Here is a 56,219-nt window from a genome sequence, read left to right as displayed (position 1 = left end):
GCCTGGACTGCGCAGACCGGCGGCTGAGCCGTCTAACGATCATAACGAAGAGCAGCCCTAAAGGGGGGAAGCCCACGTGAAGAACCTAGCAACCATCGATCTCGTCATCCTGGCGATATACGCCGTGGCCATCTTCGGCCTGGCGCAGTGGGTTTCCCGCGACAAGGGCGGGCACAAGAAGAACTCGACCGACTACTTCCTCGCGTCGAAGGCTCTGCCCTGGTGGGCGATCGGCGCCTCGCTGATCGCCGCCAACATCTCGGCCGAACAGATCATCGGCATGAGCGGCTCGGGCTACGCCATCGGCCTGGCCATCGCCTCCTACGAGTGGATGGCGGCCCTGACCCTGCTGATCGTCGGCAAGTTCTTCCTGCCGATCTTCCTGAAGAACGGCATCGTGACGATGCCGCAGTTCCTGGAGCAGCGGTACGGCCCCAGCGTGCGGACCCTGATGGCGCTGTTCTGGCTGGGCCTCTACGTCTTCGTGAACCTGACCTCGATCCTGTGGCTGGGCTCCATCGCCGTGCACACCGTCACGGGCATGGACCAGATGTGGGCCCTGGTCGCCATCGGCGTCTTCGCCCTGGCCTACCAGCTGTGGGGCGGCCTCAAGGCCGTGGCCCTGACCGACATCGTCCAGGTGGCCCTGCTGGTGCTTGGTGGCCTGATCATCGTCTTCCTGTCGCTCAGCAAGATCGGCGGCGACGGCGGCGTGGTCGCGGGCTTCACCCACCTGACCAGCCAGTTCCCCGAACACTTCGACATGATCCTCGACAAGGCCAGCCCGCACTACAAGGAGCTGCCGGGCCTGTCCGTGCTGTTCGGCGGCCTGTGGGTGATGAACGTCAGCTACTGGGGCTTCAACCAGTACATCATCCAGCGCGCCCTCGGCGCCAAGGACCTGCCGGAAGCCCAGAAGGGCATCGCCTTCGCGGCCTATCTGAAGCTGCTGATGCCGGTCATCGTGGTCATCCCGGGCCTCGCCGCCCTGGTGCTGGCTCCCGGCCTGGCCAAGCCCGACCAGGCCTATCCGGAGATGATGAAGCTGCTTCCGCCCGGCCTGCTGGGCCTGGTGTTCGCCGCCCTGGTGGCCGCGATCGTCGCGTCGCTGGCGGCCAAGATCAACTCGATCGCCACCATCTTCACCCTCGACCTCTACGCCAAGACCCGCAAGGACTCGAGCGAGCGCCACCTGGTGCTGGTCGGCCGCATCACCGCCGTCGTGGCCGTGATCATCGGCATCCTGTCGGCCAAGCCCCTGCTGGGCGGCGCCGACCAGGTCTTCCAGCGCATCCAGGAGTACACCGGCTTCTTCACCCCGGGCATCGTGGTGATCTTCATGCTGGGCCTGTTCTGGAAGCGCGCCACCACCGCCAGCGCCCTGGTGGCCACGGCCGGCTCGGTGATCCTGTCGCTGGCCCTGAAGTTCGGCCTGCCCGACATGCCGTTCATGAACCGCGTCGGCCTGGTCTTCGTGCTGGCCCTGATCGCGGCCGTCGTCGTCTCGCTGGTCGCCCCGCAGAAGAAGGAGGTGAACGTCGTCAGCCTGGAGGGCGTCACCTACAAGACCACGAAGGGCTTCAACATCGCCGGCGTGGGCGTGATCCTGATCCTCATCGCCCTGTACGCCACGTGGTGGTGATCTCCAGCCAGACGCCGGCCGCGATCATCGCGGCCGGCGACGTGCTCGGCGAGGGGCCGGTGTGGGACATCCACGCCGGCCGCCTGCTGTGGACCGACATCCAGAGCCGCCGCCTGCGCGCCTTCGACCCCGCCAGCGGCGCGGTCGAAACCTTCGCCGCCCCCGAGCGCATCGGCTCGATCGCCCTGCTTCCGAATGACGCCGGCCGCGTCGTCGCCGCCTTCGAGACGGGCCTTGGCCTGTTCGACCTGGCCTCGGGCCAGGTCGAGTGGCTGCATCGCGTCGAGGCGCAGGCCAACGGCCGCCGCTTCAACGACGGCCGCGTCGATCGCTCGGGCCGCTTCTGGGCCGGGACCATGGTCGAGGACGAGGCCATCCGGCACCTCGCGCAGGCCAGCGTCTGGCGTCTGGACCACGCCGGCGACTTCACCGCCCACTTCGGCGGCGTGCAGATCGCCAACGGCCTGGCCTTCAGCCCCGACGGCAAGACCGCCTATTTTTCCGACAGCCCGCTGCAGACCATCTTCGCCTTCGACCTCGACGAGGACGGGACGTTGAGCAACCGCCGGGTCTTCGCCGAGGTGACCGAGGGCTATCCCGACGGGGCCACGGTCGACTCCGAAGGCTGCCTGTGGAGCGCCCGCTGGGCCGCCGGAACCGTTGTGCGCCATGCGCCCGACGGCCGCGTGCTGGAGACCCTGCACGTCCCCGCCAGCCAGCCCACCTGCGTGGCGTTCGGGGGAGACGACCTGCGCACGCTGTATGTCACTTCGGCCCGCGACGAGCTCTCGGAAGACGAATTGGTCAGACAACCGCGCGCGGGCGATGTATTCGCTTATGACGTGACCGTTCCGGGTCTGCCCGAACCACGTTACACAGGGGCGATTCGTTTCGCGTCCGACGTATAGAAAAGAAGACTTTGGCGATGCGCACCCAGCCTGGACTGAGCCTCACCTACGGCCTCGTGGAATCTCTTGGTCAGGCCATCGTCACGGGCGAATACGCCGAGATCGGCTTTCCGACCGAAGGCGAACTGTCCAAGAAGTTCGGGGCCAGCCGCACGGTGACGCGCGAGGCGGTGAAGATGCTCACCGCCAAGGGCCTGCTCAGCGCCCGCCCCCGCCACGGCACGGTGGTCGAGCCGGAAGCCAACTGGAACCTGCTCGATCCCGACGTGCTGCGCTGGCTGCTGGAGCGCAAGTTCAGCCTGCGCCTGCTGTCGGACTTCACCGAGATGCGCCTGGGGATCGAGCCGGTGGCCGCGGCCCTGGCCGCCCGCAACGCCGACGAGGCCGGCCTGGAGGCCATCCGCAAGGGCCTGGCCCGGATGAAGGCCGCCGCCGAGGGCGAGGACGATCCGCTGACCGCCGACATCGCCTTCCACATCGCCATCCTCAGCGCGACCAAGAACCCGTTCTACAGCGAGCTGCACGAGCTGGTGAACACGGCGCTGCGGATCTCGATCCGCTTCACCAACCGCATCAAGGGCCGCACGGCCTCGATCCCCTCGCACGAGGATGTGGCCAACGCCATCATCGCCCGCGACGCCGTGGCCGCCCAGACCGCCATGCAGGCGATCATCGTCGACGTGCTGGAGCTGATCCGCGCGGCCTCGGCGACCGAGGCGCAGGGCGCGCGCAAGGAAGCCTGACCCCCTCCGCCTGCCCGCTGGACGCGCCTTACCCCGATTTAATTCGGCGAACCCGGTTTCTCGTCTAGAAGACCCAGCTGGGACTTCGGCGAAAAAGGGGCAGGTCGTGGGTTACGGGTTCAAGGGGTCTTTCGGGCGCACGACGGCGCTGGCCCTGGTTCTGACGGTTTCCGCCGTCGGCCTTTCCGCCTGCGGCAAGGAAAAGAAGGCCGAGGCCAAGGGCAAGAAGCCCGTCGCCGCCCAGACGGTCAGCGTCGCGCCGGTCGCCGTGCTGCCCCTGCCCCGCGTGGTCAACGCCTCCGGCACCATCTCGGCCTGGGAAGAGGTGCCGGTCGGCGCCGAGACCGGCGGCCTGACCGCCGTCGCCGTCAACGCCGAGGAAGGCCAGTTCGTCCGCCAGGGCCAGGTGCTGGTCGCCCTCAACGACACCCTGCTGCGCGCCCAGCTGCGCCAGCAGGAAGCCGCCGTCGCCAGCGCCCGCGCCACCCTGGCCGAGGCCGAAGCCTCTCTGCGCCGCTCGCGCGAGCTGCAGGCCAAGGGCTTCCTGTCGGCCTCCTCGCTCGACACCGCCACGGCCAAGCAGGCCACCGCCGCCGCCCAACTGGCCTCGGCCCAGGCCGCCCAGGGCGAAACCACCGCTCGCCTGGCCCAGGCCTCGATCCGCGCCCCGGTCTCGGGCCTGATCGTCCGCCGCAGCGTCACCAAGGGCCAGATCGTCAGCGCCGGCAGCGAGCTCTTCCGCATCGTCCGCGACGGCCGCCTGGAGCTGGACGCCGAGATCCCCGAGACCGACCTCGGCGTGGTCAAGGCCGGCATGCCCGCCCGCATCGCTTCCGAGCAGGTCGGCCAGGCCGAAGGCCGCGTGCGCCTCGTCACCTCCGAGGTCGACACCCAGACCCGCCTGGGCGTGGCCCGCATCGCCCTGTCGTCGATGGGCGCCTTCCGCCCGGGGATGTTCGCCCGCGCCCAGATCCAGGCCGGCGACCAGGCCTCGCCCGTCGTGCCCAGCGCCTCGATCCTCTATCGCCAGAACCAGGCGGGAGTGTTTCTGATCGACGCCCAGCACAAGGCCCAGTTCCGCAAGGTCGCCGTCCTCGCCCGCACGGGCGAGGTCACCGCCGTCGACGGCGTGCAGGCCGGCGAGCGCGTGATCGTGCAGGGCGCCGGCTTCCTGGGCGACGGCGACGCGGTGCGGGTGTCGGGCGTGCTGCCCGCGCCCACCCTTTCCGCCGCCAAACGCTAGGGCCGGCCGATGAACGCCAATAACATCTCGCGCTGGGCGATCAAGAATCCGATCCCCGTCCTGATGCTTTTCGTGATGCTGACGATCACCGGGATCTCCGGCTTCGCCAGCATGCGGATCAACAACAACCCGGACGTCGACCTGCCGCTGGTGGTGATCTCGGCCTCGCGACCGGGCGCCGCCCCCAGCGAGCTGGAGACCCAGGTCACCCGCCTGATCGAGGACTCGGTCGCGGGCCTGGGCCAGGTGCGCCACATCACCTCGACCGTGGGCGACGGCTACTCGTCGACCATGATCGAGTTCGAGCTGGGGGTCGACCACGAGCGCGTCACCAACGACGTGCGCAACGCCATGTCCAACCTGCAGTCCGCCCTGCCGCAGGACATGCAGATCCCCAACGTCACCCGCATCGACATCTCCGGCGACCCGCTGATCACCTATGTGGTCAAGGGCCCGAACATGACGCCCGAGCAGCGCAGCTGGTTCGTCGACAACGACGTCGCCCGCACCCTGCTGGCCATCAAGGGCATCGGCGAGGTCAATCGTCTCGGGGGCGTCAGCCGCGAGATCCAGGTCGCCCTGGATCCCGACCGCCTGTCCGCGCGCGGCGTCACCGCCGCCGCCGTCAGCCAGGCCCTGGCCAGCACCAACGCCGACCTGCCCGGCGGCCGGGTGACCGTCTCGGGCTCCGAGCGCGCCATCCGCACCCTGGGCGCGGCCGGCTCGGTGGACCAGCTTCGCGAGACCCGCATCCCGCTGTCCTCGGGCGGCACCGTGCGCCTGGGCGACCTCGGCGAGGTCACCGATCGCTGGGCCGAGCCGCGCAACCGCGCCCGCGCCGACAACCAGGAAGTCGTGACCTTCAACATGGTCCGCTCGCGCGGCGCCAGCGAGGTCAAGGTCGCCGAGAAGGTCCGCAAGGCCATCGAGAAGCTCGACAAGGAGCATCCCGAACTGACGATCACCGAGCTGACCTCGAACGTGAAGTACATCGAGGAAAGCTACTGGGCGTCGATGGAGGCCCTGGTCCTCGGCGCCGTCCTGGCGGTCATCGTCGTGTTCATCTTCCTGCGCGACTGGCGCGCCACCTTCCTGGCGGCCGTGGCCATTCCGCTGTCGCTGCTGCCGACCTTCGCGATCATGGCTCCGCTGGGCCAGTCGCTGAACGGCGTCACCCTGCTGGCCCTGTCGCTGACCGTGGGCATCCTGGTCGACGACGCCATCGTCGAGATCGAGAACATCGTCCGCCACATGCGGGGCGGCAAGTCGCCCTACAACGCGGCGATGGAGGCCGCCGACGAGATCGGCCTGGCCGTGGTGGCCACCACCTTCACCATCGTGGCGGTGTTCGCCCCGACCGGCTTCATGCCCGGGATCATCGGCCAGTTCTTCAAGGCCTTCGCCCTGGCCGCCTGCGTCTCGGTGCTGTTCTCGCTGCTGGTCGCCCGCATGCTGACGCCGCTGATGGGCGCCTACATGCTCAAGCCGCACCACAAGCCCGACACCGACCCGTTCTGGATGCCGGGCTATCTGCGCGCCCTCAACTGGTCGCTGCGGAACAAGTGGAAGGTGCTGATCATCGGCTTCGTCAGTTTCGTCGCGTCGCTGGCCCTGATCCCGCTGCTGCCCTTCGAGTTCCAGCCGGCGGCCGACCGCGGCCGCGCGCCGTTCTCGATCGAGCTGCCGCCCGGCTCCACCCTCGACGAGACCGACGCCATCGCCCAGCGCGTCTCCCGCGAGCTGAAGGCCCGTCCGGAAGTGAAGAGCGTCTACGCCTCGGTCGGCAACGACGGGGTCAACAAGGCGCGCGTCACCGCCGACCTCGTGCCCAAGGGCGAGCGGATGAACCAGCAGCTGTTCACGCGCCAGATGGTCGACCAGTTCAAGGCGATCCCCGGCGCCCGCATCGGCGCGGGCAGCAACAGCGGCGGCGGCCCCGGCGACGGCGGCAGCTACACCCTGCGGCTGGTCGGCGACGACGGCCCCGAACTGGAGGCCGCCGCGCGCAAGGTCGAGGCCGAGATGCGCTCGGTCCCGGGCCTGGCCAACGTGGTCAACACCGCCTCGATCGCCCGTCCGGAGATCATCGTCACCCCGCGTCCCGACCAGGCCGCCCGCATGGGCGTCTCGGCCGGCGCGATCTCGCAGGCCGTGCGGGTGGCGACCATCGGCGACGTCGACCAGTCGCTGCCCAAGTACAATCTGGGCGACCGCCAGGTGCCGATCCGCCTGCGCCTGACGCAGAACGCGCTCGAGGACCTGTCGGTGCTGGAGACCCTGAAGGTGCCCTCGTCCAGCGGGGCCTCGGTGCCGCTGAACGCGGTGGCCGACATCCGCTTCGGCGCGGGTCCCTCGCAGATCAACCGCCAGGACCGCTCGCGCGTGGCCGAGATCACCGCCGAACTCGACGGCATCGTGGTCGGCGACGCCTCCAAACGGGTGCACGCCCTGCCCTCGGTCAAGTCGTTGCCCAACGGCGTCAAGGAAGTGGCCGCCGGCGACGCCGAGTTCATCGCCGAGATGATCTCCGGCTTCGTCATGGCCCTCGTGACCGGCCTGCTGCTGATGTACGTCGTGCTGGTGCTGCTGTTCCGCAGCTTCGCCCACCCGGTGACCATCATGGCCGCCCTGCCGCTGGCCATCGGCGGCGCCTTCGCCCTGCTCAAGCTGGTCAACAGCAGCTTCTCGATGTCGAGCCTGATCGGCATCCTGATGCTGATGGGCATCGCCGCCAAGAACTCGATCCTGCTGGTCGAGTACGCGATCATGGCGATGAAGGACGGCAAGATGACCCGCCGCGAGGCCTTGATCGACGCGGCCCACAAGCGGGCCCGACCGATCCTGATGACCACCGTGGCCATGGGCGCGGGCATGGTGCCGGTGGCCATCGGCTTCGGCGCCGACGTCGAGTTCCGGGCCCCGATGGCGATCACCGTCATCGGCGGCCTGATCACCTCGACCTTCCTGTCGCTGCTCTACATCCCGGTGGTGTTCGTGTTCATGGACCAGGTGAAGAACTGGTCGAACAAGCTGATGGGGCGGTTCTTCCATCACTCGCACCACGCGCCGGCGCCGACCGGCGAGGCGGCCCCCGCCGGTCACGGTCCGCAAGGACCGCTGGTCGACTAAGCCGGTCAAAGACGATCGAAGGGGCGGACTTCCGGGTCCGCCCCTTTTTCGTGCCCGCGATCCTAGGCCAGACGCCGCAGGGCCGAGGCCAGCACGGTCCGCTTGCCCGGCGCGCCCAGCGACAGCCGCGCGCCGTCCATGGCGGTTCCTGGGGCGGCGATCCCGGGCGCGGCGAACAGGGCGGCGGGCGCCAGCGACAGTCCCTCGGGCGGTCGCGCCTCCACCCGGTCCAGCCAGACGTGCAGGCAGCCGGCCGGGCCGATCGCGCGCGGCAGGATCTCGGCGGCCAGGGCGCGCCGGGCCAGCGCCTCGATCCGCACCCCGGCCAGGATCGCCTGCGCCGTCCCCTCGCGGATCCAGGCCGTGGCCACGGCCGCCATCAGCGGCGCGGGCATCTGGCACAGGGCGTGGCCGGCGGCGGCCAGGCGCTCGGCGGCCTCTGCATGGGGCGCGGCGACATAGGCGATGCGCAGGCCCGGAGTCAGGGCCTTGGCCAGGGTCGCCACATGCCACGTCCGTTCGGGCGCCAGGCGGGCCAGGGCCGCCGGCGCCGGATCGGGCAGCCGGCCATAGGCGTCGTCCTCGACGATGCGGACGCCGGCGCGGGCGCAGACCTCGACGATCGCCGCCCGCCGCGCGGGGCTCATGGTCGCCGTGGTCGGGTTCTGCCAGGTCGGGGTGACGACCACGAGCCGCGCGCCGCTCGTGGCCAGGCGCTCGGCCAGGGCCTCGGGGATGAGCCCCTCCCCGTCCATCGGACAGGCGACGGCGCGCACGCCGCGCGCGGCCAGGGCCGCAAGCAGGCCGGGATAGGTCAGGGCCTCGACCACCACGGCGTCGCCCGGCGCGGTCTCCACCGCCAGGATCGCGGAAAGGGCCGCCTGGGCGCCGGCGCAGACCACGACCCGCTCGGGATCCACCGCGCCCAGTCCCGGCGCCAGCCAGGCCGCGCCCGCCGCCCGCTGCGCCAGCGAGCCGGGGCCGGCGTGATAGGCCATCAAGGTCGCAGGATCGGTGCGGGCCAGCACCGCCGCCGTCGTCTCGCGCAGCAGCGCGGCCAACGACAGGCCCTCCGGCTGCGGCGGCAGGTTCATCGACAGATCGACGCGCCCGGCCTCCTCTTCGCCCACCCGCCGACGCACGAAGGTGCCGCGCCCAGCCGTTCCCTCCACCAGCCCCTGCTCGCGGGCCAGGGCGTAGGCGCGGGTGACGGTGGTGAAGTCGACGCCCAGCAGGCCCGCCACCGTCCGCTGCGGCGGCAACTGCTCGCCGGCCGACAGCTCGCCGTCGGCGATGGCGCCGCGCAGGGCCTCGAACAGCCGGCGGTAGATCGGCCCCTCGCCCGCGGCCACGCGCCGCAGCCAGGCCGCCCCCGCCGGAAGATCCCTTGCGTCGCCCATCATTGATCCATACATTTATCACACAATGTATGGATCAATTTTCGGATTGTAGGTAGGGGTCATGACGCCCGCTGACGAGTTTTTCGATCCGCCCCCGCCGGTGATCAGCGGCCTGCGCCAGCGCTGCCCGCGCTGCGGCGAGGGCAAGCTGTTCAAAGGCTTTCTGGCCCTGGCCCCGTCGTGCGACCGCTGCGGCCTGGACTACGGCTTCGCCGAGCCGGCCGACGGCCCGGCCTTCTTCGTGATGAGCGGCGTCGGCATCCTGGTCACCTTCGTCTTCGCCTGGGTCGAGGTCGCCTACCACCCGCCGGTCTGGGTGCACTTCGTCACCACCTTCCCGGCCCTGATCATCGGCTGCCTGGCCACCCTGCGGCCGGTGAAGGCCTGGCTGGTGGCCGCCCAGTTCGTCAACAAGGCCGAGGAAGGCAAGTTCGAGAGCCTGGGCCGTCACGACCACGATCCCAGAAGACTCTGAAGCAGGCTCTGAACGAAGCCGGCCACGGCGGCGTTTGGTTGGAAAGCGCCTGGAGCCCGCCGTGGACAAGTTCTTCGCCAAGTTCGCCAACGCCACCGCCCAGGTGACCGGCCGCCCCGTCACCTTCCTGGCCTGCCTGGGCCTGGTGATCCTGTGGGCGGTCTCCGGGCCGGTGTTCAAGTTCTCCGAGACCTGGCAGCTGGTGATCAACACCGGCACCACGATCATCACCTTCCTGATGGTGTTCCTGATCCAGAACACCCAGAACCGCGACAGCGAAGCCGTCCAAGCCAAGCTCGACGAACTGATCCTGACTTCCACCGCCGACAACGACTTCGTCGGCATCGAGAAGCTGTCGGAGAAGGAACTCGACGCCTACCACGCCCAGTGCAAGGCGGCCGCCGAGCGGGCCCACGACCGGCTGGAGAAGGTCACGGCGTTGCGCGAGAAGAAGGGCAAGACGACGCCGGCGAAGGCTTCGCGCGCCAAGTCCGCCGCGCCCCGCAAGCGGGCGACCGCGAAGGGATAGAATTTCGTCCACTCTTCCATAGGGAGAGGGAGGGGCCCGCCGCGAAGCGGTGGGAGGGTGAGGGGTTTCACCGCTTGCCGGCAAATCCACGCCTCACCGAAGCCGTACCTTGTCCGGAGAGAATGTAACCTCTCACCCTCCCACGCCTTCGGCGCGGGCCCCTCCCTCTCTCAAAGAGAGAGGGGTTAAAGCGTCGCCCCCTACTTCTTCTCCAGCAGCAGCGTCCCCTGCTTCTTCACCTGCCCCGTGATCTTGCCGGCGATCATGCCCAGGAACCCCGGCAGCACGACCTCGACCAGCACCACATTGGCCGCGACGTTGAGCTTGCCGGTGATGGTCTGGCCCATGATCACGGCCGAGAAGTCCATCACGTCGTCGCGCCAGGCCTTGGTGACGTTGGCCAGGCCGCCGGGGATCTGGGCGCCCAGTTGCTCGAAGCCGCTCTCGATCCGCCGCTTGGCCTCGGCCACGCCGAGTTCGTGGGGGATGTTGATGGTGACCGGCTTCGACATGGGAACTCCAGAAGGACGTATTTCGCCCCAGACATAGGGACGACATGGTGTTTCGCCTATACGTCCAGTTCTGACGCATCCAAGGCGCAGGTTCGGCAGCGTCCACGGAGGAAGCCATGACCGACATCGCCATGACCCAGTACTTTGACGCCCCCGTCCGCACCGCCCGCCGCGTGCGCGCCGGCCGCCCGGGACGTCCGACCGGGGTCTGGGGGTCGATCTCCTACGCCGGCGTGCTGCTGGTCTGGGCCGGCCTGTTCGTGATCCGCCCGCGCCTGGCCCTGCAGGTGATGGCCCAGCGCCGCGCCGACTCGCCGATCCCGCGCTTCGACAAGCGCTGATCCCCCTCGCAAAAGCGCTCGAACGGCGCCAAGCCAGGGACATGAGCCGTCTCGTCGCCGTCCGCCCCGTCAGCCACCCGCTCGCCGCCCCGTTCCGCATCTCGCGCGGGGTCAAGACCGCCGCCGAGGTCGTGGTGGTCGAGATCGCCGAGGCCGGCCACATCGGCCGTGGCGAGAGCGTGCCCTACGCTCGCTACGGCGAGACGGTCGCGGGCGTCGAGGCGCAGCTGGCCCCCGCCGCCCGCCTGATCGCCATGGGCGCGGACCTTTCTGAGGCTCTCGCCCTGCTGCCGGCCGGCGCCGCCCGCAACGCCCTCGACTGCGCCATCTGGGACCTGCGGGCCAAGACCACCGGCGTCTCAGTCGCCGCGAGCACCAGCCTCGCCGTCCCGCCGTCGCTGGTCACCGCCGTCACCGTCAGCCTCGATACGCCGGACGCCATGGCCGCCGCCGCCCGCAAGGTCGCCGACGCGCCGCTGATCAAGATCAAGCTATCGGCCGAAGACCCAGCCGCCCGCCTGGCCGCGGTGGCCCAGGCCGCCCCCGACGCCGCCCTGATCGTCGACCCCAACGAGGGCTGGACCTTCGAGATCCTGCGCGGGCTGGAAGACCAGCTGTCGCGCCTCAACATCGCCCTGGTCGAACAACCCCTGCCGGCCGGCGAGGACGCCGCGTTGGAAGGCTACGCCCCGCCCTTCCCGATCTGCGCCGACGAGTCGGTGCACACCGCCGCCGACCTGCCGGCCCTGCGCGCGCGCTACCAGGCCGTGAACCTCAAGCTCGACAAGTCCGGCGGCCTGACCGAGGCGCTTTCGATGCTGCGCGCGGCCAAGGACCTCGGCTTCACCCTGATGACCGGCTGCATGGTCGCCTCGTCCCTGGCCATCGCCCCGGCCCTGCACCTGGCCGCCGACTGCGCCTTCGCCGACCTCGACGGGCCGTGGTGGCTGAAGGAAGACCACCCGGGCGGCCTGCGCGTCGAGGCCGGGAGGATCGTGCCGCCGGCCGCGGGGTTCTGGGGGGATGCGATCGACGCCGAGGGGCTTTGGCTCTGAGGGCTTGACCCGCCTCGCATAACGCCGTGCTCTCTGCGGCATGACCGACGCCCTCGCCGACGCGCCGCCTCCGCCCTCGCCCCCTGGCCGCAGGAACCCGCTGCAGGTCTGGTTCGGGATCTCGCTGTGGAAGCGGATCCTGGCCGCCCTCGTGGTCGGGGCCGTGGTCGGCTATTTCTGGGGCGAAGGCGCCACCAGCCTCAAATGGATGGGCGAGATCTTCGTGCGGCTGATCCGCATGATGGTGGCCCCGCTGGTGTTCGTGATCATCGCCTCGGGCGTGGCCCAGCTGGGCGACGCCAAGCGGCTGGGCGGCATCGGCGTCAAGACCATCGCCATGTACGTGCTGACCACCCTGATCGCGGTGACCATCGGCCTGATCATCGCCAGCCTGCTGGGACCCGGCGTCGGCGCCGACCTGCACAACGCCGCCCCCCAGGCGGTGGCCACGCCCAAGTCGCCTGCCGAGCTGTTCATCGGCATCGTGCCGCTCAATCCGATCAAGGCGCTGGCCGAGGGCGAGACCCTGGCGATCATCTTCTTCGCCGTGCTGGTCGGGGCCGGAGTGATCGTGGCCGGGGAGGACGGCGCACCAGTCGCCAAGCTGCTGGCCAGCGCCAGCGAGGTGATGCTGCGCATCGTCGGCTTCGTGATGGAGGCCGCGCCCTTCGGGGTCTTCGCCCTGATCGCCGTGGTCATGGGCACCAACGGGCCCGAGACCTTCCTGCACGTGGCCAAGCTGGGGGTCTGCGTGATCATCGGCGCGGCCATCCAGACCTTCGTCACCCACGCCGCCGTGGTGCGGCTGGGGGCCTGGCTGCCGCTCGTGCCGTTCTATCGCGGCTGCATGGACGCCATCCTGGTCGGCTTCTCCACCTCGTCCAGCTCGGCCACCCTGCCGGTGGCGATCCGGGTGGCGGAAGACAATCTGGGCATCAAGCCGTCGATCTCGTCGACCGTCCTGCCGCTGGGCGCGACCATCGGCATGGACGGCACGGCGATGTACGTGGCCATGCTGACCCTGTTCGCCGCCCAGGCCTTCGGCGTGCCCCTGACGCTTGCCGACTACGCCCTGGTGGCGGTGACCACCACCATTGTCGCCATGGGCGTGGCCCCGGTGCCGTCGGGATCGCTGTTCGTGCTGGCCGCGGTCTTGGCCACGATCGGCATAGGCCCCACCCAGACGGCGATCATCGTCGGCTTCATCCTGCCCTTCGACCGCATCCTCGACATGATCCGCACCGTGCCCAACGTCACCTGCGACCTGTCGATCGCCACGGCCGTGGCGCGGTGGGAGAAGGAGATCGATGTGGAGGAGTATCTGTCGAAGAAGGACGTATGATCAAACCCTCTCCCTGCAGGGAGAGGTGTCGCCGAAGGCGAAGGAGAGGGAAGCGGCTGCGAAATCGGCCGTCGGCAGCGGCGGCTGAAAACGTCCCCCCTCCGGCCCTCCGGGCCACCTCCCCCAGAGGGGGAGGATCTGCTTGTGCGACCTCAGATGCTCCCCCTCTGGGGGAGCTGTCGCGAAGCGACTGAGGGGGCCGGCCGTCAGGCCGGGCGCCCGATCCGCTTGATTTCCCAGTCCAGCTGGACGCCGGTCTTGGCCAGCACGTCGGCGCGGACGGTGTCGCCCAGGCCTTCGAGGTCGGCCGCCGTCGCCTCTCCGGTGTTGATCAGGAAGTTGCTGTGCAGGGGGCTGAACATCGCCCCGCCAAACAGCTTGCCGCGCCAGCCGGCCTCGTCGACCAGCTTCCACGATGAGTGGCCCGGCGGGTTCTTGAAGGTCGAGCCGCCGGTCTTTTCGCGGATCGGCTGGGTGGTCTCGCGACGGCTGGTGATCTCGGCCATGCGAGCCTTGATCGCGGCCGGTTCGTCAACAGCGCCCTCGAACACGGCGTCGAGCACGATCACCGCCTCGCCGTCCTGCAGGGCGCTGTGGCGGTAGGTGTAGTGCAGGTCCTCGACCGCCAGCTCGCTCACCTGGCCGGCGCGGTCCATGACGCGGACCGACTTGACCACGTTGACCGTCTCGGAGCCGTAGCAGCCGGCGTTCATGATCACCGCGCCGCCGATCGTGCCGGGGATGCCGGCGTAGAACTCCAGCCCGGCGATGCCGGCTTCCGCCGCCTTGCGGGCCAGGATGGCGTCGGGAACAGCACTGCCGGCCTTGATGCGGTTGTCGCCCAGGGCCTCGACGCCGTTGAAGCCCTTGCCCAGGCGGATGATCACGCCCTCGACGCCGCCGTCGCGGACCAGCAGGTTGGAGCCGACGCCGATGGCCATCACCGGCACGGCCGGATCCAGGGCCTTCAGGAAGTCGGCTAGGTCCTGCTCGTCGGCCGGCAGGAACACCACGTCGGCCGGCCCGCCGACGCGGAACCAGGTGAACGGGGCCAGGGCCTCGTCGATCAGCAGCTTGCCGCGAACGGCGGGGAGATTGGTCTTCCAGGTCATCGGCAATTTACTTCGCCAGCGCTTCCAGCTGGCCCGGCAGGGCGTAGGCCCAGGACGTGATGTCCCCGGCCCCCAGCAGCACGACGAGGTCGCCGCTGGTCGCCTCGGCCGCGATCAGGGCCGGCAGGGCCGCCGGGCTTTCCAGCGGCAGGGCGCGGCGGTGGCCGAACTTCTTGAGGCCTTCGACCAGGTGGTCGCGGTCGACGCCCTCGATCGGCTGCTCGCCGGCCGTGTAGACGTCGGCGACGACCACGGTGTCAGCGTCATTGAAGCAGCTGCTGAACTCGGTCATCAGGTCGCGCAGGCGGGTGTAGCGGTGCGGCTGGACCACGGCGATCACCTTGCCCTGGCTGACCGCCCGGGCGGCTTTCAGCACGGCGGCGATCTCGACCGGGTGGTGGCCGTAGTCGTCGACCACGCGGATCCCGTTGGCCACACCCGTCGTCGTGAACCGGCGCTTGACCCCGCCGAACCCAGCCAGGCCGGCGCGGATGCTGTCGGCGTCGACGCCCAGTTCGCGGGCCACGGCCACGGCGGCGGTGGCGTTAAGCACGTTGTGGTGCCCGGCCATCGGCATCTTCAGGCCCTCATAGCGGACCTGATCGCCCTCCAGCGGCGAAATGACGATGTCGAAGCTGGCGCCTTCGGGACCCATCTCGACGTTGGAGACACGGACTTCGGCCTGCGGGTTGGTCCCGTAGGTGACCAGGCGGCGGTTCTCGATCCGCGAGGTCAGGGCCTGCACTTCCGGATGGTCGGTGCAGACGGCGGCGAAACCGTAGAACGGGATGTTCTCGATGAAGTCCTGGAAGCCGCGCTTGACCGCGTCGAAGTCGCCCCAGTGGTCCAGGTGCTCGGCGTCGATGTTGGTGACGATGGCCACCGTCGACTTCAGCTTCAGGAACGAGCCGTCGCTCTCGTCGGCCTCGACGACGATCCAGTCGCCCTCGCCGACCTTGGCGTTGGTGCCGTAGGCGTTGATGATGCCGCCGTTGACGACCGTCGGGTCCAGGCCGCCGGCGTCGAGCAGGGCCGCCACCATCGAGGTGGTCGTGGTCTTGCCATGGGTGCCGCCCACGGCGACCGAGAACTGGAGCCGCATCAGCTCGGCCAGCATCTCGGCGCGGCGGACCAGCGGCAGGCGCTTGTCGCGGCCGGCGACCATTTCCGGGTTATCGGCCTTCACCGCCGTCGAATAGACGATGGCCGAGGCGCCTTCGACATTGGCCGCGTCATGGCCGACGAAGATGCGCGCGCCGAGCTTCTCGAGCCGCTCGGTGTTGGCGCTGGCTTTCGCATCGCTGCCCTGCACGGTGTAGCCGATGCGGATCATGATTTCGGCGATGCCGGACATGCCGATGCCGCCGATGCCGATGAAGTGCACGGGGCCGAGTTCGAAGGGGACGGGTCGTCGACGCTGGATCATCGGGTCGGATTAGACGATTTGACGCCCGCCGTGAACGGGGTCGATGACGCAAACCCGTCACGGCCCCTCGCGAAGCGGATCAAATGTGATAGACGCACGCGCATGAGCTCTACGCCCCTGGATAAAATCCGCAATTTCTCGATCGTGGCCCACATCGACCACGGCAAGTCGACCCTGTCCGATCGCCTGATCCAGACCACGGGCGGCCTGACCGCGCGGGAGATGAGCGCCCAGGTTCTCGACAACATGGACATCGAGAAGGAGCGCGGCATCACCATCAAGGCGCAGACCGTGCGCCTGAACTACAAGGCCAATGACGGCGAGACCTATGTCCTCAACCTGATGGACACGCCCGGGCACGTCGACTTCGCCTACGAGGTGTCGCGCTCGCTGGCCGCCTGCGAAGGCTCGATCCTGGTCGTCGACGCCTCGCAGGGCGTGGAAGCCCAGACCCTGGCCAACGTCTACCAGGCCATTGACAACAACCACGAGATCGTTCCGGTTCTCAACAAGGTCGACCTGCCGGCCGCCGACGTCGAGCGGGTCAAGGCCCAGATCGAGGACGTCATCGGCCTGGACGCCTCGGACGCGGTCGAATGCTCGGCCAAGACCGGCATCGGCATCCCCGACGTGCTGGAAGCCATCGTCAAGCGCCTGCCCGCCCCCAAGGGCGACCGCAACGCGCCGCTGAAGGCCCTGCTGGTCGACGCCTGGTACGACGCCTATTTGGGCGTGGTCGTGCTGGTGCGGATCTTCGACGGCACCCTGAAGGCCGGCCAGCAGGTTCGCATGATGCAGACCGGCGCCACCCACCGCATCGACAAGGTCGGGGTGTTCACCCCCAAGGCCACGGACGTCGCGGAACTGGGTCCAGGCGAGGTCGGCTTCTTCACCGCCTCGATCAAGGAAGTGGCCGACGCCGCCGTCGGCGACACCATCACCGACGAGAAGAAGCAGACGGCCGAGGCCCTGAAGGGCTTCAAGGAAGTCGTGCCGGTGGTGTTCTGCGGCCTGTTCCCGGTCGACGCCGCCGACTTCGAGGACCTGCGCGCCGCCGTCGGCAAGCTGCGCCTCAACGACGCCAGCTTCACCTATGAGATGGAAAGCAGCGCGGCCCTGGGCTTCGGCTTCCGCTGCGGGTTCCTGGGCCTGCTGCACCTGGAGATCATCCAGGAGCGCCTGTCGCGCGAATTCGACCTCGACCTGATCGCGACCGCCCCGTCGGTGGTCTACAAGATCAAGATGCGCAGCGGCGAAGAGATCGAGCTGCACAACCCGGCCGACCTGCCGGACGTCATGCAGATCGAAGAGATCGCCGAGCCCTGGATCAAGGCGACGATCTTCACCCCGGACGAGTTCCTCGGCGGCGTGATCAAGCTCTGCCAGGACCGTCGCGGCATGCAGCGCGAACTGTCCTACGTCGGCAGCCGCGCCATGGTCGTCTACGACCTGCCGCTGAACGAGGTGGTGTTCGACTTCTACGATCGCCTCAAATCGATCTCGAAGGGCTACGCCAGCTTCGACTACGCGCTGGAGGACTATCGCGCCGGCGACCTGGTGAAGATGTCGATCCTGGTCAACAGCGAACCGGTCGACGCCCTGTCGATGCTGGTCCACCGCAGCCGCGCCGAAAGCCGCGGCCGCGGCATGTGCGAGAAGATGAAGGACCTCATCCCGCAGCACATGTTCGTCATCCCGATCCAGGCGGCCATCGGCGGCCGGATCATCGCCCGCGAAACCGTCCGCGCCCTGCGCAAGGACGTGACCGCCAAGTGCTACGGCGGCGACGCCTCGCGTAAGCGGAAACTTCTGGACAAGCAGAAGGAAGGCAAGAAGCGGATGCGCCAGTTCGGCAAGGTCGAGATCCCGCAGGAAGCCTTCATCGCCGCCCTGAAGATGGACGAGGATTGATCCGGCGGAGGGCCTCGCCCTCCTCTGCCTTGTGCGAAATTTCCTATTTCGTAAGCCGCGGCCATTCGTAATGGATGAGCCGCGGCTTTCGTTTTGAAGGTCGCCCGTCCCAGCAGGAAGACGACCATGGCCTTCCCTACCAACGTCAACGATCAGATCACCGACTCGGTCAGCCAGGTGAACACCAAGGTGCTGGGCGACGCGCCCGCCATGGCCATGGCCATGGCCATGGGCAACCTGTTTGTGGCCGTGAGCCAAGCGCTTTCGAACGCCGCGCACAACGCGACGAACAACCAGCAGCAGTCCAACGTGACGATGCAGGCCTCGACGACGCAAGGCGTCAGCACGCTGCTGTCGGTCGACACCGCCAGCGCCGGCGAGGCGACCCGGAATATCCTTGGCGCCGCCCCGCCTGCATCGCCGAGCGCCCCTTCCGAGGCGGCGCTAGAACAGGCGCTCCAAGCCGCCCGGGCGGCGGAGGAAGCGGCGATGCACGCGGCGATGGAAAAGGTCGAGCAAGCCACCGCAGCCGCCGAGGCGGCTGCCCAAGCCGCCATGGAGGCTGCGGCAACCGCGATCGCCTCCGCAGTGGGGACCGATCCGGAAGACTAGGGCCCGCACCCAGGCTCAGGCAGGGAAAACCGTGGAGCCGTCACGAAACTCTCGTCGGTCAGCGTACCCAGAAAGTCGACAAGCTCCGCCACCTCGTGATCCTCCAGCCGCATCGCCGCGCGATGCCGATGGATGGCCGCCTCCAGCGTCGGCGCGGAGCCGTCGTGCAGGTAGGGCGCGCTCAAGGCGACGTTGCGCAGGGATGGCGTGCGGAAGCGCCCCGTGTCGGCGGCCTTGCCGGTGACGTCGGCCAGGCCCTGGTCTCCGGCGAACGGGGCGTCAATGCGGTGGAAGCGGACCTTCTCGGCGTCTGTGAACAGAGGGCCCGCGTGGCAGCCGGCGCAGGTCGCCTTGAACAGCCGCTCGCCGCGCTGGGCTTGAGCCGACACGGCGACCGCCTCGCCCCGGCGGCGCTGGTCGTAAGGACTGTCGAACGAGACGAGCGTGCGCTGGAAGGCGGCCAGGGCCTTGGCGATGGTGGCCATGCTGACCTCGCCGCCCTCCTCCGGGAACGCGTCGGCGAACATCCGGCGATAGCAGGCCTGGCCGGAGAGGCGTGACGTCAGTACCGCCTCCTGGCCCGCGAAGCCCATCTCGACCGGCTTGGTCCCGGCGATCGGGATCAGGGCCTGATCCTCCAGCCGCGTGACGCTGGGATCACCCCAGGTCAGGGCGCGGAAATAGCCGACATTGGCCAGGGTCTGGATGTTGCGCCGGCCCGGGTCGCCGTGGACGCCGGGATGGGTGGCGTTGCCGTCGGTGAAGCCGCGCCGCTGCTCGTGGCAGGTGGCGCACGACATGGTGCCGTCGATCGACAGGTCGGCGTCGTAGAACAGCTTGCGGCCCAGGGCGACCTTGGCGTCCGACATCGGGTTGTCGGCGGGGACCGGCGGCGGGGCGACGCCCGCCGGCAGCTTCCAGTCGAAGCCCGACAGGACGGGCGGCGCGAAGGCGGCGGTCAGCAGCAGGCCGGCCGCCAGGGCCAGCACCTTGCCGCAGAGGTCGAGCCGCACGATCCCTAGCTCAGGGCTTGCGCACGACGAGGATCGGCAGGCTCGCCTCGGCGTTGGCCGAGATCTGCACCACGTAGTCGCCGGGCGTCAGGTCGAAGGTCACCATCTTGCGCACGGTCGAGCAGGCCGGACCGCGGCCGTGGGCGGTCGAGCGCTGGGCCTGACCGTCCTTCAGCAGGTCGATCCAGGCGCCGGCGCCCAGGGCGATGACGTAGGATCCCGCCGTCTCGACCTTCAGCGCGAACAGCCCGCCCTTGCTGACCGTGCCGCCCGGCTTCTCCGGCTGGACGACGTAGGTCACCTCCGGCGTCGGCGACAGGGCCGCGGCATAGGCCTGGCCGGGAACCAGAGCCGCCTTCTGCAGATCGGCGGCCGAGGTCGCCGCGGCCAACGGGGCCTTGGCCGGCCAGGCGGCCAGATCCGCCGGCAGGTCGGCGTCGCGGGCGGCGCAGGCCGGCTCGGCGGGCGTCTGGGCGAAGGCGGCGGGACCGGCCAGGGTCAGGCCGGCGGCCAGGAGAACGACAAATCGCATCGGCAGTGCTCCTTAGAACCGGACGCGCAGGTCGGCGCGGAAATTGCGGCCTTCCTCGGGGAAGCCGTCGACCAGCTGGTACTTCTGGTCCAGCAGGTTGCGGGCCCCGACCACCACGTCGATCTTCGGCGTCACCGCCACCTGGGCCGTCAGATTGGCCAGGATGTAGTCGCCGGTGCGGTAGTAGCGGGCCGGGCTGACCAGCGAGCTGGAGGTCACCGTCCAGCGCTTGGACGCCGCCTCGACGCTGGGCGTCACGGTCAGGCGGTCGCTGACGCTCCAGTCCGCATAGACGAACAGCTTGTGGGTCGGCACGCCGGTCGGGCGGAAGGCGGCGTTGGTCGGATCGGTCAGTTCGCGGTGCAGGTAGGTGTAGTTGCCGCCGAGGGTCAGCTTGTCGCCCGCCTTGAGCGTCGCCCCGCCCTCCAGGCCGTAATACTCGCCGTCGCCGGCGTTCTTGGTCTGGCTGACCGTGCCGAAGGGCGCGCCCAGGGCCACGGGGATCAGGATCAGGGCGTCGCGCACATCGCTGTAGAACACCGCCCCCTCGATCTTCAGCAGCGGGGTGAAGTCGACGGCCGCGCCCAGCTCGTAGTTCACGGCCCGCTCGGCCTTGATGTCCGGATTGGGCACCACCGTGCCGAAGCGCGAGCTGTAGCGCTCGAACAGGGTCGGGAAGCGGGCGCGCGACGAGACGCTGCCATGCAGCTGGACGTCGGCGATCGGCCGCCAGACCAGGGCCGCCTGACCGTTCCAGGCCACGTCGTCGGTCAGCGGGTAGAAGACGAAGGCGCCCGAATTGTAGTCCTGGGCTTGCTTCAGGTCGCGGCGGTCGCGCGAGACGCCCACCACCAGATCGACCTTGTCGCCGAACCGCTGGGTGTCCTCCAGGGCCAGCGAGGTGGTGTCTTCGGTCACCGTCTGGCGCGGCTCGGTCGAGGCCGGGCTGAAGCTCTGCTGCCATTCGACGTGCTTGTCGCGACGGTAGAAGGCGGCGGCCTTCAGGGTGTTGGACGCGGTGACGTCGACGTCCAGCTCCAGGTTCCCGCCATAGGCCAGGTCGTCATAATAGGAGCGGAAGGCGCGCCCCAGGGTCTGGCTGTTCTGGCGGGTGTTGTCCCACGAGTAGAGGGCGTTCTCAAAGCTGTTGCGATAGAAGCGCGTCTTCAGCCAGGCATTGTCGGCGATCCTGGTCCGGGTCAGCAGGGCCAGGCTGTCGAGGTTCCAGTAGGGCCAGCTCCAGTAGCGCGTGCTGGCCGTGTCGGTGACGTGATAGGGCGCGTTCTTCTCGCCCTCCTGGCGGGTGTAGGTGACCGAGTATTCGTCCGTGGCGTTGGGCGTGAAGCCGGCCTTGAGGTTGACGCGCCAGTCCTTGCTTTCGGAGTGATCGCGGTTGCCGCCGTTCTCCAGGCTGGTGGCCGTGTAGTCGTCCGGCAGCTTCCAGTGGGTGCGCTCGTTCCGAGCTCCGCTGATCTGGGCGTAGAAGCGGTCAGAACGCCCGCCGACCCGACCCGAGACGCTATTGCCGTTCAGCGAGCCGTCGCCGTCGAGGCCCACGCCCACCCGCAACTCGCCCTCGAAGGGCGCCGAAGGCTTGCGGGTGACGAGGTTGATCGCCCCGCCCAGGCCGCCCGGCCCGTCGAGCACCGAGACATAGCCCTTGGAGACCTGAACCTCGGAGAGGTCGGCCGTCAGAAAGCGGGCGAAGTCGATGCGGTTGTCGGCCGGCAGGAACACCCGCACGCCGTCGATCGACAGGGTGGTCTGGAAACGGTCGAAGCCGCGGATGAACACCAGGCGCTCGTTGCGCGAGCCGCCGCTGTTTCCCGCCGCCGCGCCAGGGATCAGGTCCAGCGCCTGATCGACGCTGGCCTTGTCGAACTTGCGCAGATCTTCGCCCGAGACCTTGGCCCCGCCGACCGTCTCGCCGGCCGCGTTGCGCGCGGTCACCTGCACCTCGCCCAGGGCGTAGACATCCGATCCCTGGGCGTGGGCGGCGCCGGCCAGCAGCGTGCCGGCGAGAAGCGCGGTTCGAAACAGCATTGAGAACCCCTCGTTATGTAGTGACGGTACATATCGATTCGAGCTCGTCCTGGCCTTGCAGATTTTCTTCCAGACGCCCCTTCGGTCGAAATGCTACCCATCGCGGCGCCGACTGAGGCCCGCATGATCGAGATCCCCATGCTGAAAATATTGGGCCGCACCTCGTCGCTGAACGTGCGCAAGGTGCTGTGGACCTGCGACGAGCTCGCCCTGCCCTACGACCGCGAGGACTGGGGAACGGGCTATGCCTCCACCCATGACCCCGCCTTCCTGGCGCTCAATCCCAACGCCTTGGTGCCGGTGATCCTCGACGAACACGGGCCGCTGTGGGAGTCGAACACCATCTGCCGCTATCTGGCCTCGCGCCACGACATCGGCCAGGCCCTGCTGCCGGGCGAGCCGCGCGCCCGGGCCGGGATCGAGCAGTGGATGGACTGGCAGGCCACCGAGCTCAATACCGCCTGGCGCTACGCCTTCGCCGGCCTGGTGCGGCGCATGCCCGGCTTCGACGATCCCGAACAGATCGCCGCCAGCATCCGCGCCTGGAACGTCGCCATGACCGTGCTGGAACGCCAGCTGGAGCGCACCGGCGCCTTCGCGGCCGGCGAGACCTTCACCCTGGCCGATATCGTGCTGGGCGTCTCCGTCCACCGCTGGGCCGCCTCGCCCATCGACCGCGACATGCTGCCGGCCGTCGCCGCCTACTACATCCGCCTACGCGGCCGTCCCGCCTTCCAGCCCTGGGCGCTGGACGAGGTGCCGTAGAGCCTCGCCCCCTCCTCTGCCCGTTTCCTGCGCAGCCCGTTCGTCCGAACGCTGCGGAACGGTGATCCGTGAAAGCATCCGCCCGCCTGGCGAACAAAGTGGGCGGCGGGAGCGGCGACGCGCCTGCTTAGCTCGGTCCCGCGAGGCCGCCCGGTCGCGGGCGGCGGCGAAGGGGATAGGGCCGTACATATGCCAGAGGGCGTCCGCTTACCGACCAGACGACAACTGCTGACCGCCATCGCCCAGGTGGGCGGAACGGCGGCGCTTTACCAGGCGATGACCAGTCTCGGCCACGCGGCCGAGACCCAGTTCCACGGCCCGCCCAACCTTGCCGGCGCAAGGCCGGGGGCGTCGGTGGTGGTGCTGGGCGCGGGCCTGGCCGGCATGCTGGCGGCCTATGAGCTGACAAGGGCCGGCTACAAGGTGCGGGTTCTCGAATACCAGAACCGCCCCGGCGGCCGGAACTGGAGCCTGCGCGGCGGCGACACCTATACCGAGCTGGGCGGCGCGACCCAGAAGGTCGGCTTTTCGCAAGGCAACTACCTCAACCCCGGCCCCTGGCGGATCCCCCACCATCACCGCACCCTGCTGCACTACTGCAAGCAGTTCGGCGTGGCGCTGGAGCCGTTCATCCAGTTCAACCACAACACCTGGATCCATTCCTCGACGGCGTTCGGCGGCAAGCCGGTGCGCTTCAAGGCCGCGGCGGCCGACTTCGAGGGCAATGTCGCCGAGTTGCTGGCCAAGTCGATCAACACCAAGGCTCTGGACGAGACCGTCACGCTCGAGGACCGCGAGAAGCTGCTGGAGGCCCTGAAGGGCTGGGGCATGCTCGACAAGGACTACCGCTACGCCAAGAACCTGCGCAGCGCCTCCCATCGCGGCTACGACCGCCCGCCCGGCGGCGGCATCGACGGCGCGCCGATCCCCTCCGACCTCTACGCCCTGCACGACGTGCTCGACCCGCAGGTCTGGACGTCGATGGCCTTCTTCATGGGTCACGAGATGCAGACCACCATGTTCCAGCCGGTGGGCGGCATGGACATGATCGGCAAGGGCTTCGCCAAACAGGTCGAGGGGCTGATCACCTACAACGCCAAGGTCAGCAAGATCGCCCAGGACGACAAGGGCGTGGCCGTCACCTTCGCCGACACCGCCACGGGCAAGGTCGAGACGGCCAAGGCCGACTGGTGCGTTTGCACCATCCCACTTTCGATCCTGGGCCAGATCGAAAGCGAGATCAGCGACGAGCTGGCCGCGGCCATCAAGGCCGTGCCCTATTCGGGCCAGGTGAAGATCGGCCTGGAGATGAAGCGGCGGTTCTGGGAGGAGGACGACTCCATCTACGGCGGCCACAGCTTCACCGACCAGGAGATCGCCCTGATCTCCTATCCCAACAACAACCTGTTCGGAAACGGTCCGGCGGTGCTGCTCGGCGCCTTCGCCCGCGAGATGGGGGCCTATCGCCTGGCCGGCATGACGCCCGAGCAGCGGATCGAGGTCGCCCTGCAGCAGGGCTCCGTCTTGCACCCCGGCAGCTATCGCAAGGAATTCGCCAGCGGCGCCTCGGTGGCCTGGAGCCGCGTGCCCTGGACCCTGGGCTGCTGCGCCCGCTGGACCGAGGAGACCCGCAAGGAACACTACCAGACCCTGGTGGCCATGGACCGCCGCGTCGTGCTGGCCGGCGAGCACGCTTCTTACGTCGGCTGCTGGATGGAGGGCGCCCTGCTCTCGTCGCTGGACGCCATCACCCGCCTGCACAAGCGCGCCCTGGAGGCCTGAGCATGACCCGCCTTACCCTCATCGCGGCGTCCGGCCTGGCCGCCGCCCTCGCCTGCGGCATCCCCGCCGTCGCCCAGGCCCCGGCTCAAACGTCCGGGGGCGGCGACACCGGCGGCGGCGTGGTTCGCGTGGCCAAGCCCGTCACCGGCCAGCAGGTCTATGAAGCCGTCTGCCAGGCCTGCCACATGGCCGACGCCAAGGGAGGAAGCGGCGCGGGCACCATCCCCGCCCTCGCCGCCAATCCGAAGATGGCCGCTGCCGCCTACCCGACCATGATCGTCGTGCGCGGCCAGGGCGGCATGCCCAGCTTCGCCGGAACCCTTGACGACGCCCAGATCGCCGGGGTCGTCACCTATGTCCGCACCCACTTCGGCAACGCCTACGCCAAGCCGGTGACGGCCGCCGACGTGGCGAAGATCCCCCATCCGGACCTTTCTGGCGGGCACTGATCAAGACGCGGGGCGTCGGACCGTGCTAAAGCGCGCCGATGACTGACGAGACCGACGCCCCGCCGCCGAACGAAACCCCGATGCAGCGCGCCCTGCGCCTGAAGAAGGCCGCCCAGGGCCGCCATGGCCATGGGCCCAAGGCCTCCAGCGGCAAGGTCGATCGGGCCGATGCCGTCGCCCCGACCGGCAAGTCCCGGCCCTGGATGACGCGCTAGGACCACAAAGGGAGATCAGGGCCCATGACCATCCGCCCCGAGCGCCCGGAAGACATCGCCGCCATCCGCGCCGTGACCACGGCCGCCTTCGAGGGCCGGCCCTACAGCAGCCAGACCGAGGCCCTGATCGTCGACGCCCTGCGGGCGGCCGGCGCCCTTTCGCTGTCGCTGGTCGCACAGGCCGACGACGGCCAGGTAGTCGGCCACATCGCCTTCTCGCCGGTCGACATCGAGGTCTCGGACGGCGCCTGGTATGGCCTGGGCCCCGTCTCGGTGGCGCCCGACCGCCAGAAGGAAGGCCATGGCCAGGCCCTGATCCGCGAGGGGCTGGAACGCCTGAAGGCCATGGGCGCGACCGGCTGCGTGCTGCTGGGCTCGCCGCTCTACTACGCCCGCTTCGGCTTCGAGGCGGACGAGGCCCTGACCTACGGCGGCGAGGCTTCGCCCTACCTTCAGCGACTGGTGTTCAAGGGCCGATCGCCGCGTGGGGCGGTGACGTATCACATGGCGTTCGGGGCGTAGGGCTTCCCCTAAAACTCCCGTCATTCCCGCCCTTGTGGCGGGAAACCCTGCGTCCGCTTTCACATGAGGCGCAAGCGGCGTGCTCAGCACGCCGCCTCATCCACGCTTGCGGCTGAAAGAGGGGTTCCCGCCACAAGGGCGGGAATGACGGGAGAATTGAGAGGCCGCGCGCGCTCCTACTTCTCCGCGAACCACGCCCTCAACCGCTCCACCTCGGCCGGGGTCACGGGGATCACCGCCCCGTGCTTGGGGCTCTGGAAGTTGGTCGCCTTCATCGGCGAGCCGGGGTCGTTGAAACGGCCCAGGTTCCTGTAGTGGACGAAGTCGGTCGTCTCCGAGAAGCCCATGTTGTTCGGCTTGGCCCCGAACACGTCGTACATCAGCACATAGGTGTCGGTCCCCGTCCGCCGCCACAGGGTCGGGGCCTCGGCGGCGACGGCTTCGGGATCGATCTTGCCGGGCTCGTAGACATAGCCGCCGGTCAGGCTCTTCGACGTCGCGTGGCGGATGCCCGCCGGCTTGTCGTAGCCCACGGCGAACAGGTGGTAGGTGTCGCCCACCTTGGTGATGTCGCCATCGATCAGGCTCTGGCTCGGGTCCGGATGGGCCAGCAGCGGCCTGGGCTCGGTGGTCAGGGTGGTGAAAGCGTCATCGGCGTAGGCGTAGACGAGATAGTTGCGGCCGGCGCCGACGCGGGTCGTGAAATAGACCATCATCGCCTTGCGGGCGGGGTCGTAGATCGTCTCCGGCGCCCAGGCGCAGCCGATGTCGCCCATCTGCGGGAACAGCTTGTCGATCCGCGCGATCGCATGGGTCCAGTGCACCAGGTCGTACGACTTCATCAGGATCAGGCCGCGGTTGTTGCCCCAGCCATAGCCCTTCTCCGGCCGCTCCCATTTGTCTGAGCGAAGACCCTTCTCCTGGGCGAAGATGTGCAGGTCGGTCATGGCCAGATAGAAGGCCCCGTCGGGACCACGGGCGATGTGCGGGTCGCGCAGGCCTTTCTGCTCGGCCACGTCCCGTCCCTCCAGCACCGGCGCGCCGTCGTTGACGTCGGTGAAGCTGTAGCCGTCGGGCGAGACGGCGAAGTGCAGGGAATGGGTCTCGTCCTTGAAATAGACGAGCAGATAGGCGGTCTGTTCCTTTACCGCCGGGGCCTTGCCGGGCTTCAGACGCTTGACGATCTCGACCTGCTTGGCCGGCGCGGCCCAGGCGGGCGCGGCGCCCAGCAGGCCGAGCGCCAGAAGCGATGCGCAGGCTCCGAGCGAGCGGCGGCGCCAGGCGTTGAAGCCCATCTGAAGTCCTCCCGTCACGCGTGGACGTTCCCACGGCGACGGGTATTTGTCTGACTTATTCCGGCAAGTGCAAGAGGGACCGCGACGCTCGCACGTTGTGGCCAGGCCCTCCGAGGACTAGCAAGGACGCAGCTTTTTGCAGGAGTCGGCTTTGCGCCTCACCCTTTGTCTCGCCCTGCTGCTCGTCGCGACGGGCTGCACGACCATCACCTACAACTGCAACGTCCCGGGCGCCTGCCCGGGCGTCGAGAAGCCCGGCGTCTCGGTCTCGGTGATCAACAAGCCGGCCCGGCCGTAGCGCAGGCCTAGACCATCCCCACCGTCTTCAGACGGGCGCGGGGGTGGATCTCGTTCTGGCTCATCACCACGGTCTGGCCGCGGAAGCGCTCGATGATCGAGCGCACATAGGGGCGGATGGCCGGGCTGGTCAGCAGCACCGGCGACTCGCCCTGCAGGGCGGCCCGCTCGAAGGTGTCGCGCACGCCGCGGATGAAGTCCTGCAGGCGCGAGGGGGCCAGGGCCAGCTGCTTGTCGTCGCCGGGCCCGATCAGGGCGTCGGCGAAGGCCTGCTCCCAGTCGGCCGACAGGGTGATGATCGGCAGGGCGCCGTCGTCGCCGCGATTGGCCCAGCACAGCTGGCGGGCCAGGCGGGCGCGAACTTGTTCGACCAGCTGGGTGACCGAGCTGGTGTGCGGGGCGGCCTCGCCGATGCCTTCCAGGATCTGCGGCAGGTCGCGGATCGAGACGCGCTCCTTGAGCAGGGCCTGCAGCACGCGCTGGATCGTGGCGGCGTTGACCACGCCGGGGATCAGGTCGTCGACGAGCTTCTTCTGGTTCTCCGGCAGCTCCTTCAGGAGCTTCTGCACCTCGGCGTAGGAGAGCAGGTCGGCCATGTTCTCCTTGAGGATCTCGGTCAGGTGCGTGGTCAGCACGGTGGCCGGATCGACGACGGTGTAGCCGCGGAACGTCGCCTCTTCGCGCAGATCGTCGGCGACCCAGGTGGCCGGCAGGCCGAAGGCGGGTTCGCGCACGTGCTCGCCGGGCAGCTCCACCTGGCCGCCGCGTGGGTCCATGGCCATCAGGTGACCCAGGCGCACTTCGCCCAGACCCGCCTCCATCTCCTTGATGCGGATGGCGTAGCCCTGGTTGGCCAGGCGCATGTTGTCGAGGATCCGCACGGGCGGCATGACGAAGCCGAACTCGGTGGCCAGGGTCTTGCGCAAAGCGCGGATCTGGTCGGTCAGGCGGCGGCCTTCCAGGTCGTTGATCAGGGTCAGCAGGCCGTAGCCCAGCTCGATCTTGACGTCGTCGATGGCCAGGGCCGCGCTGATCGGCTCCTCTTCCGGCTCGGCCGGCGCGTCGGCTGCGGCCTTGGCCGCCGCGGCCGCGGCCTCCCTGGCGGGGGCCAGCTTGGCCTGCTGGGCGCGGCGATAGGCCAGGAAGCCCGCGCCGACCGCCAGGCCGGCGAACGGCAGCAGCGGCATGCCCGGGATCAGGGCGATGACGCCCGACGAGGCCGAAACCATGCCCAGGGCGACCGGGTTCATGGCCAGCTGGGTGGTCAGGGCCTTGTCGGCGCTGCCCTCGACGCCGGCCTTCGACACCACCAGACCCGCGGCGATCGAGATGATCAGGGCCGGGATCTGGCTGACCAGGCCGTCGCCGATGGTCATCAGGGTGTAGGTCGAGGCGGCCTCGCCGATCGGCACCTTGTGCTGAACGACGCCGATCAGGATGCCGCCGACGATGTTGATGCCGGTGATGATCAGGCCGGCGACGGCGTCGCCCTTCACGAACTTGCTGGCGCCGTCCATGGCGCCGAAGAAGGTGCTTTCCTGCTCCAGCTCCTTGCGGCGGATCTTGGCGGTGTCCTGGTCGATCAGGCCGGTCGACAGGTCGGCGTCGATGGCCATCTGCTTGCCGGGCATGGCGTCCAGGGTGAAGCGGGCCGCCACTTCCGCGATCCGGCCCGAACCCTTGGTGACGACCATGAAGTTCACCACCACCAGGATGATGAACACGATCACGCCGATGACGAAGTTGCCCTGCATCATCAGGTTGCCGAAGGCGGCGATGACCGCGCCGGCCCCGTGGCCGCCCTCGTGACCATTGCCCAGGATCAGGCGGGTCGAAGCGATGTTGAGGCCCAGGCGATAGAGGGTCGCGACCAGCAGCACGGTCGGGAACGAGGTGAATTCCAGCGGCTTCTTGATCAGCACCGCCGTCATCAGGATCAGCACCGAGCCGGTCAGCGACACGGCCAGCAGCACGTCCAGCAGGAACGGCGGCACGGGCAGGATCAGCAGGACGATGATGCCGACGACGCCGACGGCCAGGCCCATCTCGCCGCGCAGGATCCCTTCCCACAGCGACTTGGCGCTGGGGATCGAGCTTGCGGCCTTGGGGGCGGCGGCGTCAGCCATGGAAAGCCTTGCTGCTGTGTCTAGGGTCGGACCGTCCCGCTTGGAGCGATTTGGAGCGGCCCGCCATCTCCTTAATCGAAATTAGCCATGTTCGGCGCCGGACCGATCGTCGCGGGCGCCGAACGGCGTTACGTACTCAAGGTTTAGGCCGCCGCGCCCACGCCGCCCTGCGGGGGCGGAACGCTGACGCCGGCGTCGCCGTATTCCTTGAGCTTGTTGCGCAGGGTGCGGATCGAGATGCCCAGGATGTTGGCCGCGTGGGTGCGGTTGCCCAGGCAGTGCTCGAGCGTGTCGATGATCAGGGTCTGCTCCATCTCGGCGACCGTCTGGCCGACGAAATTGCGGGTCGCCGCCGAAGCCACGGCCTCGGCCGCCGCCATCGAGGCGCCGCGGGCCACGGCCGCGTCGGGCGCCGGGGCCAGGGGCTGGCCGTCCGGCAGGCGGATGGCGAACTCCTCGATCTCCGGACCGGTCGACAGCAGCACCGCGCGGTGCATGGCGTTTTCCAGCTCGCGCACGTTGCCCGGCCAGCGGTGGGCGATCAGGCGGCGCTTGGCCTCGGCCGAGATCGGCTTCAGGTCGATGCCGTTGGCGGCCGAGTACTTCTTCACGAAGTGCTCGCACAGATTGATGATGTCGCCCGGGCGTTCGCGCAGCGGCGGCAGGGCCAGGTTCACGACGTTCAGGCGGTAGAGCAGGTCTTCGCGGAACACGCCTTCCTTGACCGCCTCGGCCAGGTTGCGGTTGCTGGTCGCGAGAATGCGGATGTCGACCTTCACCGGCTTGGTGCCGCCGACGCGGTCGATCTCGCGCTCCTGGATGGCGCGCAGCAGCTTGGCCTGCAGGCGCACGTCCATTTCCGAGATTTCGTCCAGCAGCAGGGTGCCGCCGTTGGCTTCCTCGAACTTGCCGATGCGGCGAGCCAGGGCGCCGGTGAAGGCCCCCTTCTCGTGGCCGAACAGCTCGCTTTCCAGCAGGTTCTCGGGGATGGCGGCGCAGTTGACGCTGATGAACGGCGCCTTGGCTCGACGCGACTTGGCGTGGACGTGGCGGGCCATCACTTCCTTGCCCGAGCCGCTTTCGCCGGTGATCAGGATCGAGGCGTCCGACGGCGCGACCTGGTCGGCCAGCTTGATCACCTGCTCCATGTTCGGATCGCGGGCGATCATCGGACGGTTGTCATCGGTCACCGCGGCCAGGACGGCGGCGATCAGCTCGGCGTCCGGCGGCAGCGGGATGAATTCCTTGGCCCCGGCCTTGATGGCCCCGGCCGCACGCATCGGGTCGGCGTCGACGCCGCAGGCCACCACCGGCACCCGGATCCGCTCGCTCTCGTTGGCGGCGATCAGGCCGGCGATGTCGAGGCCGTAGTCGACCATCATCAGGTCGGCGCCCTGCCCGGCCCGCAGCGCGTTGGTCGCCTGCTCCGTCGTCTCGACGTGCGAAACCTTGGCCCCGGCGTTCATCGCCATCTTCACGGCGACCGAGAGCTGACCGTTCAGTTTACCAACGACCAAGAGGCGCATCGTATTCTCTCCGGGCGGCCCTTCCGGACCGATCTTCTACTGCTTCGCCCCTTTTTCGAAGGGGCGCGGACTACTGGGGACGTTCGAAACCGAAGGCTCAGCCCGCGGCGTCGCCGTCCTTGATGATTTCCGTCATGGTCACGCCCAGGCGCTCGTCGACGACGACGACCTCGCCCCGGGCGACCAGGCGGTTGTTGACGTAGATGTCGATCGCCTCGCCGACCTTGCGGTCGAGCTCGAGGATCGAGCCGGCCTGCAGCTGCAGCAGCTGGGCGACCGACATGTTGGAGCGGCCGAGCACCGCCGAGATGTTGACGGGAACGTCGAACACCGGCGCCAGGTCGGAGGCGATCTTGTCGCTCAGCTCGACCGGGATCTCCGAGGCGAGCATGCCGCCGTTGAAATCGTTGAGGGTCAGGTCGTCGGACATGGCTGTCAGCCTTCGCTAGGAAGCAGGGGTTCGGCGTGCAGCCCTTCGGCCGCGATGGCGGCGTCCAGGGCTTCGGCGACGCGTTGCGCCGCCTCGTCCGGATTGAATTCGGCCCGGCCGTCGCCCCAGTCGAGGACGAAGGCGGCGGGCGGTTGGTTGGGGTCGGCGCGGGCGACGATCGCGCCCGGATAGCCGACGGCGTGGGCGGTCTGCTCCAGGGCGGCCTGGGTGCGCTCCACCAGGTGAGGGGCGACCCGGACGCTGAGTTTCGGCGAGGCCTCGACCTCGCGAGCCAGGGCGATCAGGGCCGCCGAGGCCGGGGCCTCGGGGAACTGGTCCAGGGCCGCGTCGGCGATCTTGTTGGCGCAGGCCAGGGCCAGGCGCGCCGAGCCCTCGCGGTGCTCGTGGGCGACGGCCGCCAGGGTCGACATCGCGCCGTGCACGGCGTGGGCGATGGCGTTCAGGGCCTGGGTCGCCTCCTGCTCGGCGCGGGCCACGGCCGAACGCTCGCCCTGCGCGAAGGCCTCGGCCTTGGCGGCCTCGACTTCCTCGGGGGTGAAGCTCTTCTTCACCTTGGGGGCCTCGTAGGCCACCCCGCCACGGTCGTCGAAGACCGTGTCGAAGGCGAAGCGCTGATAGGTTCCGTTGGTCATCCCGCGCGCCTCAGTAGATCAGCTCGTCGTCGCTGCCCGAACCGGCCAGCATGATCTCGCCCTTGGCGGCAAGATCCTTGGCGATCTGGACCATGGCGACCTGGGCCTGGTCGACGTCCTTCAGACGCACCGGGCCCATGCTTTCCATGTCCTCGCGCATGATCTTCGAGGCGCGTTCGGACATGTTGGAGAAGAACATCTCGCGCAGCTTGTCCGAGGCGCCCTTCAGGGCCAGGGCCAGCTGTTCCTTGCCGGTGGCGCGCAGCAGGGTCTGCACGCCGCCCGGATCCAGCTTCGACAGGTCCTCGAACACGAACATCAGGGCCCGGATGCGCTCGGCCGCCTCGCGGTTGCGCTCTTCCAGGGCGGCGATGAAGCGCGCTTCGGTCTGGCGGTCGAAGTTGTTGAAGATCTCGGCCATCATCTCGTGGCTGTCGCGCTTGGAGGTGCGCGCCAGGTTCGACATGAACTCGATCCGCAGGGTCTGCTCGATCTTGTCGAGGATCTCGCGCTGCACCGGCTCCATGCGCAGCATGCGGGTGACGCATTCCAGCGCGAAGTCTTCCGGCAGGCAGGCCAGCACGCGGGCGGCGTGGTCGCTCTTCACCTTCGACAGCACGACGGCGACGGTTTGCGGGTATTCGTTCTTCAGGTAGTTGGCGAGCACGGCCTCGTTCACGTTGCCGAGCTTGTCCCACATGGTTCGACCCGCCGGACCGCGGATCTCCTCCATCAGGGCGTCGACCTTCTCGGGCGGCATGAACGACTGCAGCAGGCGCTGGGTCTGCTCGTACGAGCCCATGATCGCGCCGGTCGAGCTCATGCCCGAGACGAACTCGACCAGCAGCTCTTCCACGACGCTGGCCGAGACCGTGCCGAGGCTGGCCATGGCCTGCGAGACTTCCTTGATCTCCTCGTCGTCGAGCGCTTCCCAGATCTTGGTGTGCTCTTCGCCGAGGGCGAGCAGGACGATGGCGGCCTTTTCGGGCCCGGCCAGCTTGGAGATGTCGTTGACGGCGGCCTTCATTCCGTCACTCCGACTCGTGCAGCCAGTTGCGCAGGATCGCGACCGACTCTTCGGGGTGGCGCTCGACGAACTCCGAGACGCGCTTGATCGACGAGGCCTTCACCTGGCCTTCGATCTTGGCGATGTCGATGCGCTGATCGATGTCGCTGGTCGGGCCGGCGATGGCGATCGGCTCGCCCGACTGGTCGACGACGACCTGCTGGGTGGTGCCGTCCGACAGGGTGACCAGGCGGGTCACGGCCGGCGAGCCGTCGTGGCCCAGGGCCATCTGGATCGGGTGACCGCCGGCCGGCTGGCTCAGGCTCTTCAGGAACGGACGCACCGCGAACAGCAGGATCAGCAGGGCGACGATGGCCAGGACGCCGATCTCGGCGATGCGCATCAGGTCGTTCTTGTCGAAGCCCGACATCAGGCCGCCTTCGGTCAGGCCCTGGTCCTCGGCCGTGGGGAAGCGGATGTTGGTCACCTTGACCTGGTCGCCGCGGGCGGCGTCGTAACCGATGGCGGTCTTCACCAGCTCTTCGATCTGGGCGATCTCCTCGGCGGTGCGCGGGGTGTAGGCGCCCGGCTTGCCGTCCTTGCCCGGGGCGGCGGTGACGCCGTCCACGGCCACGGCGACGGCCAGCTTCTTCATGGCGCCCGGCTCGACCACTTCGGTGCGGACCGACTCGGAGATCTCGTAGTTGGTGGTGGTTTCGTTGCCGCCCGAGGTCGAGCCGATCGGCTGCGCGCCGCCGGGCTGGCCGCCGGGGATGTTCTGGGTGGCGGTGACGCCGCTGTTGTCTTCGTTCTTGGTCTCGGAGGCGTTGTTGGCGCTGGTGCTTTCCGAGCGCACGACCTGACCGTCCGGATCGTACTTCTTTTCCTGGGTGGTGACGCGGTTCAGGTCGATGTCGGCGGTGACCGTGACGCGGGCCTTGCCCGGGCCGAGGACGCCGTCGAGCATTTCCTTGACGCTCTTGCCGATGCGGGCTTCGGCTTCCGACTTGCGGTCCTGGGCCAGCTTGCCGGCCAGGCTCTCGTCGCCGCCGGCCGACAGGGTCTTGCCGCGTTCGTCGATGACGTTGACGCGCTCGCCCTTCATGCCCGGGACGGAGCCGGCGATCAGGTTCTGGATGGCCGAGACCATGTCGGACGAGGCTTCGCGGCCGGCGGTGCCGATGGTGACGGCGGCCGACGGTTGCTCGGCGTCTTCCTCGAACAGCTGGCGCTTGGGCAGGACCAGGTGGACGCGAACGTCGCGCACGCCCTGCCAGCCGCGGATGGTGCGTTCCAGCTCGCCCTGCAGGGCGCGCTGGCGGTTCAGCTGCTGGACGAAGTCGGTCTGGCCCAGCGCCGTGGAATTGTCGAAGATCTCGTAGCCGATCGAGCCCGAGGTCACGAGGCCCTTGCCCGAAACCAGCAGGCGGGCGGAATTGACCTTGTCGCGGGCGACCATGATGGTCGAGCCGTCGCCCTTGGTCTCGTACTTGATGCCGGCCTGATCCAGCGCCTGGGTGACCGACGAAGCTTCCTTGAGGTCGAGGTTCGAGTACAGCAGCTCGCTCGGCTGCTTGCCCAGCATCATGACGACCGCGGCCAGCACGGCGATGGAGCCGACGGCGACGCCCGCCAGGGCGGCCAGTCGACCGACGCCGAACCTTTGAATCGCGCTCAGGAATTTATCCACTGGGCCTGTCCCTCAAACTGCGTCCGAACGGGGCGCATGCGAGACAGACCGGAGCCCGCCGTCGCTAGGCAGGATTTACCCAGTCGATGGTTAACGCCGACTTTAGATTTGAGGCGGGATGAAGATGACGAAGGCGCCAAATGGTCGCGGCCGCGTCCCGGGGGACGCGGCCGCTGAACAGACCGTTCGGGCGCTTTGCGGAGCATAACCCCTCGCGCCCTATCAGTTTTTCCGCCGTTTAGCGGTACTGCTGAAGCCGGGTGGTCCGAAGACCCGCCAGGCCATGCCGGTCGATAGACTGCTGCCAGGCGAGGAATTCCTCGTTGGTCAGCTTGTAACGATCGCACGCCTCGTCGAGCGAGAGGAGACCACCGCGAACGGCGGCCACCACCTCGGCCTTACGCCGGATCACCCAACGCTGGGTTTCCGGAGGCGGCAGATCCGACAGGGTAAGAGGCGCACCGGTCGGACCGATGACGTACTTTTCACCCCGGCTGTTCGTGCGCTGCTGCTGCAACATGGCTTTACGCCTTTCCCACAACCATCACTGTTGATGAGGAATATAGGCGCCGGGAAATAACAGCGGCTTAATTCCAGTAGTAAAGAAAGACCTAAACATCGGACTTCCTCCGGCTATCAGAGTGTATCGATGTGACACACTCTGATTAAAAGCGGTTAATACCTATGATCAGCGCTTAATGCTCAGAAGTTCTTCCAGCATCTGATCAGCGGTGGTGATGATTTTCGACGACGCCGAGTAGGCGCGTTGCGTAGTGATGAGGCCGGTGAACTCAGTCGACAGGTCGACAGTCGAAGCTTCCAGCGTCGAAGGAGCCAGAGAACCGGCGCCGCCCGAGCCCGGCGTCTTCAGGCTGTAGGTGCCGCTTTCATTGGTGACGCGGTAGGCGTTGCCGTTGACGCCCTTCAGGCCGTTCGGATTCGAGAAGGTCGCGACCGCCACCTGGGCGATGCGGCGGGTGACGCCGTTGTCGAAGATCGCCGAGACGTAGCCGTCTTCATCGACTTCGATGTTGGTCAGGTTGCCGAACGCGGTGCCGTTGGTGTTCACCGACTGCACGACCGACTGGCTGTTGTACTGGGTCAGGCCGCCGGCGGCGTTGGCCAGATCGATCTGCACCGACTGGCTGTCGATGCCCAGGCTGTCGGCCCAGCGCGGACCCGTGCCGGTGGCGGTGGGGTCCGAGGCGTCGATGGTGATCGAGGTCGGGTTGGTCGTGCCAAACAGCGTGCCGGTCGAAGACAGCTTGCCGTCGGTGGTGAAGGTGATCTTGCCCGAGCTGATCAGACCGTTGGCGTTGTTGTCCAGGTCGCCCGGCTTGGCGCGCAGTTCGGCGTACCACTCGTTCGGGCCCGGGCCCTTGAGCAGCGACAGGGTGACGTTGCGCTGGCCGCCCTTGGAGTCCGAGATCGGAACCTGGATCTCGAAGTCCGGCTTCACGCCGGTGGTGCTGTCGAGCGCGTAGTCCGACATCGAGTTGCTGGCCGGGTCATAGACGCCGCCGGCCGCCACTTCGGTCTTGGTGTTGACGCCCAGCGAGGCGAACGAGACCGTCGTGCCGCCGCCGATGTCGATGGCCGCCGACGGCGTGGTGGTGCCGGCCGGGGTGTAGGTGGTCAGGGCGCCGGTGGTCGGGTCGTAGGCGGCCGTGCCGCTGGAGACCAGGTTCGTGCCTTCGTACAGCTTGACGTCATAGGTGTTGCCCGTGCCCGTCGGGGAATAGGCGACCGTGTAGTTGTGCGCGGCGCCGGCGCTGTCGGTCACGGACTTGACGCCCGTGGTGAAGCTGGCCGAGGCCGAGACCGGCTGTTCCGAACGCAGGTTGGCGTTGACGCCGACGCGGGTGGTCTTCTCGGCGGTGCCGCCGACGCTGCCGACGTTGATCGACGACAGCTGGGTCAGGTCCGACGGGTCGGGCGTGATCGCGCCGGTGACCGGGTCGGCCAGCCAGCCCTGCAGGTAGAGACCGGCGTCGTTCTTCAGGTAGCCGAGGTTGTCCAGCTGGAACGAACCGGCGCGGGTGAACGAGCGGGTGTCGGTGGCGGTCAGGCCTTCCGGCTTCTCGGTGGTGACGAAGAAGCCCGAACCCGAGATCGACAGGTCGAGGTTCGAGGTCGTCGACTGGGTCAGGCCCTGCTGGCTGATGAACTGGTGCGTCAGCGCCTTCACGCCGCCGGCGCTGTAGGTGCTGTTCTTGCTCTGCGAGGTGACCAGGGTCGAGAAGTTGGCCGACGAACGCTTGTAGCCGACGGTGTTGACGTTGGCGATGTTGTCCGAGATGGCGGCCAGGGCCGAGGAGTTGGCGACCAGACCGGAGACGCCGGCGAGCATGGCGCTGTTGATGGACATGACTGAATTCCTGCTCGTGAAGTTTGTGTCGAGGGGTTCAGCGCTGTTTGCGTTTGGGTCCGGATCGGCCGTCTGGCTCGGGGGGACCACGTCGGCGTCTTTCTGACGCCCGGTTCATTCGGTAGAGGCCGGCGGGGCCTTAGCTGGTGGTGGTCGCCGGCGGGTTGGTGACGCCGATCACCGAACTGATCGGGACCTTGACCCCGTCGATGGTGACCATGTTCTGGCCGCTCTCGTTGGTCACCGCGGTCACGATGCCTTCGATCCGGCCCTTGGAGCTGGTGGTGATGTTCGCGCCATCGGCGTTGATGGCGGTGATCTTCAGGGTGTATTCGCCGCCCTCGGCCTGGGCCGTGCCCTCGTCGGACTTGCCGTCCCAGGTGAAGGTGTGGTCGCCCTTGGACATGTCGTCCGGGTACTTGGTGGCGATCGTCGCGCCGTACTTGTCGAGGACCTCGATCTTCACCGAGGTGCCGGCCTGGGCCTGGGTGTAGCTCCAGTCGGCCTTGCCGTTCTTGATGGTGGCCTTGGTGGTCTCGGCCGTGGCCAGCTTGTCCATCATGCCCAGGGCGTTGGTCAGGCCGCCGTCGTTCATGCCGACCAGGGCCGCCAGCAGGTCGTTGGTGACCAGCTGCTGCTCGACGCCCGTCATCTGGACGATCTGGCCGGTGAAGGCGTTGGAATCCATCGGCGACAACGGATCCTGGTTCTTCATCTGAGTGGTCAGCAGCTTCAGGAAGGTCTCTTCGCTGCTGGCGAGCGAGTTCCTGGAGTTGTTGATCTTGTCGAGCACCGAGGTGCTGCTGGACGTCGCGGTCGTGGTGGCCATGACGCTTGCTCCTAGATCTTGACGTCGACGCCGCTGGTTTCCGCACCGCGGTAACCAGGGATCAGCGACGAAGCCGAAACGGTGGGGATGTCCTCGACGGCGGCGCCCGCGAAGGCGCGGCCGGCGAAGGCGCGGCGGCCGTGGTCGCCGCCCTGGAAGTCGAAGAAGGCGTTCTGCTGCTGGCCCTGGCCGCTGTTGCCGCCCTGGCTCGACACGTCGAACTTCAGGGCGTTGTCGGCGACGTCGAAGCCGGCCTGGCTCAAGGCCTGGCGCAGTTCGCCGGCGCGATGGCGCAGGTCGGCGGCCGCTTGCGGATTGTCGAAGGCCAGGGTCGCGGTCAGCTTGCCCTCGGCGCCGATGCGCACCTGCACGTCGACCTTGCCCAGGCCTTCCGGCGTCAGGACGATGTCGAAGCGGGTCGACTTGGCGTCGAGCTTCTTGCTGATCTCGGCCGACAGGGCCGCGACCGTCTCGGGCGAGCCGCGGACGATGGTCTCGGCCGGAGCCTGGGCCGTCTGCGCGGCCTGGGTCTGGACGGTCGGGGTGAAGGTCGCGTCGATCTTGGCGGCGGGCGCGTCGGTCGAGACGGTGTCGGTCGCCATCTTGGCGAAGGCGTCGGCGCCGCTCTTGTCGCCGTCGCTGTTGGTCGCGGCGTCCTGGGCGGCCTGGTCGGCGGCCACGGCCTGGGCGGTGACCACGGCCTCGCCCTTGGCGGCGACCTCGGTCTTGCCGGCCTGCGGCGCGACCGCAGCGGCCTCGGCCGGCTTGGCGGCCTGGGTCAGGGCGGCCGACGCGGCGACTTCGGTGGTTTCGACGGCCTGGGCGTCGGTCGCGGCAGGGGCCACGTCCTCGGCGGCCGTCTGAACGGCGGTCAGGCTGGCGATCTCGTCGCCCAGCGAGACAGCGGCCGGCTTGGCGGCGTCGGTCGCGGACTTGGCGTCGGCGACGACGGGCTTGTCGGTCGTCTTGGCGGTCTGGTTGGCCAGGGCGGCCTGCTCGGCCAGCTTGGTCAGGTCGGCGGAGGCCGGCCCCTGCTCGCTCGGCGACAGGGTCTGCAGCGCCGACAGGTCGACGGTCGCGGCCGGGGCGGCCTCGCCTTCTGTCGTGGGAGCGGCGGCGACAGCGTCGGAGGTCAGGTCGGCTGCGGCGGCGACGGCCGTGGCCGCGGCGGCGACGGGAGCCGCGCCGGCCAGCTTGGCGACGCCGGCGACGGTCTCGGCCACGTCGCCGATCAGGTCGGCGGCCTTGGCCAGCAGGCCCTCGCCGGCATCCGCGCCCTGAGCAGTCGATTGGGCGGCCGATTGGGCGGCGGCCTCGGTGGAAGCAGCAGCGGCGGTGGCCGTGGCGTCATCGCCCTGGGCCGGCTTGGCCGGTTGTTGTTGAACGGTCATGGCGGCGACCACGGCCGCGCCCACCTGGGCGGCGGCGGCGTCCTGGCCCGCGGCGGCGTCGTCGCCGTCCTTGCGGTCAGCGGCGGCCTTGGTCGCCGGCTTGGCCTGCGACTTGCCCGTCGGACGGGCTTCGGCCTGATCGGACCCGCCTTCGTCGCCCGACGCGGCCAGCAGCGCGCCGAACACATCGCCGGCGCTAGAAGCGTCGGAAACGCCGGCGGCGCCCGAGGCGGGCGTCGGAAGCGGAAGAGAGGCGGCGATCGCGGTCATGCGGGTCGGTACGCTCGGGCTGGATGACGGCTCGGATGGAGCACGCCTTGATCCGCCGTTCCCTGAGCAATCGCCGGGCCAACCCGGAAATTTCTTACAAGTCTTTGATTTTAAATATTTTAACTCCTGATTTACCCTTTTATTTCGGCAGGTTGCGGCGCTTTTTGCCGGGCGGAAACGGAAAGAATGACCCCTCGCTTGCCGCGTCGGCGCGCCGCAGCCGGGCCAGGACCGGGGTTGGCGCCATCCTTGCGCTCACCTTTTCATCGTCCGCACGGCGCATGGAACCCAACGCCTTGTATTTCAACGGTTTGCACATCTGTAACGAGACGCTCTCGACCCGGACCCGGCAAGTTTCGCCGGGCAAGGTCGCGTCGCGTGGTTCGTGCTTTGCCGGGCGGACAGGAGACCTCTGATGTCCCTCAACACCATCCTGAACACCGCGACTTCGGGGATGATGGCCGCCCAGACGGGCCTGCGCGTCGTCTCCGACAACATCGCCAACGTCAACACCGCCGGCTACGTCCGCAAGACCGTCAGCCAGTCGAACCTCGTGTCGAACGGCATGGGGGTGGGCGTCAACATCGACGCCATCAAGCGCGCGACCGACCGCTTCCTGCAGTCGGCCAGCCTGAACGCCGCGTCGGACTCGGGTCGGGCCTCGGCGCTGTCCAGCGCGCTCGACAACGCCCAGAAGCTGTTCGGCGACCCCAGCGCCAGCACCAACTTCTTCTCGATGCTCGACGACGTCTATTCGTCGTTCTCGCAAGCCGCCGACGAGCCGTCCTCGTCGCTGCTGCGCACCCAGGCCCTGACCAAGGTCGAGGACTTCCTCGGCGAGTCCAGCCGCATCACCGCCGGCCTGTCGAACCTGGGCAAGGACGCCGACACCAAGATCTCGGCCGATGTCGACCGGGTGAACGTCCTGCTCAAGCAGATCGACGAGCTGAACACCGACATCACCCGCGCCAAGACCACCGGCGTCGACTCGACCGGCTCGGAGAACATCCAGAGCGGCCTGATCGACGAACTGTCGGGCCTGATGAACGTGCAGGTCAGCCAGCGCGCCAACGGCGGCGTGCTGATCCGTTCGACCGAAGGCCTCAGCCTGGCCGGCGACGGCGCGGCCACCGTCAAGTACGAGCAGTCGCCCACCGCCAACGGCTACCTGACCGTCACCCTGCCCAACAGCGGCGGCCAGCCCAGCCCGCTCTACATCAGCAGCGGCGAGCTGAAGGGCCTGATGGAGCTGCGCAACACCGAGCTGCCGGCTCTGCAGGACCAGCTGGGCGAGTTCGTCAGCCGCGCCACCGAGGAGCTGAACCGCGCCTCCAACGCCAACTCGGCGGTCCCCGCCCCCACCAGCCTGACCGGCCGCAACACCGGCCTGGACGCCACGACCGCCTTCTCGGGCTTCACCGGCAAGACGACGATCGCCCTGACCGACTCCAGCGGCGTCATCCAGCGCCGCATCGACGTCGACTTCACCGCCGGCACCATGACCGTCGACGGCGCCGCCGGCCCGTCGTTCACGCCCGGCAACTTCCTGACCCAGCTGAACAGCGCCCTGGGAACCGACGGCCAGGCCACCTTCTCGGACGGCGCGCTCAGCCTGTCGGCCAACGGCGGCCTGGGCGTGGCCGTCGCCGACGACGCGACCACCCCGTCGACCAAGGCCGGCAAGGGCTTCAGCCACTATTTCGGCCTCAACGACATCGTCCGCTCGACCGGCTACTCGCCGTACGAGACGGGCATGACCACGGCCTCGCAGCACGGCTTCACCGCCGGCGACACCATCACCCTGCGCCTGACCGACGTCGAAGGCGGCCGCATCCGCGACGTGAAGGTCACCGTCCCGCCGGGCGGCACCATGCAGGACCTGCTGACCGCCATGAACTCGCGCAGCGACGGCGCGGGCCAGTACGGGACCTTCTCGCTCGACTCCAAGGGCGCGCTGAACTTCAGCTCCAACAGCGCCTCGCCGGTCACCCTGTCGGTGGTCGAGGACAACACCGAGCGCGGCACCGGCGGTCCGACGCTGAGCCAGCTGTTCGGCCTGGGCCCGTCCGAGCGCAGCACCCGCGCCTCGAGCTACGCGGTCGACGCCACCCTGGATTCCAACCCCAGCCGCCTGGCCTTCGCCAAGCTGGACCTGACCGCCGCGGCGGGGACCTCGTCCCTGGCCGTCGGCGACGCCCGCGGCGCCCTGGCCCTGGCCAAGGCCGGCGACAGCACGGTCAACTTCTCGGCCGCCGGCGGCGTCGGCGCGGCGACCAGCAGCGTCCTGCGCTACGCCGCCGACTTCTCCGGCTCGATCGCCCGCAAGGCGGCCGCCGCCGAGTCCCGGAAGGACGCCACCGCTTCGGTAAAGACCGAGGTCGACACCCAGCGCCAGTCGCAAGAGGGCGTCAATCTCGACGAAGAGCTCATCAATCTGACGACGTACCAGCAGGCGTTCAACGCCTCCGCCCGCCTGATCCAGGCGAGCAAGGACATGTACGACGTTCTGACCAACCTCATCTGAGGCCGCCCATGACCCGTGTCTCCACTTCCAGCAACTTCGGCGTGATGACCTCCAATCTCATGCTGGCGCAGGTGCGCCAGAACGAGATCGGCGAACAGGTCTCCAGCCAGAAGATCGCCAGCGACCTGAAGGGCTACGCCAAGAACGCCGAGATGCTGACGGCGATGAAGAGCGCCCAGGCCAAGATCGACGGCTTCCTGGACCAGACCAAGCTGGTCTCCAACCGCCTGGACATGCAGGACACCGGCATCGGCCAGGTCTCCGACGCGGCCGGCGACGCCCGCGAGGCGATCGCCAACGCCCTGGCGGCCGGCAACGCCACCACCCTGATGGAGCAGCTCCAGAACGCCTTCGGCGACGCGGTGCGCGGCCTCAACACCAAGTCCAACGGCTACTACGTGTTCTCGGGCGCCAAGACCGACACCCCCACGACCACGGCCACCAGCATGGCCGACCTGACGGCCGCGCCCAGCACGGCCTCGCTGTTCCAGAACGACCAGTACGTCACCACCAACCGCATCGACGAGTCGACGACGGTGAAGACCGGCGTGCTGGGCGACGCGTTGGGCACGGACCTCTTCGACGCCTTCAAGCAGATCCAGGCCTATGTCGACGCCAACGGCGCCTTCAGCGGCAACCTGACCGAAGCCCAGACCACCTTCCTGAAGGGCACGCTGTCGTCGTTCGACACCGCCCAGAAGGGCCTGACCACGGCCCAGGGCAAGAACGGCCTGAACCAGAGCCGCTTCGAGGACGCCCAGACCGCGCTGCAGAACCAGTCCGACAGCCTGACGGTGATGATCGGCGGCGTCGTCGACGTCGACATGGCCGAGGCCGTCACCCGTCTTCAGGCCGCCCAGCTGGCGGTCCAGGCCTCGGCCCAGGTGTTCTCGACGCTGCAGAGCTCGTCGCTGCTGAACGTGCTGAAGTAGGCGTCGTCTAGGCGTCGGGACCTGGGATGACCGCCGTGTGGAGGCGGCCCTCGAACCGCCAGCCGAGCGCCTCATAGAGCGCCCGCCCTTCGACCGTGGCGGCCAGGACGCCCTCCTCCGCCCCGAGGGCGACGGCCTCGGCGCCGAGGCGCGTCATCACGGCCCGGCCGAGACCTCGCCTCTGGTGAGCCGGATCCGTGACGATCTTGTCGAACACCGCGAACGGTCCGGTAAGCGCCGCGCGCCCGGAGGCCGCCAGCGTCCCGTCCGGGGCCGTCGCGGCGATGACCAGCACCACGCCTTCGAGGGTCGTCGACAGGCGATAGGCGGGATCGGGCTCGACCGCCGGGGCGTCGTCCAGGGCCGTCGCCATCAGGTCGGCGCAGCTTTCCAGCCGCCAGCGCTCGTCGAGGGCCGCGATCAGCGCCTCGGGCGGGCAGAACGCCTTAAGGAACACGCCCGGCTGATCGATCCCCCGCCCCAGCCGATGAAGAGCGACCGCGTCGAGCACGGGAAAGACGTAGCGCGCCAGATGCCCCGGCTCGCCCACCGCCAGATGGAAACCGCCCTCGATCCGCTCAGGCCTGGCCACGCCGCGCGACAGCGCCCAGCCGTCGACCCAGGCCTCGACCAGTCTCGGATCCGCCGCGTGATCGTCCGCCGTCATCGCCTCTCCTCTCGCCCGAACGCCCCGGATAACCCGCCCTGCCGCCGCCCTTTGTCAGCATGATTGCAAGCCGACGCGACCTGCGACGCTGCTCAGCCTCGCAAAACCGTCGCTCAGGGCCTAAATAGCCGCGATGGACGCCGACCTCGCCCGTTTCGACCCCGCCCACGCCCCCGTCGCCGAGGGCGACGCCCTGATCGCGCAGGCCGCGCAGGCGGTGAAGCAGGCCGTCGGTCTTCCCGAAGGAACCCGGATCGTCGCAGCCATGTCCGGCGGCGTGGACTCGACCGTGACCGCCGCCCTGCTGGCCCGCGCCGGCTACGACGTGGTGGGCGTGACCCTGCAGCTCTACGACCACGGCGCGGCGATCTCGAAGAAGGGCGCCTGCTGCGCCGGCCAGGACATCATGGACGCCCGCATGGCGGCCGAGCGGATCGGCATCCCGCACTACGTGCTGGACTACGAAAGCCGCTTCAAGGAACAGGTCATCGAGGAGTTCGCCGACGCCTATCTGCGCGGCGAGACGCCGATCCCCTGCGTGCGCTGCAACCAGACCGTCAAGTTCCGCGACCTGCTGGACGTGGCCCGCGACCTGGGCGCCGAGGCCATGGCGACCGGCCACTACGTGCAGCGCGGCTTTGTCGGCGGCGGCAACCGCCCGCAGCTGCGCCGCGCGGCCGACCCGGGCAAGGACCAGTCCTACTTCCTGTTCGCGACCACGCGCGAACAGCTCGACTTCCTGCGCTTTCCGCTGGGCGGCTTCGCCAAGCCGCAGGTACGCGCCGTCGCGGCCGCCCTGGGCCTGTCGGTGGCCGACAAGCCCGACAGCCAGGACATCTGCTTCGTGCCCGAGGGCAAGTACACCACGGTGATCGACCGCATCCGCCCGCAAGGAGCCGAGGCCGGCGACATCGTGCACCTGGACGGCAAGGTGCTGGGCCGCCACGAGGGCGTCACCCGCTACACCATCGGCCAGCGGCGCGGCCTCAATGTCGGCGGCGGCACGGGCGAGCCGCTGTTCGTCGTGCGCATCGACGCCGGAAAGCGCCACGTCGTGGTCGGTCCGCGCGAGGCGCTGCTGACCAAGTCGCTGACCCTCAAGGAAGACAACTGGCTGGGCGGCGAGGACGACCTGATCGAGGCCGCCAAGGCCCACGCCCCGGTCCTGGCCCGCGTGCGCTCGACCCGCGAGCCGGTCGCCGGCCGCCTGTCGCTGGAAGACGGCGGCGTGCGGCTGGTGTTCGACGGCCTGGAAGAAGGCGTCGCCCCCGGCCAGGCCTGCGTGCTCTACGACCCCGCCGATCCGGAACGCGTGCTCGGCGGCGGGTTCATCGCCACGACCGTCAGGGCGATGGACTGACCACAAGGAACCTCCCCCTCTGGGGGAGGCGGCCGAAGGCCGGTGGGGGGCCGTTTTCAGCTTCCGCTGGAGAAGCCGTTTTCCGCCCAACTCCCCCCACCGATCGCTATGCGATCGCCTCCCCCTCTGGGGGAGGTTCGCTGCAAACAGAAACGCCGCGAAAGCCGATCAGCTTTCGCGGCGTTTTGCGTCTGAGAGACCCCTCATCCGTCGGCTTCGCCGACACCTTCTCCCGCAAGGGGAGAAGGACCAGGGGGCTTAGTCCAGGGCGCCGATGTAGGGCAGGCCGCGGCTCTTGCCTTCGTCGTCCAGGCCGTAGCCGACGAGGTAGCGGGCCGGGGCTTCCCAGGCCACGAAGTCGGGCTCCATGCCGCGCGAGGTCGGCCAGGGCTTGCGGGCGAAGACGGCGGTCAGCACTTCGCTGGCGCCGGCGTCCTTCACCAGGCGGGCGGCTTCCGACAGCGACAGGCCGGTGTCGAACACGTCGTCGACCACCAGGGCGCGGCGGCCGACCAGCGGGCGCTGGAGGTCGGCGCGCACTTCGCAGCGGCCGGTGCTCTTGCGCTCGTCATGGTACGAGGCCAGCCACAGGGCGTCGAAGCGGACGTTGCGGCCGGCCTTCCACAGGGCGCGGGTCAGGTCGGCGGCGAACCACAGGCCGCCGGTCAGCAGGCAGACGGCGACGGTGTCGTCGTCGATGCGCGGCGCGATCTGACGGGCCAGGGCCTCGACCCGCTCGGCGATTTCTTGCTCTGAAATAAGCACTTCGGGGCGGGCGGGATCGGTCATGTCAGGGGATCTTGGTCAATGATGCTCGGCAGGAGCCGCTTCGGCCGCTCCGGTCTCATGACCAGGGGCGTCATGTCCAGCCCCTTCGGCCGCGGAATCCTCCGTATGCCCCTCGGCGGCGGCATGATCCTGCGTCGGCGTGTCCTGGGCGCCGCGCAGTTCCGGCTCGCCGTGGCCGCCCTCGGCCGCGTGCAGGCCGGTCTTCACCGCATGGCCCGCGCCCTTCTCGACCGCGAAGGCGATCTCCAGCACCTGGGCGCTGGACGGCGGGTTCAGCAGGACGACCGAGAAGTGTCGGGTCTGGCCCGGCGGGATGGTCGGGTCGGCGGCGGCGGCTAGCTGGCCGGCCACGCGCTTCTGGGCCTTGTTGAGCAGGGCGATGCGCAGCGGCGGCGCCTGCACCGGCTTTTCGGTGATGTTGCGGATGACGCCGGTGATGGTCAGGGCGGCGCGGCCGTCCTGCATCGTCGGCTCGGCCCGGATGCTGTTTTCCTCGACGATCAGGCCGATGGTGTTGATCGGCGCGCCGACCATGGCGTAGGCGCCGGCGGTGCTCGGCCAAAGCTTGCCGATGTTGAGGCGGAACACCCCGGCCCCGACCAGCACCACCACCATCACCGCGACCATGCCGCCCCAGACGATGCCTGTGGTCTTGGCTTCCTTCAGGCGGCGTTCGGCGTCGGCGCGGGCGCGGAAAACCTTGGGCAGCTCCTCGCCCGGCAGGGCGCTGACCGGCGGCTCGGGTTCGGGCGTGTCGTCGAGGGCGTGCAGGGGATCCAGCGCCGCGGCCGCGGCGGCCCCGTCGTTGGCCGGCCCCGGGGGCGTCCCGGCGGCCGACGGCGCATCGAACAGCTCTTCGTCGGCGGCGTTTTCGTTACGCGCGGTCCAGCGCGCGCCGCACGAGGCGCAACGCACGACACGACCGGTCGAACCGACCTTGGCGTCGTCGACGAAATAGCGGCTGGCGCACTCCGGACAGGTCAGTATCATGGCCGCGAATCGGTCATCCCCGCTTTACAGCATTGGAGGTCGCCGATTTTAACCCTGATGTCCAGAAACCCCATCGACACACCCGTGCGGACCGGCGCAGATCAGGACCTCGACGCCGTTCCCGTGGTCCGTTTCGAAGGCGTGTCGATGCGCTACGGACGGGGTCCCGAAACCCTGCGCGACGTCGGCTTTTCCCTTGCCCCCGGGTCGTTTCACTTCCTCACCGGCGCCTCGGGCGCGGGCAAGAGCTCGCTGCTCAAGCTGATCTATCTGGCGCATCGTGCGTCACGGGGTCGCGTCGAGCTGTTCGGACGCGACATCAGCCTGGTCCACGCCGGCGACCTGCCGTTCCTGCGCCGCCGCATCGGCGTGGTGTTCCAGGAATTCCGCCTGCTCGAACACCTGTCGGTGTTCGACAACGCAGCCCTGCCCCTGCGCATCGCCGGCCGCAAGCCGGCCACCTATCGCGACGACGTCGCCGAGCTGCTGCACTGGGTGGGCCTGGGCGAGCGCATGCACGCCCTGCCGGCCACCCTGTCGGGCGGCGAGAAGCAGCGCCTGGCCATCGCCCGCGCCGTGGTCGACCGGCCCGACGTGCTGCTGGCCGACGAACCGACCGGCAATGTCGATCCGGCGATGTCGCTGCGCCTGCTGCGCCTGTTCGTCGAGCTCAACCGCCTGGGCACCACGGTGCTGATCGCCACCCACGACGAGGAGCTGGTCGCCCGCGCCGCCCGCCCGGTGCTGCACCTGGAGCACGGCCGCCTGATCGAGCCGGGCGAGGCGTGATGAGCGGTCCCTTCGACATCAACCGCTGGAAGCCCGGCCCGCTGCTGCCGCCGCGCGACGCCCGCGACGGGGCGCTGGTCTTCGTCGTCGCCGTGCTGTGCTTCCTGGCCTGCCTGACCGCCCTGGCGGCCCTGGCCGCCAACCGCGCCGCCGAGGGCTGGAGCGCCCAGCTGACCGGCTCGGCCACCGTCGTCGTCCGCGCCAAGGCCGGCGAGACGCCCGACAGCGCCGCCGCCCGCGCCGCCGAGACCCTGGCCGGGGTCAAGGGCGTCACCCAGGCCCAAGCCCTTACGAAGGACAAGGCCGAGGCCCTGCTGGAGCCGTGGATCGGCCGCGACGCCCTGGTCGCCGACCTGCCGACCCCGCGCCTCGTCACCCTGGACCTCGATCCCAAGGCTCCGGCCTCCGCCGAGACCCTGACCAAGGCCCTGCGCGAAGCCGCCGTCGACGCCATCGTCGACGACCACAGCCGCTGGATCGCCGACATCGAGCGCGGCGCGGGCCTGGCCCGCTGGGCGGCGCTGGGCGTCTTCGCCCTGATCGCCGCCGCCGCCGCCGCCGTCATCACCTTCGCCACCCGGGCGGGCCTGGCCGCGCGGCACGAGGTGATCGAGGTGCTGCACCTTTCAGGGGCCGAGGCCGGCTTCATCGCCAGGCTGTTCCAGAACCGTTTCGCGGCCATGGCCGCCAGCGCGGGCTTGCTCGGCGGCGCGGCCGCGGTCATCGTCGGGATGACGGCGCGGCTGGCGGGGGGCGGCACGGGCCTCACGCCGGTGTTGCCGCTGGCGTGGATCGACCTTCTGGCGCCCCTGCCCTGCCCGCTGATCGCCGCCCTGGTCGCGGGGCTGGCCGCGCGCGCCGCGGCCCTCCGCCTGCTGAAGGACATGCCGTGAAGAGCATCGCCGCCTTTCTGATCGTGGTGATGATCTGGACCCTGGGCCTGCTGGCCTTCACCTCGCGGGTGGAGCGCTCGACCCCGGCGGCCGATCCCCCCGTCTCCGACGGCGTCGTGGTGCTGACCGGCGCCTCGAACCTGCGCCTGGAGGCGGCCACCAAGCTGCTGGAGGCCGGCAAGGGCAAGCGCCTGCTGATCTCGGGCGTCAACCGCGAGGCCACCCGCGCCGACGTCCAGGACGTCACCAAGGCCGTCAAGCCGATCTACGACTGCTGCGTGGACCTCGGCTTCGCCGCCGCCGACACCGTCGGCAACGCCCGCGAGACGGCCGAATGGGCCAAGGCCCGCGGCTACGAGAGCCTGATCGTCGTCACCGCCGACTATCACATGCCGCGCTCGATGCTTGAGCTGCACGCCACCATGCCGGACGTCGAGTTGCACGCCTATCCGGTGGCCACCGAAAGCCTCAACGCCCGCCGCTGGTGGAAGCGCAGCCACACCGCCCGGCGGATGATCGTGGAATACTGCAAGTACCTGGCGATCCTGGGGCGCGAGGCGTTCCTGAACCTCGGTCCGAAAGACAAGCCCGCCGAGACGTCGGCGAAGGAAAAAGACACTTGATCTACCTGCGCTCGTTCCTGTTCCAGCTGTTCTTCTGGCTGTGGTCGGCCACCCTGGCCACGCTGATGCTGGTGACCCTGCTGATGCCGCGCGCGGCCAACCGCGCCGTGCTGCGCTTCTGGTCCCAGGGCGTGATCCTGGCCCTGCGCGTGCTGGCGGGGGTGAAGGTCGAGGTGCGCGGCAAGGAATACGTTCCCACCGGCCCGGCGCTGGTGGCCGCCAAGCACCAGTCGATGTTCGACGTCTTCAGCCAGTTCGCCATCCTGCCCGACGCCTGCTTCGTGATGAAGAAGGAGCTCTTGATGGTGCCGCTGTTCGGGTGGCACGGCCTGAAGGCCAAGATGATCGTCGTCGATCGCAAAGGCCACTCGACGGCCCTGAAGAAGCTGGTCCGCGACTCCATCGATCGCATGAAGGAGACCCGCCAGGTCGTGATCTTCCCCGAAGGCACCCGCGGCAAGGTCGGCGAGCCCGGCGACTACAAGCCCGGCATCGCCGCGCTCTATCGCGAACTGGAGCTGCCGGTGACCCCGCTGGCCCTCAACTGCGGCCAGCACTGGAAGCACAAGAGCCTGCTGGTCGAGCCCGGCGTCATCGTCTTCGAATACCTGCCGCCCATCCCCGCCGGCCTCAAGCGCGGCGAGTTCATGCGCGAACTGCAGACGCGGATCGACACGGCGACCAAGGCGCTGGAGGACGAACACATCTGATCCTTCTCCCCTTGCGGGAGAAGGTGGCGGCCGAAGGCCGACGGATGAGGGGTCTCTCAAAAATGAAACGCCGCGACAGCCGATCAGCCGTCGCGGCGTTTTCGTTCGTGCAACCCCTCACCCGACCTCGCTCCGCGAGGCCACCCTCTCCCGCAGGGGGAGAGGGGTCAGGTTTCGAGCGCCTCGACCATCTTCAGCAACGCCTCCATCGCGTGATCGCGCACCCCGTCCTCGCGCAGGTGCCCGACCAGATCTCGCAGATAGTCGATGTTCGGCCCCGACAGCCCTCGCGCCCCGGCGATCAGCTCCGCCTGCTGCTCCAGACTCAGCGCCCCCGCCCATTGGCCGTGCTTGCGGTCGGACAGGAACACCAGGGCCGGGACCTCGCCGTTTCCGTCGATCTTCAGCTTCGACCAGGCCTCGAAATAGGTCTCGGTCGGCTGCTCGCGTTCGCGCAGATAGGCGTAGACCTCGGGCCAGGCGCTTTCCGCCACCCGATAGGCGACGCCGCGCACCGCCCCGCCCGGAGCCAGGCCCAGGACCAGGCCCGGACGCTCGTACGTCCCCCGGTGATGCACCGAATAGATGCAGAAGGCGCGCCTGCGCCCATGGAGGACCGCCGTTCTTCGGTCTATGAACGGGAACCCGGGCCGCCACATCAGCGATCCGTAACCGAACACCCAACGATCGCCGCCCCGCGGCTGCTCGCTCGACACGCCTAACACCCTCACCGACCGGAACAGCCCCTTCGCCCATGACCCATAGCGACCCGACGCCGTCCCGCAAGCCCCGCCGTCGCGGCCTGGTCCTGCCTTTCGTCCTCGCGGCCCTGGTCTGCATCGTCTGGAGCGTCGGCTGGTTCTGGCTGCGCAACGAGATGGTCACGCGGATGGACGCCACCGCCGCCCACCTGAAGGCCGAGGGCTACGACCTGTCGTGGACCAGGCGCGAGGTCACCGGCTTCCCCTTCCGGCTGGACGTGCGGCTGGAAAACGCCCGTGTCGCCGAGCCCTCGGGCTGGGCCGTCCGCGCGCCGCAGCTGAAGGGCGAGGCGATGATCTACGGCGTCGGCCACTGGATGATCGTCGCCCCCGCCGGCGTGGTGCTGACCCGTCCGGAAAAGGGCGAAGTGGTCGTCACCGGCGAGGCCCTGCGCGCCAGCCTGGCCGGCTTCGACCAGTATCCGCCGCGCATCTCGATCGAGGGCGCCAAGCTGGTCTTCACCACGGCCGCCGACGTCGAGCCCTTCCCGATCAGCTCGACCGACGCCCTGCAGCTGCACCTGCGCGCCGGGCCAGACGACCAGGCCGCGATCCTGTTCAAGGCCGATGGCGCCAAGGTGGCCTTCACCGGCCTGCTGGGCCGCATCGCCCAGGACCGCACCGCCTCGCTCTATTGGGACTCGCGCCTGTCGAAGGCCTCGACCCTGCGTGGCGAAAACTGGACCGACGCGGTGCGCGACTGGACCGCCGCCGGCGGCGCCATCAGCGTCGAGAGCGGCAAGCTGACCGCCGGCGACGCCCTGATCGAGGCCAAGTCCGGCGCCCTGACCGTCGATCCGAACGGCCGCCTGCGCGGCGCCCTCGACGTCACCGTACGCGAAAAGCCCAGCCCCGCCGAGGCGATCACCGACGCCCGCTCGGCCGCCGCCGCGATCGCCGCGGCCGCCGGCCAGGACCCGACGCTCAGCGCCACCCTGGACTTCCAGAACGGCCGCACGCGCCTGGGCCCCTTCGACACCGGGCCGTCGCCGCAGGTGTATGTGCCGCGCTAGGGGAAACCCTCTCTCGTTGAGAGAGGGAGGGGCCCACCGCGAAGCGGTGGGAGGGTGAGAGGTTTCACCGTCTGCCGGTAAATCCCGCCACCTACACAACCGTTGGCCTATCGGCTCAAAGAGAGCGACTATCCAAGCTCCCATGCACTCCGGTTCTACCGACTGGAGCCCCGCCGCCGCCGCGCCTTGTTCGGACAGTTTGTAACCTCTCACCCTCCCACGCCTTCGGCGCGGGCCCCTCCCTCTCTCTATGAGAGAAGGATCTTAGACCAACGCAATTTCCTTCCCCGGCGATGCGGCTATTGCGCCCTTCGCGGCAAAGTCTATGTTCCGGCCCTCATTTTCGGGGATAGACATGGGTCGCGACGCGGACGAGACGCCGCCCTCGCTGGACGAGGTCCGATGGCGCATCGACGCCATCGATAGCCAACTGCTCGCGCTGATCGACGAGCGGGCCGGCCTGTCGCGCGCCGTCGCCACGGCCAAGCGCGCCGCCGGCGACACCGGTTTTGGCCTGCGTCCCGGCCGCGAGGCCCTGATCGTCCGCAAGCTGCTGGCCGCGCCGCGCAACGACGCCTCCGACGCCCTGCTGATCCGCATCTGGCGCGAGCTGATGGCCGACAGCCTGTCGCGCCAGGGCCCGTTCCACCTCACCGTCTGGGGCGACGGCCGCACGGTCGAGCTGGCCCGCTCGCGCTTCGGCGCCGCCCCGCCGATGGCCGTGGTCGCCGCCGAGAAGGACGCCCTGGCCGCCGCCAAGACGCCGTGGGGCGTCGCCGTGCTGGGCCTGCAACCGGGCAGCGCCTGGTGGGGCCGCCTGCTGGCCGAACCCACGCTGAACATCTTCGCCGCCCTGCCCTGCCTGACCCGCTGGGGTCCGCAGGCCGCCTTCGCGGTGGCCGAAGTCGAGGTCGAACCGACCGGCGGCGACCAGACCTTCTGGGTCACCGATAGCGCCAAGAGCGCGACCGCCATCGTCGAGGCCCTGGGCGTCGACGGCGTCGCCGCCGAACCGGTGGCCGAGGCCGGGGGGCTGAAACTGTTCTCGCTGTCGGGCTTCTACCAGCGCGACGACGAGCGTCTGGCCCGCGCGCCGGGCCAGCTGTCGGGCGTGGTCGGGGCTGCCCCCGTTCCCTTCGACGTGTAAGTAGGGCCGCGCCTCTTCCAGGCGCTCGCCGAGACCCGTGATGACCGCTTCCGACCGCTCCGCCTCGCCCCGTCCGCTGCCCAAGCCGGGGATCCTCGACATCGCCGCCTATGTGGGCGGCAAGTCGAAGATCGAGGGGATCGCCCATCCGGTGAAGCTGTCGAGCAACGAGAACGTCCTGGGCTGCAGCGAGCAGGCCAAGGCCGCCTATCGCGACGCCGCCGACCGCCTGCACGTCTATCCGGACGGCAAGGCCAGCGGTTTGCGCGCCGCTGTCGCGGCACTCTACGGCCTGGAGCCCGAGCGCCTGACCTTCGGCGACGGCAGCGACGAGATCTTCGCCCTGCTGTGCCAGGCCTATCTCGAGCCCGGCGACAACATCGTCCAGGGCGAGCACGGCTTCGCCGCCTATGCGATCGGGGCGCGCGCCTGCCAGGCGGAAGTGCGCTTCGCCGCCGAGCCGAACCGTCGCATCGACCTCGAAGAGACCCTCAAGCAGGTCGATGACCGCACCCGCATCGTCTTCGTCGCCAATCCGGCCAACCCCACGGGCACATGGCTGACGGGCGAAGAGATCCGCGACCTGCACGCGGCCTTGCCGCCGTCGGTGATCCTGGTGCTGGACGGCGCCTATGCCGAGTTCTGCACCGATCCGCGCTTCGAGGACGGCCTGGCTTTGGCGCGCGAGGCCCGGAACGTCGTCGTCACCCGCACCTTCTCGAAGATCCACGGCCTGGCGTCCCTGCGGGTCGGCTGGGGTTATGCGGACGCCGACATCATCGATCCGATCGAGCGCATCCGCCCGCCGTTCAACACCTCGATCCCGGCCCAGGAAGCGGCGATCGCCGCCCTGGCCGACCGCGCCTTCGAGGCCGCCTCGGTGGCCCTGGTCGAGCAGTGGCGGCCGTGGCTGGCCCAGCAGCTGGGCGGGCTTGGCCTGAGCGTCACGCCGTCGGCCGCCAATTTCGTGCTGGTCGACTTCCCCACGACGCCGGGCAAGACCGCCCTCGACGCCGAGGCTTTCCTGGCCGGCAAGGGCTATCTGGTCCGCGCCGTCGCCAATTACGGCCTGCCCAATTCACTGCGCATCACCATCGGCCGCGAAGAGCACAACCGCGCGGTCGTGGATCTTCTGGCCGAGTTCGTGGGGCGGTAGGAAACCTCCCCTCCCCCTCGATGGGGGGGGAAGGGTCGGGGATGGGGGTGACCCCCGCCGCTCCGCCGCACTACGATCGACCGCCGCATCACCCCCACCCAACCCTCCCCCATCGAGGGGGAGGGCTTATAAGAACAAAGCCATGTCACCCACCGGCCTGCTCTATCCCAAGATGACCGTCGTCGGCGCCGGCCTGATCGGCGGCTCGGTGATCCTGGCCGCGCGCGCCCACGGCGTGGTCGGCGAGGTCACCATCGTTGACGCCAGCGAGGCCCACCGCGCCCGCGCCATCGAGATCGGCCTGGCCGACCACGTCACCGGCGACCTGGCGGAAGCGGTGAAGGACGCCGACCTGGTGGTCATCGCCACCCCGGTGCTGTCGATCGGCGAGGTGGCCGCCGCCGTCGCGCCGCACCTGAAGCCCGGCGCCACCCTGACCGACGTCGGTTCGACCAAGGCCACCATCGCCGAGGCCTTCCGCGCGCCCGAGCTGGCCAAGGTGTTCCCGATCCCCGGCCACCCGATCGCCGGCACCGAGCAGTCGGGTCCCGACGCCGGCTTCGCCGAGCTGTTCGAAGGCCGCTGGACGATCCTGACGCCGCTGGCCGATCGCGACGACGAGGCCTACGCCGCCGCCGTGGCCAAGCTGTCGGCCTTCTGGCGGTCGTTCGGTGCCCAGGTCGAGCTGATGGAGGAGAAGCACCACGACCTGGTGCTGGCCGTCGTCTCCCACCTGCCCCACCTGATCGCCTACACCATCGTCGGCAGCGCGGCGGACCTGGAGAACGTCACTGAGAACGAGGTCATCAAGTACTCGGCCTCGGGCTTCCGCGACTTCACCCGCATCGCCGCCAGCGACCCGACCATGTGGCGCGACATCTTCGTGGCCAACAAGGACGCGGTGCTGGAGATGCTGGGCCGCTTCACCGAGGACCTGCAGGCCATGAGCCGCGCCATCCGCTGGGGCGACGCCGACACCCTGCACGCCCACTTCACCCGCACCCGGGCGATCCGCCGCGGCATCGTGGCGGCCGGCCAGGAAAGCGCTGAGCCCAACTTCGGGCGCGATCGCGGCAAGCACTAGTTTTTGATCCCTCTCTCTTTGAGAGAGGGAGGGGCCCGCGCCGCAAGGCGTGGGAGGGTGAGAGGTTTCACTGCTGGCAAGCGGAACCTCCAGGCCCGCGCCCAAGCCCGACAGTTTGAAACCCCTCACCCTCCCACTGCTTCGCAGCGGGCCCCTCCCTCTCCCTATGGGAGAGGTTTCTCCGCGCGCCGCTGGACTATTTTACACTCGTATAGCAACCTCCCTCCCAGACGCCTCCTGGGGAGAGAGACGATGACCGACACCCGTGACGCCGTGATCATCGGCGGAGGCCATAACGGCCTCGTCTGCGCGTTCTACCTGGCCAAGGCGGGGATGAAGGTCACCGTCTGCGAAGCGCGCGGCGTGGTCGGCGGGGCGGCGGTGACCGAGGAGTTCCATCCCGGCTTCCGCAACTCCGTGGCCAGCTACACGGTCAGCCTGCTCAATCCGCGGGTCATCGCCGACATGGACCTGCACGGGTTCGGCCTGACCTTCCTGGAGCGGCCGATCTCGAACTTCCTGCCGATCTCCGACGACAAATACATCAAGCTCGGCGGCGGGCTCGAACGGACCCAGGAACAGTTCCGCAAGTTCAGCCGCCGCGACGCCGAGATCCTGCCGGCCTACTACGCCATGCTCGACGAGATCGGCGACGTGCTGCGCGCCCTGGCCCAGGAGACCCCGCCCAACCTGGGCGACGGCCTGCCGGGGATCCTGCGCGCCCTGCGCCAGGGCGGGCGTCTCGCCATGCTGTCGCGCGAACGCAAGCGCGACCTGCTCGACCTGTTCACCAAGAGCGCGCGGGATTTCCTGAACGGCTGGTTCGAGAGCGAGCCGGTCAAGGCCGCCTTCGGCTTCGACGCCGTGGTCGGCAACTACGCCAGCCCCGACACGCCCGGCTCGGCCTATGTGCTGCTGCACCACACCTTCGGCGAGGTGAACGGCAAGAAGGGCGCCTGGGGCCACGCCGTCGGCGGCATGGGCGCGATCACCCAGGCGATGGCGAAGGCCTGCGAGAAGGCCGGGGTCGAGATCCTGCTGAGCGCGCCGGTCGAGGGCGTGCACGTGGATGCCGGAAAAGCCGTGGGCGTGCAGCTGGTCGACGGCCGCCAGATCATGGCCCCGATCGTCAGCGCCAACGTCAATCCGGCCCTGCTCTACAAGAAACTCGTCGCCCCCTCGGCCCTGCCGGCCGACTT

54 protein-coding genes (2 of these 54 only partly in view) are annotated in these 56,219 nt (G+C 69.0%); 32 read left to right on the top strand and 22 right to left on the bottom strand.

Annotated features, from left to right (window positions below; all coding sequences use genetic code 11):
* The 6 genes from AC07NG_RS01090 to AC07NG_RS01065 all read left to right on the top strand — a co-directional run.
* Positions 1–27: the final stretch of a 2-dehydro-3-deoxy-6-phosphogalactonate aldolase gene (locus tag AC07NG_RS01090; RefSeq protein ID WP_492855115.1), read on the top strand. Its footprint begins 594 nt before the window's first position; the window shows 27 of its 621 coding nt (coding positions 595–621); its start codon lies off the left edge, out of view; the stop codon is at positions 25–27.
* Positions 28–76: 49 nt separating this feature from the next.
* Positions 77–1,642: a sodium/sugar symporter gene (locus tag AC07NG_RS01085; RefSeq protein ID WP_492855116.1), complete on the top strand. Its 1,566-nt coding sequence runs from the start codon at positions 77–79 to the stop codon at positions 1,640–1,642.
* The gene (locus tag AC07NG_RS01080; protein ID WP_494591594.1) at positions 1,633–2,550 is read left to right on the top strand and encodes an SMP-30/gluconolactonase/LRE family protein; all 918 of its coding nucleotides are present in this window, start codon (positions 1,633–1,635) and stop codon (positions 2,548–2,550) included. Before AC07NG_RS01085 ends, AC07NG_RS01080 begins: the two co-directional genes overlap by 10 nt.
* 17 nt (positions 2,551–2,567) lie before the next feature.
* Complete coding sequence (locus AC07NG_RS01075) at positions 2,568–3,293, top strand: FadR/GntR family transcriptional regulator (RefSeq protein WP_110117987.1); 726 nt, start codon at positions 2,568–2,570, stop codon at positions 3,291–3,293.
* Between the two features lie 106 nt (positions 3,294–3,399).
* Positions 3,400–4,536, top strand: a complete 1,137-nt coding sequence (locus AC07NG_RS01070; protein WP_494591591.1) for an efflux RND transporter periplasmic adaptor subunit — start codon at positions 3,400–3,402, stop codon at positions 4,534–4,536.
* 9 nt (positions 4,537–4,545) lie between these two features.
* Complete coding sequence (locus AC07NG_RS01065; protein WP_494591590.1) at positions 4,546–7,665, top strand: efflux RND transporter permease subunit; 3,120 nt, start codon at positions 4,546–4,548, stop codon at positions 7,663–7,665.
* A gap of 62 nt (positions 7,666–7,727) precedes the next feature.
* On the opposite strand, the gene AC07NG_RS01060 is transcribed toward AC07NG_RS01065, so the two are convergent.
* Positions 7,728–9,065, bottom strand: a complete 1,338-nt coding sequence (locus AC07NG_RS01060; protein WP_494591588.1) for an aminotransferase-like domain-containing protein — start codon at positions 9,063–9,065, stop codon at positions 7,728–7,730.
* Positions 9,066–9,126: 61 nt separating this feature from the next.
* On the opposite strand from AC07NG_RS01060, the gene AC07NG_RS01055 reads away from it, so the two are divergent.
* Positions 9,127–9,540: a DUF983 domain-containing protein gene (locus AC07NG_RS01055; RefSeq protein ID WP_492855121.1), complete on the top strand. Its 414-nt coding sequence runs from the start codon at positions 9,127–9,129 to the stop codon at positions 9,538–9,540.
* Positions 9,541–9,601: 61 nt separating this feature from the next.
* A complete protein-coding gene (locus tag AC07NG_RS01050; RefSeq protein ID WP_492855122.1) occupies positions 9,602–10,069 on the top strand; it encodes a low affinity iron permease family protein in 468 nt (155 codons plus the stop codon).
* Between the two features lie 200 nt (positions 10,070–10,269).
* Here AC07NG_RS01050 and AC07NG_RS01045 read toward each other — a convergent pair whose 3' ends face one another.
* Positions 10,270–10,581 (bottom strand): polyhydroxyalkanoic acid system family protein, encoded by a 312-nt coding sequence (locus tag AC07NG_RS01045; RefSeq protein ID WP_110117994.1) that lies wholly within the window; start codon positions 10,579–10,581, stop codon positions 10,270–10,272.
* Between the two features lie 116 nt (positions 10,582–10,697).
* Here AC07NG_RS01045 and didA point away from each other — a divergent pair, with 116 nt between their 5' ends.
* Genes didA through AC07NG_RS01030 form a run of 3 tightly spaced genes read left to right on the top strand, consistent with a single transcriptional unit; the run spans position 10,698 to position 13,319 of the window.
* Complete coding sequence (gene didA, locus AC07NG_RS01040) at positions 10,698–10,922, top strand: DNA damage-induced SOS-independent cell division inhibitor A (protein WP_110117995.1); 225 nt, start codon at positions 10,698–10,700, stop codon at positions 10,920–10,922.
* Between the two features lie 41 nt (positions 10,923–10,963).
* Positions 10,964–11,977 (top strand): N-acetyl-D-Glu racemase DgcA, encoded by a 1,014-nt coding sequence (dgcA, locus tag AC07NG_RS01035; RefSeq protein ID WP_494591585.1) that lies wholly within the window; start codon positions 10,964–10,966, stop codon positions 11,975–11,977.
* A 40-nt stretch (positions 11,978–12,017) separates the two neighbouring features.
* Entirely contained in the window at positions 12,018–13,319 is a 1,302-nt protein-coding gene (locus AC07NG_RS01030) for a dicarboxylate/amino acid:cation symporter (protein ID WP_494591583.1), read from the top strand.
* Between the two features lie 206 nt (positions 13,320–13,525).
* On the opposite strand, the gene murB is transcribed toward AC07NG_RS01030, so the two are convergent.
* Together murB and murC are read right to left on the bottom strand one after the other, a co-directional pair.
* Positions 13,526–14,431, bottom strand: coding sequence for a UDP-N-acetylmuramate dehydrogenase (gene murB, locus AC07NG_RS01025; RefSeq protein ID WP_494591581.1), 906 nt, complete (start codon positions 14,429–14,431; stop codon positions 13,526–13,528).
* 7 nt (positions 14,432–14,438) lie between these two features.
* Positions 14,439–15,857: a UDP-N-acetylmuramate--L-alanine ligase gene (murC, locus tag AC07NG_RS01020; protein ID WP_487287751.1), complete on the bottom strand. Its 1,419-nt coding sequence runs from the start codon at positions 15,855–15,857 to the stop codon at positions 14,439–14,441.
* A 102-nt stretch (positions 15,858–15,959) separates the two neighbouring features.
* Between murC and lepA the strand changes: the two genes are divergently transcribed.
* Both lepA and AC07NG_RS01010 read left to right on the top strand, forming a co-directional pair.
* Positions 15,960–17,768, top strand: a complete 1,809-nt coding sequence (lepA, locus tag AC07NG_RS01015; protein WP_487287752.1) for a translation elongation factor 4 — start codon at positions 15,960–15,962, stop codon at positions 17,766–17,768.
* 126 nt (positions 17,769–17,894) lie between these two features.
* Positions 17,895–18,380, top strand: coding sequence for a RebB family R body protein (locus AC07NG_RS01010; RefSeq protein WP_494591579.1), 486 nt, complete (start codon positions 17,895–17,897; stop codon positions 18,378–18,380).
* On the opposite strand, the gene AC07NG_RS01005 is transcribed toward AC07NG_RS01010, so the two are convergent.
* From AC07NG_RS01005 to AC07NG_RS00995, 3 genes are read right to left on the bottom strand one after another with little or no spacing between them, the layout of a single operon-like run.
* Complete coding sequence (locus AC07NG_RS01005) at positions 18,377–19,393, bottom strand: cytochrome-c peroxidase (protein ID WP_494591577.1); 1,017 nt, start codon at positions 19,391–19,393, stop codon at positions 18,377–18,379. The genes AC07NG_RS01010 and AC07NG_RS01005 overlap by 4 nt on opposite strands.
* Positions 19,394–19,403: 10 nt before the next feature.
* Positions 19,404–19,925: a homogentisate 1,2-dioxygenase gene (locus AC07NG_RS01000; RefSeq protein ID WP_494591575.1), complete on the bottom strand. Its 522-nt coding sequence runs from the start codon at positions 19,923–19,925 to the stop codon at positions 19,404–19,406.
* A gap of 12 nt (positions 19,926–19,937) precedes the next feature.
* Positions 19,938–21,968, bottom strand: a complete 2,031-nt coding sequence (locus tag AC07NG_RS00995) for a TonB-dependent receptor plug domain-containing protein (RefSeq protein ID WP_494591573.1) — start codon at positions 21,966–21,968, stop codon at positions 19,938–19,940.
* 123 nt (positions 21,969–22,091) lie between these two features.
* On the opposite strand from AC07NG_RS00995, the gene AC07NG_RS00990 reads away from it, so the two are divergent.
* From AC07NG_RS00990 to AC07NG_RS00970, 5 genes are all read left to right on the top strand, one after another.
* Positions 22,092–22,733: a glutathione S-transferase family protein gene (locus AC07NG_RS00990; protein ID WP_494591571.1), complete on the top strand. Its 642-nt coding sequence runs from the start codon at positions 22,092–22,094 to the stop codon at positions 22,731–22,733.
* A 189-nt stretch (positions 22,734–22,922) separates the two neighbouring features.
* A complete protein-coding gene (locus AC07NG_RS00985; RefSeq protein ID WP_494591569.1) occupies positions 22,923–24,515 on the top strand; it encodes a flavin monoamine oxidase family protein in 1,593 nt (530 codons plus the stop codon).
* A 2-nt stretch (positions 24,516–24,517) separates the two neighbouring features.
* A complete protein-coding gene (locus AC07NG_RS00980) occupies positions 24,518–24,964 on the top strand; it encodes a c-type cytochrome (RefSeq protein ID WP_494591568.1) in 447 nt (148 codons plus the stop codon).
* 38 nt (positions 24,965–25,002) lie between these two features.
* Complete coding sequence (locus tag AC07NG_RS00975; protein ID WP_487287760.1) at positions 25,003–25,179, top strand: hypothetical protein; 177 nt, start codon at positions 25,003–25,005, stop codon at positions 25,177–25,179.
* A gap of 24 nt (positions 25,180–25,203) precedes the next feature.
* The gene (locus AC07NG_RS00970; protein ID WP_492855134.1) at positions 25,204–25,701 is read left to right on the top strand and encodes a GNAT family N-acetyltransferase; all 498 of its coding nucleotides are present in this window, start codon (positions 25,204–25,206) and stop codon (positions 25,699–25,701) included.
* Positions 25,702–25,877: 176 nt separating this feature from the next.
* On the opposite strand, the gene AC07NG_RS00965 is transcribed toward AC07NG_RS00970, so the two are convergent.
* Complete coding sequence (locus AC07NG_RS00965; protein WP_494591565.1) at positions 25,878–27,014, bottom strand: glycoside hydrolase family 43 protein; 1,137 nt, start codon at positions 27,012–27,014, stop codon at positions 25,878–25,880.
* 133 nt (positions 27,015–27,147) lie between these two features.
* On the opposite strand from AC07NG_RS00965, the gene AC07NG_RS00960 reads away from it, so the two are divergent.
* Complete coding sequence (locus tag AC07NG_RS00960; protein WP_494591563.1) at positions 27,148–27,294, top strand: hypothetical protein; 147 nt, start codon at positions 27,148–27,150, stop codon at positions 27,292–27,294.
* 7 nt (positions 27,295–27,301) lie between these two features.
* Here AC07NG_RS00960 and flhA read toward each other — a convergent pair whose 3' ends face one another.
* The 10 genes from flhA to AC07NG_RS00910 all read right to left on the bottom strand — a co-directional run bounded on the left by flhA (position 27,302) and on the right by AC07NG_RS00910 (position 39,582).
* Positions 27,302–29,419: a flagellar biosynthesis protein FlhA gene (flhA, locus tag AC07NG_RS00955; RefSeq protein ID WP_110118010.1), complete on the bottom strand. Its 2,118-nt coding sequence runs from the start codon at positions 29,417–29,419 to the stop codon at positions 27,302–27,304.
* A gap of 143 nt (positions 29,420–29,562) precedes the next feature.
* Complete coding sequence (gene flbD, locus AC07NG_RS00950; protein ID WP_110133308.1) at positions 29,563–30,945, bottom strand: sigma-54-dependent transcriptional regulator FlbD; 1,383 nt, start codon at positions 30,943–30,945, stop codon at positions 29,563–29,565.
* A gap of 97 nt (positions 30,946–31,042) precedes the next feature.
* The gene (gene fliN / locus AC07NG_RS00945; protein WP_058346608.1) at positions 31,043–31,375 is read right to left on the bottom strand and encodes a flagellar motor switch protein FliN; all 333 of its coding nucleotides are present in this window, start codon (positions 31,373–31,375) and stop codon (positions 31,043–31,045) included.
* Positions 31,376–31,380: 5 nt separating this feature from the next.
* Complete coding sequence (locus tag AC07NG_RS00940; protein ID WP_492855136.1) at positions 31,381–32,028, bottom strand: FliH/SctL family protein; 648 nt, start codon at positions 32,026–32,028, stop codon at positions 31,381–31,383.
* 10 nt (positions 32,029–32,038) lie between these two features.
* Positions 32,039–33,055, bottom strand: a complete 1,017-nt coding sequence (gene fliG, locus AC07NG_RS00935) for a flagellar motor switch protein FliG (RefSeq protein ID WP_487287764.1) — start codon at positions 33,053–33,055, stop codon at positions 32,039–32,041.
* A gap of 4 nt (positions 33,056–33,059) precedes the next feature.
* Positions 33,060–34,724 (bottom strand): flagellar basal-body MS-ring/collar protein FliF, encoded by a 1,665-nt coding sequence (gene fliF / locus AC07NG_RS00930; protein WP_487287765.1) that lies wholly within the window; start codon positions 34,722–34,724, stop codon positions 33,060–33,062.
* 238 nt (positions 34,725–34,962) lie between these two features.
* Positions 34,963–35,244: a CtrA inhibitor SciP gene (gene sciP / locus AC07NG_RS00925; protein WP_007675208.1), complete on the bottom strand. Its 282-nt coding sequence runs from the start codon at positions 35,242–35,244 to the stop codon at positions 34,963–34,965.
* A 168-nt stretch (positions 35,245–35,412) separates the two neighbouring features.
* Complete coding sequence (flgE, locus tag AC07NG_RS00920; RefSeq protein WP_487287766.1) at positions 35,413–37,092, bottom strand: flagellar hook protein FlgE; 1,680 nt, start codon at positions 37,090–37,092, stop codon at positions 35,413–35,415.
* 139 nt (positions 37,093–37,231) lie between these two features.
* On the bottom strand, positions 37,232–37,921 hold the full coding sequence (locus AC07NG_RS00915) for a flagellar hook assembly protein FlgD (RefSeq protein WP_492855137.1): 690 nt from the start codon (positions 37,919–37,921) through the stop codon (positions 37,232–37,234).
* 11 nt (positions 37,922–37,932) lie between these two features.
* Complete coding sequence (locus AC07NG_RS00910) at positions 37,933–39,582, bottom strand: flagellar hook-length control protein FliK (RefSeq protein WP_494591557.1); 1,650 nt, start codon at positions 39,580–39,582, stop codon at positions 37,933–37,935.
* 47 nt (positions 39,583–39,629) lie between these two features.
* Here AC07NG_RS00910 and AC07NG_RS00905 point away from each other — a divergent pair, with 47 nt between their 5' ends.
* The 3 genes from AC07NG_RS00905 to AC07NG_RS00895 are packed head-to-tail and all read left to right on the top strand — an operon-like array spanning position 39,630 to position 43,038.
* Complete coding sequence (locus AC07NG_RS00905) at positions 39,630–39,998, top strand: hypothetical protein (protein ID WP_494591555.1); 369 nt, start codon at positions 39,630–39,632, stop codon at positions 39,996–39,998.
* On the top strand, positions 39,998–42,106 hold the full coding sequence (gene flgK / locus AC07NG_RS00900; RefSeq protein WP_487287770.1) for a flagellar hook-associated protein FlgK: 2,109 nt from the start codon (positions 39,998–40,000) through the stop codon (positions 42,104–42,106). Before AC07NG_RS00905 ends, flgK begins: the two co-directional genes overlap by 1 nt.
* Positions 42,107–42,114: 8 nt before the next feature.
* Complete coding sequence (locus AC07NG_RS00895) at positions 42,115–43,038, top strand: flagellin (protein WP_110118021.1); 924 nt, start codon at positions 42,115–42,117, stop codon at positions 43,036–43,038.
* Between the two features lie 7 nt (positions 43,039–43,045).
* On the opposite strand, the gene AC07NG_RS00890 is transcribed toward AC07NG_RS00895, so the two are convergent.
* A complete protein-coding gene (locus AC07NG_RS00890) occupies positions 43,046–43,705 on the bottom strand; it encodes a GNAT family N-acetyltransferase (RefSeq protein ID WP_494591553.1) in 660 nt (219 codons plus the stop codon).
* Between the two features lie 133 nt (positions 43,706–43,838).
* Between AC07NG_RS00890 and mnmA the strand changes: the two genes are divergently transcribed.
* Positions 43,839–45,065 carry a tRNA 2-thiouridine(34) synthase MnmA gene (mnmA, locus tag AC07NG_RS00885; RefSeq protein WP_494591551.1) on the top strand — a complete coding sequence of 409 codons (1,227 nt, stop codon included), beginning with the start codon at positions 43,839–43,841 and terminating at the stop codon, positions 45,063–45,065.
* Between the two features lie 258 nt (positions 45,066–45,323).
* On the opposite strand, the gene AC07NG_RS00880 is transcribed toward mnmA, so the two are convergent.
* Positions 45,324–45,854 carry a phosphoribosyltransferase gene (locus AC07NG_RS00880; protein ID WP_110118024.1) on the bottom strand — a complete coding sequence of 177 codons (531 nt, stop codon included), beginning with the start codon at positions 45,852–45,854 and terminating at the stop codon, positions 45,324–45,326.
* Between the two features lie 15 nt (positions 45,855–45,869).
* Positions 45,870–46,844, bottom strand: a complete 975-nt coding sequence (locus AC07NG_RS00875; RefSeq protein ID WP_494591548.1) for an MJ0042-type zinc finger domain-containing protein — start codon at positions 46,842–46,844, stop codon at positions 45,870–45,872.
* A gap of 57 nt (positions 46,845–46,901) precedes the next feature.
* On the opposite strand from AC07NG_RS00875, the gene ftsE reads away from it, so the two are divergent.
* Genes ftsE through AC07NG_RS00855 form a run of 4 tightly spaced genes read left to right on the top strand, consistent with a single transcriptional unit; the run spans position 46,902 to position 49,859 of the window.
* A complete protein-coding gene (gene ftsE / locus AC07NG_RS00870) occupies positions 46,902–47,633 on the top strand; it encodes a cell division ATP-binding protein FtsE (RefSeq protein WP_487287775.1) in 732 nt (243 codons plus the stop codon).
* Positions 47,633–48,526, top strand: coding sequence for a cell division protein FtsX (locus AC07NG_RS00865; RefSeq protein ID WP_494591546.1), 894 nt, complete (start codon positions 47,633–47,635; stop codon positions 48,524–48,526). Before ftsE ends, AC07NG_RS00865 begins: the two co-directional genes overlap by 1 nt.
* Positions 48,523–49,149: a YdcF family protein gene (locus AC07NG_RS00860; protein ID WP_494591544.1), complete on the top strand. Its 627-nt coding sequence runs from the start codon at positions 48,523–48,525 to the stop codon at positions 49,147–49,149. Before AC07NG_RS00865 ends, AC07NG_RS00860 begins: the two co-directional genes overlap by 4 nt.
* On the top strand, positions 49,146–49,859 hold the full coding sequence (locus tag AC07NG_RS00855) for a lysophospholipid acyltransferase family protein (protein WP_487287778.1): 714 nt from the start codon (positions 49,146–49,148) through the stop codon (positions 49,857–49,859). The genes AC07NG_RS00860 and AC07NG_RS00855 overlap by 4 nt, the downstream gene beginning before the upstream one ends.
* A 167-nt stretch (positions 49,860–50,026) precedes the next feature.
* Here the strand turns inward: AC07NG_RS00855 and AC07NG_RS00850 are convergent, their stop codons facing one another.
* The gene (locus tag AC07NG_RS00850; RefSeq protein WP_494591542.1) at positions 50,027–50,575 is read right to left on the bottom strand and encodes a gamma-glutamylcyclotransferase; all 549 of its coding nucleotides are present in this window, start codon (positions 50,573–50,575) and stop codon (positions 50,027–50,029) included.
* A gap of 38 nt (positions 50,576–50,613) precedes the next feature.
* On the opposite strand from AC07NG_RS00850, the gene AC07NG_RS00845 reads away from it, so the two are divergent.
* From AC07NG_RS00845 to AC07NG_RS00825, 5 genes are all read left to right on the top strand, one after another.
* Entirely contained in the window at positions 50,614–51,633 is a 1,020-nt protein-coding gene (locus tag AC07NG_RS00845; RefSeq protein WP_494591540.1) for a DUF2125 domain-containing protein, read from the top strand.
* Positions 51,634–51,988: 355 nt separating this feature from the next.
* Positions 51,989–52,780, top strand: a complete 792-nt coding sequence (locus tag AC07NG_RS00840) for a chorismate mutase (protein WP_494591538.1) — start codon at positions 51,989–51,991, stop codon at positions 52,778–52,780.
* Between the two features lie 40 nt (positions 52,781–52,820).
* The gene (hisC, locus tag AC07NG_RS00835) at positions 52,821–53,936 is read left to right on the top strand and encodes a histidinol-phosphate transaminase (RefSeq protein WP_494591536.1); all 1,116 of its coding nucleotides are present in this window, start codon (positions 52,821–52,823) and stop codon (positions 53,934–53,936) included.
* A 142-nt stretch (positions 53,937–54,078) separates the two neighbouring features.
* Complete coding sequence (locus tag AC07NG_RS00830; RefSeq protein ID WP_487287783.1) at positions 54,079–55,020, top strand: prephenate/arogenate dehydrogenase family protein; 942 nt, start codon at positions 54,079–54,081, stop codon at positions 55,018–55,020.
* A gap of 252 nt (positions 55,021–55,272) precedes the next feature.
* Positions 55,273–56,219, top strand: the 5' portion of a protein-coding gene (locus tag AC07NG_RS00825; protein ID WP_494591533.1) for a phytoene desaturase family protein. It continues 679 nt past the right edge of the window; 947 of the gene's 1,626 nt are visible here — the first part of the coding sequence; its start codon is at positions 55,273–55,275; its stop codon lies off the right edge, out of view.

Source organism: Caulobacter sp. GW821-FHT10C03 (assembly GCF_059415485.1).
The sequence above is the reverse complement of the archived record's forward strand: the minus strand, read 5'-3'. Positions and strand labels throughout refer to the sequence as shown.

Bases quoted from the DNA above. Each gene is read 5' to 3' on its own strand.
- AC07NG_RS00975 (WP_487287760.1), top strand. From the start codon at position 25,003: ATGACTGACGAGACCGACGCCCCGCCGCCGAACGAAACCCCGATGCAG.
- AC07NG_RS00875 (WP_494591548.1), bottom strand. From the start codon at position 46,844: ATGATACTGACCTGTCCGGAGTGCGCCAGCCGCTATTTCGTCGACGAC.
- AC07NG_RS00880 (WP_110118024.1), bottom strand. From the start codon at position 45,854: ATGACCGATCCCGCCCGCCCCGAAGTGCTTATTTCAGAGCAAGAAATC.
- hisC (WP_494591536.1), top strand. From the start codon at position 52,821: ATGACCGCTTCCGACCGCTCCGCCTCGCCCCGTCCGCTGCCCAAGCCG.
- AC07NG_RS00845 (WP_494591540.1), top strand. From the start codon at position 50,614: ATGACCCATAGCGACCCGACGCCGTCCCGCAAGCCCCGCCGTCGCGGC.
- AC07NG_RS01000 (WP_494591575.1), bottom strand. From the start codon at position 19,925: ATGCGATTTGTCGTTCTCCTGGCCGCCGGCCTGACCCTGGCCGGTCCC.
- AC07NG_RS00980 (WP_494591568.1), top strand. From the start codon at position 24,518: ATGACCCGCCTTACCCTCATCGCGGCGTCCGGCCTGGCCGCCGCCCTC.
- murC (WP_487287751.1), bottom strand. From the start codon at position 15,857: ATGATCCAGCGTCGACGACCCGTCCCCTTCGAACTCGGCCCCGTGCAC.
- flgE (WP_487287766.1), bottom strand. From the start codon at position 37,092: ATGTCCATCAACAGCGCCATGCTCGCCGGCGTCTCCGGTCTGGTCGCC.
- AC07NG_RS00895 (WP_110118021.1), top strand. From the start codon at position 42,115: ATGACCCGTGTCTCCACTTCCAGCAACTTCGGCGTGATGACCTCCAAT.
- fliG (WP_487287764.1), bottom strand. From the start codon at position 33,055: ATGAAGGCCGCCGTCAACGACATCTCCAAGCTGGCCGGGCCCGAAAAG.
- AC07NG_RS01045 (WP_110117994.1), bottom strand. From the start codon at position 10,581: ATGTCGAAGCCGGTCACCATCAACATCCCCCACGAACTCGGCGTGGCC.
- AC07NG_RS00840 (WP_494591538.1), top strand. From the start codon at position 51,989: ATGGGTCGCGACGCGGACGAGACGCCGCCCTCGCTGGACGAGGTCCGA.
- AC07NG_RS00970 (WP_492855134.1), top strand. From the start codon at position 25,204: ATGACCATCCGCCCCGAGCGCCCGGAAGACATCGCCGCCATCCGCGCC.
- flhA (WP_110118010.1), bottom strand. From the start codon at position 29,419: ATGGCTGACGCCGCCGCCCCCAAGGCCGCAAGCTCGATCCCCAGCGCC.
- fliN (WP_058346608.1), bottom strand. From the start codon at position 31,375: ATGTCCGACGACCTGACCCTCAACGATTTCAACGGCGGCATGCTCGCC.
- AC07NG_RS00890 (WP_494591553.1), bottom strand. From the start codon at position 43,705: ATGACGGCGGACGATCACGCGGCGGATCCGAGACTGGTCGAGGCCTGG.
- AC07NG_RS00995 (WP_494591573.1), bottom strand. From the start codon at position 21,968: ATGCTGTTTCGAACCGCGCTTCTCGCCGGCACGCTGCTGGCCGGCGCC.
- mnmA (WP_494591551.1), top strand. From the start codon at position 43,839: ATGGACGCCGACCTCGCCCGTTTCGACCCCGCCCACGCCCCCGTCGCC.
- murB (WP_494591581.1), bottom strand. From the start codon at position 14,431: ATGACCTGGAAGACCAATCTCCCCGCCGTTCGCGGCAAGCTGCTGATC.
- AC07NG_RS00990 (WP_494591571.1), top strand. From the start codon at position 22,092: ATGATCGAGATCCCCATGCTGAAAATATTGGGCCGCACCTCGTCGCTG.
- AC07NG_RS01065 (WP_494591590.1), top strand. From the start codon at position 4,546: ATGAACGCCAATAACATCTCGCGCTGGGCGATCAAGAATCCGATCCCC.
- AC07NG_RS00940 (WP_492855136.1), bottom strand. From the start codon at position 32,028: ATGACCAACGGAACCTATCAGCGCTTCGCCTTCGACACGGTCTTCGAC.
- sciP (WP_007675208.1), bottom strand. From the start codon at position 35,244: ATGTTGCAGCAGCAGCGCACGAACAGCCGGGGTGAAAAGTACGTCATC.
- AC07NG_RS01055 (WP_492855121.1), top strand. From the start codon at position 9,127: ATGACGCCCGCTGACGAGTTTTTCGATCCGCCCCCGCCGGTGATCAGC.
- AC07NG_RS01060 (WP_494591588.1), bottom strand. From the start codon at position 9,065: ATGGGCGACGCAAGGGATCTTCCGGCGGGGGCGGCCTGGCTGCGGCGC.
- AC07NG_RS01010 (WP_494591579.1), top strand. From the start codon at position 17,895: ATGGCCTTCCCTACCAACGTCAACGATCAGATCACCGACTCGGTCAGC.
- AC07NG_RS01075 (WP_110117987.1), top strand. From the start codon at position 2,568: ATGCGCACCCAGCCTGGACTGAGCCTCACCTACGGCCTCGTGGAATCT.
- AC07NG_RS01030 (WP_494591583.1), top strand. From the start codon at position 12,018: ATGACCGACGCCCTCGCCGACGCGCCGCCTCCGCCCTCGCCCCCTGGC.
- AC07NG_RS00985 (WP_494591569.1), top strand. From the start codon at position 22,923: ATGCCAGAGGGCGTCCGCTTACCGACCAGACGACAACTGCTGACCGCC.
- AC07NG_RS00910 (WP_494591557.1), bottom strand. From the start codon at position 39,582: ATGACCGCGATCGCCGCCTCTCTTCCGCTTCCGACGCCCGCCTCGGGC.
- AC07NG_RS00865 (WP_494591546.1), top strand. From the start codon at position 47,633: ATGAGCGGTCCCTTCGACATCAACCGCTGGAAGCCCGGCCCGCTGCTG.
- AC07NG_RS00915 (WP_492855137.1), bottom strand. From the start codon at position 37,921: ATGGCCACCACGACCGCGACGTCCAGCAGCACCTCGGTGCTCGACAAG.
- flbD (WP_110133308.1), bottom strand. From the start codon at position 30,945: ATGCGCCTCTTGGTCGTTGGTAAACTGAACGGTCAGCTCTCGGTCGCC.
- dgcA (WP_494591585.1), top strand. From the start codon at position 10,964: ATGAGCCGTCTCGTCGCCGTCCGCCCCGTCAGCCACCCGCTCGCCGCC.
- didA (WP_110117995.1), top strand. From the start codon at position 10,698: ATGACCGACATCGCCATGACCCAGTACTTTGACGCCCCCGTCCGCACC.
- lepA (WP_487287752.1), top strand. From the start codon at position 15,960: ATGAGCTCTACGCCCCTGGATAAAATCCGCAATTTCTCGATCGTGGCC.
- flgK (WP_487287770.1), top strand. From the start codon at position 39,998: ATGTCCCTCAACACCATCCTGAACACCGCGACTTCGGGGATGATGGCC.
- AC07NG_RS00830 (WP_487287783.1), top strand. From the start codon at position 54,079: ATGTCACCCACCGGCCTGCTCTATCCCAAGATGACCGTCGTCGGCGCC.
- ftsE (WP_487287775.1), top strand. From the start codon at position 46,902: ATGTCCAGAAACCCCATCGACACACCCGTGCGGACCGGCGCAGATCAG.